This window comes from Streptomyces sp. NPDC053673 (genome assembly GCF_055585225.1).
On the sequence record NZ_JBVJKN010000004.1, the window covers coordinates 170289 to 227422 of the forward strand.

49 protein-coding genes and 1 pseudogene (2 of these 50 cut by a window edge) are annotated in these 57134 nt (G+C 70.1%); 32 read left to right on the plus strand and 18 right to left on the minus strand.

Annotated features, from left to right (window positions below; genetic code table 11):
* The 5 genes from ACZ6ZQ_RS08335 to ACZ6ZQ_RS08355 all read left to right on the plus strand — a co-directional run.
* A protein-coding gene (locus ACZ6ZQ_RS08335) for a DUF3090 domain-containing protein (protein WP_453662440.1) crosses the window boundary here: on the plus strand, positions 1-303 show its 3' portion. The gene continues 288 nt to the left of window position 1, outside the view; only the last 303 of its 591 coding nucleotides appear in the window; its start codon lies beyond the left edge, outside the window; it ends in the stop codon at positions 301-303.
* Positions 267-1100, plus strand: coding sequence for an SCO1664 family protein (locus ACZ6ZQ_RS08340; RefSeq protein ID WP_469767777.1), 834 nt, complete (start codon positions 267-269; stop codon positions 1098-1100). The genes ACZ6ZQ_RS08335 and ACZ6ZQ_RS08340 overlap by 37 nt, the downstream gene beginning before the upstream one ends.
* Before the next feature lie 125 nt (positions 1101-1225).
* Positions 1226-2455 (plus strand): cysteine--1-D-myo-inosityl 2-amino-2-deoxy-alpha-D-glucopyranoside ligase, encoded by a 1230-nt coding sequence (gene mshC / locus ACZ6ZQ_RS08345; RefSeq protein ID WP_469767778.1) that lies wholly within the window; start codon positions 1226-1228, stop codon positions 2453-2455.
* A 101-nt stretch (positions 2456-2556) separates the two neighbouring features.
* Positions 2557-5601 (plus strand): NPCBM/NEW2 domain-containing protein, encoded by a 3045-nt coding sequence (locus ACZ6ZQ_RS08350; RefSeq protein WP_469767779.1) that lies wholly within the window; start codon positions 2557-2559, stop codon positions 5599-5601.
* Between the two features lie 185 nt (positions 5602-5786).
* Positions 5787-6764, plus strand: a complete 978-nt coding sequence (locus tag ACZ6ZQ_RS08355; RefSeq protein WP_469767780.1) for an SMP-30/gluconolactonase/LRE family protein — start codon at positions 5787-5789, stop codon at positions 6762-6764.
* Positions 6765-6823: 59 nt separating this feature from the next.
* On the opposite strand, the gene ACZ6ZQ_RS08360 is transcribed toward ACZ6ZQ_RS08355, so the two are convergent.
* A complete protein-coding gene (locus ACZ6ZQ_RS08360; protein ID WP_469767781.1) occupies positions 6824-7819 on the minus strand; it encodes a PAC2 family protein in 996 nt (331 codons plus the stop codon).
* Positions 7820-8036: 217 nt separating this feature from the next.
* On the opposite strand from ACZ6ZQ_RS08360, the pseudogene ACZ6ZQ_RS08365 reads away from it, so the two are divergent.
* Positions 8037-8456 (plus strand): annotated as a pseudogene (locus ACZ6ZQ_RS08365) (ABC transporter permease); the annotation flags it as partial.
* A 29-nt stretch (positions 8457-8485) separates the two neighbouring features.
* On the opposite strand, the gene ACZ6ZQ_RS08370 reads toward ACZ6ZQ_RS08365, so the two are convergent.
* Entirely contained in the window at positions 8486-9157 is a 672-nt protein-coding gene (locus tag ACZ6ZQ_RS08370; RefSeq protein ID WP_469767782.1) for a FadR/GntR family transcriptional regulator, read from the minus strand.
* Between the two features lie 190 nt (positions 9158-9347).
* On the opposite strand from ACZ6ZQ_RS08370, the gene ACZ6ZQ_RS08375 reads away from it, so the two are divergent.
* Complete coding sequence (locus ACZ6ZQ_RS08375) at positions 9348-12149, plus strand: NACHT domain-containing protein (RefSeq protein ID WP_469767783.1); 2802 nt, start codon at positions 9348-9350, stop codon at positions 12147-12149.
* Between the two features lie 69 nt (positions 12150-12218).
* On the opposite strand, the gene ACZ6ZQ_RS08380 is transcribed toward ACZ6ZQ_RS08375, so the two are convergent.
* The 4 genes from ACZ6ZQ_RS08380 to ACZ6ZQ_RS08395 all read right to left on the minus strand — a co-directional run bounded on the left by ACZ6ZQ_RS08380 (position 12219) and on the right by ACZ6ZQ_RS08395 (position 17218).
* A complete protein-coding gene (locus ACZ6ZQ_RS08380) occupies positions 12219-13826 on the minus strand; it encodes a glycerol-3-phosphate dehydrogenase/oxidase (protein WP_469767784.1) in 1608 nt (535 codons plus the stop codon).
* 15 nt (positions 13827-13841) lie between these two features.
* Positions 13842-15371 carry a glycerol kinase GlpK gene (glpK, locus tag ACZ6ZQ_RS08385; protein WP_469767785.1) on the minus strand — a complete coding sequence of 510 codons (1530 nt, stop codon included), beginning with the start codon at positions 15369-15371 and terminating at the stop codon, positions 13842-13844.
* 37 nt (positions 15372-15408) lie between these two features.
* Positions 15409-16197 carry an MIP/aquaporin family protein gene (locus ACZ6ZQ_RS08390; RefSeq protein ID WP_469767786.1) on the minus strand — a complete coding sequence of 263 codons (789 nt, stop codon included), beginning with the start codon at positions 16195-16197 and terminating at the stop codon, positions 15409-15411.
* A gap of 256 nt (positions 16198-16453) precedes the next feature.
* Complete coding sequence (locus ACZ6ZQ_RS08395; protein ID WP_469767787.1) at positions 16454-17218, minus strand: IclR family transcriptional regulator; 765 nt, start codon at positions 17216-17218, stop codon at positions 16454-16456.
* Positions 17219-17459: 241 nt separating this feature from the next.
* On the opposite strand from ACZ6ZQ_RS08395, the gene metH reads away from it, so the two are divergent.
* The 4 genes from metH to ACZ6ZQ_RS08415 all read left to right on the plus strand — a co-directional run bounded on the left by metH (position 17460) and on the right by ACZ6ZQ_RS08415 (position 25701).
* Entirely contained in the window at positions 17460-21038 is a 3579-nt protein-coding gene (gene metH, locus ACZ6ZQ_RS08400) for a methionine synthase (protein ID WP_469767788.1), read from the plus strand.
* A gap of 228 nt (positions 21039-21266) precedes the next feature.
* Positions 21267-21968 (plus strand): HAD family hydrolase, encoded by a 702-nt coding sequence (locus ACZ6ZQ_RS08405; protein WP_469767789.1) that lies wholly within the window; start codon positions 21267-21269, stop codon positions 21966-21968.
* Positions 21969-22450: 482 nt separating this feature from the next.
* The gene (locus tag ACZ6ZQ_RS08410) at positions 22451-24052 is read left to right on the plus strand and encodes an ABC transporter substrate-binding protein (RefSeq protein WP_469767790.1); all 1602 of its coding nucleotides are present in this window, start codon (positions 22451-22453) and stop codon (positions 24050-24052) included.
* A 59-nt stretch (positions 24053-24111) separates the two neighbouring features.
* Positions 24112-25701, plus strand: coding sequence for an ABC transporter substrate-binding protein (locus tag ACZ6ZQ_RS08415; protein ID WP_469767791.1), 1590 nt, complete (start codon positions 24112-24114; stop codon positions 25699-25701).
* 119 nt (positions 25702-25820) lie between these two features.
* Here the strand turns inward: ACZ6ZQ_RS08415 and ACZ6ZQ_RS08420 are convergent, their stop codons facing one another.
* Together ACZ6ZQ_RS08420 and ACZ6ZQ_RS08425 are read right to left on the minus strand one after the other, a co-directional pair.
* Positions 25821-26492, minus strand: coding sequence for a response regulator (locus tag ACZ6ZQ_RS08420; RefSeq protein ID WP_453667334.1), 672 nt, complete (start codon positions 26490-26492; stop codon positions 25821-25823).
* 171 nt (positions 26493-26663) lie between these two features.
* Positions 26664-27623, minus strand: coding sequence for a RecB family exonuclease (locus ACZ6ZQ_RS08425; protein WP_469767792.1), 960 nt, complete (start codon positions 27621-27623; stop codon positions 26664-26666).
* A 133-nt stretch (positions 27624-27756) separates the two neighbouring features.
* On the opposite strand from ACZ6ZQ_RS08425, the gene ACZ6ZQ_RS08430 reads away from it, so the two are divergent.
* The 3 genes from ACZ6ZQ_RS08430 (at position 27757) to ACZ6ZQ_RS08440 (ending at position 30832) form a co-directional block, all read left to right on the plus strand.
* Positions 27757-29004 carry a site-2 protease family protein gene (locus tag ACZ6ZQ_RS08430; protein WP_469767793.1) on the plus strand — a complete coding sequence of 416 codons (1248 nt, stop codon included), beginning with the start codon at positions 27757-27759 and terminating at the stop codon, positions 29002-29004.
* 143 nt (positions 29005-29147) lie between these two features.
* A complete protein-coding gene (locus ACZ6ZQ_RS08435; RefSeq protein WP_469767794.1) occupies positions 29148-30059 on the plus strand; it encodes a tRNA (adenine-N1)-methyltransferase in 912 nt (303 codons plus the stop codon).
* Positions 30060-30259: 200 nt separating this feature from the next.
* A complete protein-coding gene (locus ACZ6ZQ_RS08440; protein ID WP_469767795.1) occupies positions 30260-30832 on the plus strand; it encodes a hypothetical protein in 573 nt (190 codons plus the stop codon).
* A gap of 15 nt (positions 30833-30847) precedes the next feature.
* Here ACZ6ZQ_RS08440 and ACZ6ZQ_RS08445 read toward each other — a convergent pair whose 3' ends face one another.
* On the minus strand, positions 30848-31126 hold the full coding sequence (locus ACZ6ZQ_RS08445) for a ferredoxin (protein ID WP_469767796.1): 279 nt from the start codon (positions 31124-31126) through the stop codon (positions 30848-30850).
* Between the two features lie 257 nt (positions 31127-31383).
* Here ACZ6ZQ_RS08445 and arc point away from each other — a divergent pair, with 257 nt between their 5' ends.
* The 5 genes from arc to prcA all read left to right on the plus strand — a co-directional run bounded on the left by arc (position 31384) and on the right by prcA (position 37146).
* Positions 31384-33150, plus strand: coding sequence for a proteasome ATPase (gene arc / locus ACZ6ZQ_RS08450; protein WP_469767797.1), 1767 nt, complete (start codon positions 31384-31386; stop codon positions 33148-33150).
* Between the two features lie 272 nt (positions 33151-33422).
* Complete coding sequence (gene dop / locus ACZ6ZQ_RS08455) at positions 33423-34934, plus strand: depupylase/deamidase Dop (RefSeq protein ID WP_453668532.1); 1512 nt, start codon at positions 33423-33425, stop codon at positions 34932-34934.
* Positions 34935-35068: 134 nt separating this feature from the next.
* On the plus strand, positions 35069-35287 hold the full coding sequence (locus tag ACZ6ZQ_RS08460; protein ID WP_266375567.1) for a ubiquitin-like protein Pup: 219 nt from the start codon (positions 35069-35071) through the stop codon (positions 35285-35287).
* A 174-nt stretch (positions 35288-35461) separates the two neighbouring features.
* The gene (gene prcB / locus ACZ6ZQ_RS08465; RefSeq protein WP_453668533.1) at positions 35462-36307 is read left to right on the plus strand and encodes a proteasome subunit beta; all 846 of its coding nucleotides are present in this window, start codon (positions 35462-35464) and stop codon (positions 36305-36307) included.
* A 62-nt stretch (positions 36308-36369) separates the two neighbouring features.
* Positions 36370-37146 carry a proteasome subunit alpha gene (gene prcA, locus ACZ6ZQ_RS08470; RefSeq protein WP_469767798.1) on the plus strand — a complete coding sequence of 259 codons (777 nt, stop codon included), beginning with the start codon at positions 36370-36372 and terminating at the stop codon, positions 37144-37146.
* Positions 37147-37225: 79 nt separating this feature from the next.
* On the opposite strand, the gene ACZ6ZQ_RS08475 is transcribed toward prcA, so the two are convergent.
* Positions 37226-38311, minus strand: a complete 1086-nt coding sequence (locus tag ACZ6ZQ_RS08475; RefSeq protein WP_469767799.1) for a LacI family DNA-binding transcriptional regulator — start codon at positions 38309-38311, stop codon at positions 37226-37228.
* A gap of 65 nt (positions 38312-38376) precedes the next feature.
* Between ACZ6ZQ_RS08475 and ACZ6ZQ_RS08480 the strand changes: the two genes are divergently transcribed.
* From ACZ6ZQ_RS08480 to ACZ6ZQ_RS08535, 12 genes are all read left to right on the plus strand, one after another.
* Positions 38377-39648: an MFS transporter gene (locus ACZ6ZQ_RS08480; RefSeq protein WP_469767800.1), complete on the plus strand. Its 1272-nt coding sequence runs from the start codon at positions 38377-38379 to the stop codon at positions 39646-39648.
* 9 nt (positions 39649-39657) lie between these two features.
* Positions 39658-41019 carry a Pup--protein ligase gene (gene pafA / locus ACZ6ZQ_RS08485; protein WP_469767801.1) on the plus strand — a complete coding sequence of 454 codons (1362 nt, stop codon included), beginning with the start codon at positions 39658-39660 and terminating at the stop codon, positions 41017-41019.
* 121 nt (positions 41020-41140) lie between these two features.
* On the plus strand, positions 41141-42073 hold the full coding sequence (locus ACZ6ZQ_RS08490; protein WP_469767802.1) for an FKBP-type peptidyl-prolyl cis-trans isomerase: 933 nt from the start codon (positions 41141-41143) through the stop codon (positions 42071-42073).
* Between the two features lie 43 nt (positions 42074-42116).
* On the plus strand, positions 42117-42491 hold the full coding sequence (locus ACZ6ZQ_RS08495) for an FKBP-type peptidyl-prolyl cis-trans isomerase (protein WP_469767803.1): 375 nt from the start codon (positions 42117-42119) through the stop codon (positions 42489-42491).
* Positions 42492-42626: 135 nt separating this feature from the next.
* Positions 42627-43607, plus strand: a complete 981-nt coding sequence (locus ACZ6ZQ_RS08500) for a helix-turn-helix transcriptional regulator (protein ID WP_469767804.1) — start codon at positions 42627-42629, stop codon at positions 43605-43607.
* A gap of 17 nt (positions 43608-43624) precedes the next feature.
* The gene (locus tag ACZ6ZQ_RS08505) at positions 43625-44581 is read left to right on the plus strand and encodes a helix-turn-helix transcriptional regulator (RefSeq protein WP_469767805.1); all 957 of its coding nucleotides are present in this window, start codon (positions 43625-43627) and stop codon (positions 44579-44581) included.
* A gap of 97 nt (positions 44582-44678) precedes the next feature.
* On the plus strand, positions 44679-44933 hold the full coding sequence (locus ACZ6ZQ_RS08510; RefSeq protein WP_469767963.1) for a hypothetical protein: 255 nt from the start codon (positions 44679-44681) through the stop codon (positions 44931-44933).
* Positions 44934-45035: 102 nt separating this feature from the next.
* The gene (locus ACZ6ZQ_RS08515; protein WP_469767806.1) at positions 45036-45233 is read left to right on the plus strand and encodes a hypothetical protein; all 198 of its coding nucleotides are present in this window, start codon (positions 45036-45038) and stop codon (positions 45231-45233) included.
* 213 nt (positions 45234-45446) lie between these two features.
* Positions 45447-45734, plus strand: coding sequence for a Sec-independent protein translocase subunit TatA (gene tatA, locus ACZ6ZQ_RS08520; protein WP_469767807.1), 288 nt, complete (start codon positions 45447-45449; stop codon positions 45732-45734).
* Between the two features lie 104 nt (positions 45735-45838).
* Positions 45839-46708 carry a twin-arginine translocase subunit TatC gene (tatC, locus tag ACZ6ZQ_RS08525; RefSeq protein ID WP_469767964.1) on the plus strand — a complete coding sequence of 290 codons (870 nt, stop codon included), beginning with the start codon at positions 45839-45841 and terminating at the stop codon, positions 46706-46708.
* Positions 46709-46812: 104 nt separating this feature from the next.
* The gene (locus ACZ6ZQ_RS08530; RefSeq protein WP_469767808.1) at positions 46813-49644 is read left to right on the plus strand and encodes a DEAD/DEAH box helicase; all 2832 of its coding nucleotides are present in this window, start codon (positions 46813-46815) and stop codon (positions 49642-49644) included.
* A gap of 281 nt (positions 49645-49925) precedes the next feature.
* Complete coding sequence (locus tag ACZ6ZQ_RS08535) at positions 49926-50552, plus strand: TetR/AcrR family transcriptional regulator (protein ID WP_469767809.1); 627 nt, start codon at positions 49926-49928, stop codon at positions 50550-50552.
* Between the two features lie 27 nt (positions 50553-50579).
* Here ACZ6ZQ_RS08535 and ACZ6ZQ_RS08540 read toward each other — a convergent pair whose 3' ends face one another.
* From ACZ6ZQ_RS08540 to ACZ6ZQ_RS08565, 6 genes are all read right to left on the minus strand, one after another.
* Positions 50580-51503 carry an ADP-ribosylglycohydrolase family protein gene (locus ACZ6ZQ_RS08540; protein WP_469767810.1) on the minus strand — a complete coding sequence of 308 codons (924 nt, stop codon included), beginning with the start codon at positions 51501-51503 and terminating at the stop codon, positions 50580-50582.
* Positions 51504-51507: 4 nt separating this feature from the next.
* Positions 51508-51642 (minus strand): hypothetical protein, encoded by a 135-nt coding sequence (locus tag ACZ6ZQ_RS08545; protein WP_469767811.1) that lies wholly within the window; start codon positions 51640-51642, stop codon positions 51508-51510.
* Positions 51643-51753: 111 nt separating this feature from the next.
* The gene (locus tag ACZ6ZQ_RS08550; protein ID WP_469767812.1) at positions 51754-52569 is read right to left on the minus strand and encodes an anti-sigma factor; all 816 of its coding nucleotides are present in this window, start codon (positions 52567-52569) and stop codon (positions 51754-51756) included.
* On the minus strand, positions 52566-53150 hold the full coding sequence (locus ACZ6ZQ_RS08555) for a sigma-70 family RNA polymerase sigma factor (RefSeq protein WP_469767813.1): 585 nt from the start codon (positions 53148-53150) through the stop codon (positions 52566-52568). The genes ACZ6ZQ_RS08550 and ACZ6ZQ_RS08555 overlap by 4 nt, the downstream gene beginning before the upstream one ends.
* Before the next feature lie 32 nt (positions 53151-53182).
* Entirely contained in the window at positions 53183-53662 is a 480-nt protein-coding gene (locus ACZ6ZQ_RS08560) for an ABA4-like family protein (RefSeq protein ID WP_469767814.1), read from the minus strand.
* A complete protein-coding gene (locus tag ACZ6ZQ_RS08565) occupies positions 53659-54597 on the minus strand; it encodes a hypothetical protein (protein ID WP_469767815.1) in 939 nt (312 codons plus the stop codon). The genes ACZ6ZQ_RS08560 and ACZ6ZQ_RS08565 overlap by 4 nt, the downstream gene beginning before the upstream one ends.
* A gap of 159 nt (positions 54598-54756) precedes the next feature.
* On the opposite strand from ACZ6ZQ_RS08565, the gene ACZ6ZQ_RS08570 reads away from it, so the two are divergent.
* A complete protein-coding gene (locus tag ACZ6ZQ_RS08570; protein ID WP_469767816.1) occupies positions 54757-55386 on the plus strand; it encodes a MerR family transcriptional regulator in 630 nt (209 codons plus the stop codon).
* A 157-nt stretch (positions 55387-55543) separates the two neighbouring features.
* Here the strand turns inward: ACZ6ZQ_RS08570 and ACZ6ZQ_RS08575 are convergent, their stop codons facing one another.
* Both ACZ6ZQ_RS08575 and ACZ6ZQ_RS08580 read right to left on the minus strand, forming a co-directional pair.
* Entirely contained in the window at positions 55544-56380 is an 837-nt protein-coding gene (locus ACZ6ZQ_RS08575; protein WP_469767817.1) for a siderophore-interacting protein, read from the minus strand.
* 49 nt (positions 56381-56429) lie between these two features.
* On the minus strand, positions 56430-57134 hold the 3' portion of the coding sequence (locus tag ACZ6ZQ_RS08580) for a 5'-3' exonuclease (protein WP_469767965.1). 216 nt of this gene lie beyond the right edge of the window; 705 of the gene's 921 nt are visible here — the last part of the coding sequence; its start codon lies beyond the right edge, outside the window; the stop codon is at positions 56430-56432.

Consider the following 57134-nt stretch of genomic DNA (forward strand, 5'->3'; position numbering starts at 1 on the left):
ACGATGGCGCTGGCCTGGGACGGCGAGGAACAGCGCATGATCGTCGAGGCGCAGGCGCTCGTCGAGCTGGACGCGGACTCCGAGGAGGACCTCGCGGAGGCCGAGGAACGGCTGCTGCAGGACGAGGAGAACGGTCCGCCGATGCTGCGCGTCCGGCTGACCGGCGCGCAGGCGAGGGCCTTCGCCAAGCGTGCCCTGGACGTCGTGAACGCGGGGCGGCCGCCGTGCCCCCTGTGCAGCCTGCCGCTCGACCCGGAGGGACATGTATGTCCGCGCCAGAACGGATACCGCCGCGGAGCGTGACCGCGCTCGACCCGGCGCTCGACCTGCTCACCAATGGTGAGCTGACCGTTCGCGGCCGGGTCCGCGAGGCGTCCAACGCGGTGCTGTACTGCTCCGTCGCGTACGACGGAGAGGAAGCGCACTGCGTGTACAAGCCGGTCGCGGGGGAGCGGCCGCTGTGGGACTTCCCCGACGGAACGCTGGCGCAGCGCGAGGTGGCGGCGTACGAGCTGTCCGAGGCGACCGGCTGGGGGCTGGTGCCTCCGACCGTCCTGCGGGACGGGCCCTACGGAGAGGGCATGGTCCAGCTCTGGATCGAAGCGGACCCTTCGGCACCCTCCCTGCTGGCACTGGTGGAGGACGACGAGCCGGGGGACGGCTGGAAGGCGGTCGCCCTGGCGGAGGTCGGGGAGGGGCGGACGGCGCTCCTCGTGCACGCCGACGACCCGCGGCTGCGGAGACTGGCCGTACTGGACGCGGTGATCAACAACGGTGACCGCAAGGGCGGGCACCTGCTGCCGACGGCGGACGGACGTCTCTACGCGATCGACCACGGCGTGACGTTCAACGTGGACGACAAGCTCCGGACGCTGCTGTGGGGATGGGCGGGTGAGCCGCTGCTCCCCGAGGCCGTCGAGGTCCTCGGGATGCTCGCCGCCTCCCTCGCCGAGGACGGCCCTCTGGCCGCACGCCTCGCGGCACTCCTCACTCCGGCAGAGGTGGACGCCGTCCGCTCCCGGGTCGCGGCGCTGCGTGAGACGTCCCACCATCCGGAGCCCTCGGGCAGCTGGCCCGCGATCCCGTGGCCCCCGGTCTAGGCACCCCAGGAGCGTCGCCACAGGGCGCCTTACGACCACGCCGGTCATACGCGCAAGAGGGCCGAACCAGCCAAGAGGAGCCATCCGGTTCGTATCCGGAACGCGCATCCGGTTACGCTCATGACATGCATGCCTGGCCCGCTTCTGAGGTCCCCGCCCTGCCCGGCACGGGCCGCGACCTCCGGATCCACGACACCGCGACCGGCGGCCTCGTCACCATCGACCCCGGTCCCGTCGCCCGTATCTACGTCTGCGGCATCACCCCGTACGACGCGACCCACCTGGGTCACGCGGCGACCTACAACGCGTTCGACCTCGTGCAGCGCGTGTGGCTCGACACCAAGCGGCAGGTTCACTACGTCCAGAACGTGACCGACGTGGATGATCCGCTCCTGGAGCGTGCCCTCCGCGACGGACAGGACTGGACCGAGCTCGCGGAGCGCGAGACCACACTGTTCCGCGAGGACATGACCGCCCTGCGGATGCTTCCCCCGCAGCACTACATCGGCGCCGTCGAGGCCATACCGGGAATCGTTCCGCTCGTCGAGCGGCTGCGTGACGCCGGCGCCGCGTACGAGCTCGACGGGGACGTGTACTTCTCCGTGGAGGTCGACCCGCACTTCGGCCAGGTGTCGCACTACGACGCCGACCTGATGCGCGCCCTCTCCGCCGAGCGGGGCGGCGACCCCGACCGCCCCGGAAAGAAGAACCCGCTCGACCCCATGCTCTGGATGGCCGCCCGCCCGGGCGAGCCGAGCTGGGACGGTGGCACCCTCGGCCCCGGCCGGCCCGGCTGGCACATCGAGTGCGTGGCCATCGCCCTCGACCACCTCGGCATGGGCTTCGACGTCCAGGGCGGCGGCTCCGATCTCGCCTTCCCGCACCACGAGATGGGCGCCTCGCACGCCCAGGCCCTCACCGGCGAGTACCCGTTCGCCAAGGCCTATGTGCACGCCGGGATGGTCGCCCTGCACGGCGAGAAGATGTCCAAGTCGAAGGGCAACCTGGTCTTCGTCTCCACGCTGCGCCGCGAGGGCGTCGACCCGGCCGCCATCCGGCTGGCGCTGCTCTCGCACCACTACCGCGCCGACTGGGAGTGGACCGACCAGGTCCTGCAGGACGCCGTGGCCCGCCTCGACCGCTGGCGCGCCGCGGTGTCCCGTCCTGACGGGCCGTCCGCCGACGCCCTCGTCGAGGAGATCCGCGACGCCCTGGCGAACGACCTGGACGCCCCCGCCGCGCTGGCCGCCGTCGACCGCTGGGCCGAGCGCCAGCAGGCCGAAGGCGGCACGGACGAGAGCGCACCCGGTCTGGTGTCGCGTGCCGTGGACGCCCTGTTGGGCGTCGCCCTGTAGTCCTCTCCCTTTCCGAAACCCGCCCCCGGACTCGACCCGAGTCCGGGGGCGGGTCTGTTTTGTCCATGGTCACATGCTCGTTTCTGCGCTAAGTACGCCCTATGCAATCACCAATACGCATCAGAGCGGCGGTGGCCGGAGCCCTGCTCGGTCTCCTCGCGGTGTTCGCGGGACCGGGAAGCGCCCAGGCCGACCCCGCCCCGACCACCGTCGGGGACGTCACCGGCTTCACCGCCGAAGGACCCGTCTACCGACTGACCGCCGGGCAGGCCGAGGCCCGGGTCAGCTTCGTCTCCGCGGCGACCTTCCGCCTCGAACTCGCCCCGGACGGCAGGTTCACCGACCCCACCGGTACCGACATCGTCCTGCCGCAGGGCAAACCGCCAGCGACCCGCTGGACGGACCGCGGCGACCGCTACGAACTCAGCACGTCACAGGTGACATTGCGCGCCTACAAGTCGCCGCTGCGCTTCGCGCTCCACCGCGCCGACGGCACCCAGCTCTGGGCCGAGACCAAGGGCCTGACCTGGACCGGCACGACCACCACCCAGAGCCTCGCCCGCGGCGCCGACGAGCAGTACTACGGCGCCGGCATGCAGAACGGCCGCGGCAACACCTCCCACCGCGGCAAGACCGTAGAGGTCGGCGTCGACTACAACTGGAACGACGGCGGCCACCCCAACTCCGTCCCGTTCTACCTCTCCTCGGCCGGCTACGGCGTCTACCGCAACACCTACGCGCCCAACACGTATGTCTTCGGCGAGCCGGTGACCACCACCGCCAAGGAACAGCGCTTCGACGCCTACTACTTCGCCGGGCCGAGCGCCAAGGACGTCATCGGGCAGTACACCCGGCTCACCGGAAAGCCCTTCATGCCGCCCGTCTACGGCCTGGAGATCGGCGACGCCGACTGCTATCTCCACAACGCCAACCGCGGTGAACGGCACACCCTGGACGCGCTCAAGGTCGCCGACGGCTACGTCGAGCACGACATGCCCAACGGCTGGATGCTCGTCAACGACGGCTACGGCTGCGGCTACGAGAACCTCGCCGAGACCGCCCAGGGCCTCCAGCAGCGCAAGATGCAGCTCGGCCTGTGGACCGAGGACGGCCTCGACAAGCTCGCCGACCAGGTGAAGGCCGGCCAGCGCGTCGCCAAGCTCGATGTCGCCTGGGTCGGCGCGGGCTACAAGTTCGCCCTCGACGGCTGCAAGGACGCCCACGCCGGCATCGAGGCGAACAGCGACGCCCGCGGCTTCACCTGGGCGCCCGAGAGCTGGTCCGGAGCCCAGCGCTGCGGCGTCCAGTGGTCCGGCGACCAGTCCGGCACCTGGGAGTACATCCGCTGGCAGATCCCGACCTACGCGGGCGCGTCCATGTCCGGCCTCGCGTACACGACGGGCGACGTGGACGGCATCTTCGGCGGCAGCCCCAAGACGTACACCCGCGATCTGCAGTGGAAGATGTTCCTCCCGGTCACGATGACCATGGACGGCTGGGCCGCCAGCGACAAGCAGCCCTTCCGTTACGGCGAGCCGTACACGTCCGTCAACCGCGACTACCTCAAGCTCCACGAGTCCCTGCTGCCGTACATCTACTCGCACGCCCATGAGGCGACGAAGACCGGCGTCGGCCTCGCCCGCCCGCTCGTGCTGGAGTACCCGGACGATCCCAAGGCGGCGACGGACGCCGCGAAGTACGAGTTCCTCAGCGGCAAGGACTTCCTCGTCGCACCCGTCTACCAGGACGCCGTGCAGCGCGACGGCATCTATCTGCCCAAGGGAACCTGGACCGACTACTGGAGCGGACGGACCTACGAAGGCCCGGTCACCGTCGACAACTACAGCGCCCCGCTCGACACGCTCCCGCTGTTCGTCCGTGCCGGCGCCACCGTCCCCATGTGGCCCGGCGGCATCCGCTCGTACGCCGACCGCACCGCGGACTCCCCGCTGGCCTGGGACATCTACCCGCAGGGCACGTCGTCCTTCACTCTCTACGAGGACGACGGAGTGACGCGCGAACACCGGGCCGGCAAGTACGCCACCCAGCGCGCCGACGTCGAGGCCCCGAGCCGCGGCGCGGGCGATGTGAGCGTGCGGATCGGCCCGAGCAAGGGCTCTTTCACGGGCAAACAGACGGCGCGGCCGTACCATTTCACCTTGCACACCGGTGACGCACCGAGCGCCGTCGAACTCGACGGCCGCACGCTGCCCCGGCTCTCCTCCAGGGCGGCGTACGAGGCGGCGAGCCACGGCTGGTGGTACGACCAGGACGACCGTGGCGGTGTGGTCGAGGTCAAGACCGCTGCCCTGCGCACCGACCGCGGCTTCGAGCTGGAACTCAAGAACACCGCGGCGGTAGGCGGCGCCGTCCCGGGAGCCGCGGCCGTCGTCGCCGCGCCCGGGGGACAGGAACTGGGCGCCGGTACGCCGGGCACGGTCGCCGTCGACGTCACCGCGGGCAGCCGCGACGCGACGGGGGTGTCCGTCTCGCTGGACGCCCCGGCGGGCTGGCAGATGACACCGGCCGCGACCGTGGACCGCATCCCCGCGGGGACCACGAAGCGCGTCGAGGTCGCGGTCACCCCCGCCAAGGACGCCAAGCCCGGCGAGGCGACGCTCACGGCGACCGCCCGCTACCGGTCCGCCGGTGAATCCCGTACCGCCGTCCAGCGGTTCGCGGCCGGAGTGATGCCGGAGCCACCGGCCGGCGACGTCTGGGCGAGCGATCTGGTCTGGCTGAAGTCCACCAACGGATGGGGTCCGCCCGAACGGGACCGCAGCAATGGCGAATCAGGTGCGAGCGACGGACATCCGCTCACCCTCGCCGGACAGACGTACGAGAAGGGGATCGGGGCACACGCCGACTCCGACATCGAGGTCTACCTCGGCGGCCGCTGCACCGCGTTCACCGCTGACGTGGGCATCGACGACGAGATCAACGGCTACGGCGAAGTGGCCTTCTCGGTCGAGGCGGACGGCAAGGTGCTGTGGACCTCGCCCAAGCTGAGCGGCGCGTCCGCGACCGTACCGGCCGAGGTCGACGTGACGGGGGCACGGCACGTCCATCTCAAGGTCACCGACACCAACGGATCCAAGAGCGGTGATCATGCGGACTGGGCGGCCGCCCGCTTCCGCTGCGGCTGACTGTTCGTACGGCGGCTGACGGCCGGTACGGGGCGTACGTCGGCTGACAGCTCGTCAACACCCGGTGCCGGGCGGGCCCGTGCCCGTCCGGCACCCTCTCCTCCGCTTCATGATTCGCGGTACGAGGGTGCCCGGTGTGTGGTGAGGTATCAGCATCTGTCGATCATTTGTTGGAAGGACGCGCAGTGGAACGTTCCTTCGCACGCAGAAAGGTTCTCGGCGCGGCCGCCGCCCTCGGCACGGCCGCGCTCCTGGGACCGTTGACCGGGCCGGCTCACGCGGCGGACGGATCCGCCGCCGGCGGTGAACTCTGGCCCACCCGCTTACTCCTGCCCAACGGATTCGCCCCCGAGGGCATCGCCATCGGACGCAGCCCTTACGCCTACTTCGGTTCCCTCGTCAACGGCGATGTGTACCGGGCGAGCCTGGCCACCGGCCGTGGCCGGGTCATCAGCAAGGGGCTCGGCGCCGGACACATGACCGTCGGGCTGAAGATCGACCGGCACGAGCGGCGGCTGTTCCTCTCCGGCGGCTACAGCCGCGAGATCAGGGTCGCCGACGCCCACACCGGGGAGCTGGTCAGGAACTTCACCGTCGGCGCGCCCAGCACCATGGTGAACGACGTCATCCTCACCCCGGGCGCGGCCTGGTTCACGGACTCCTTCCAACCCCAGCTCTACCGGCTGTCGTTGGACCGGCACGGCGAACCGGGCCGCGAGGTGGCGACCGTACCGCTGAGCGGAGACTGGGCGCAGGGCCCGGACTTCACGGCCAACGGCATCGAGCGGACGCCCGACGGGTGCGCCCTGCTGGTGGTGAACACCGTGGTGGACGGCGGCTCGCTGATGCGCGTCGACCCGCACACGGCCGTCGCCCGCAAGGTCGACCTCGGAGACCTCAGGATCCCGTTCGGGGACGGCATTCTGCTGCTCGGCAGGGTCCTGTACATCGTGCAGCAGCAGCTGAACCAGATCGATGTGGTCCGGCTGAACGAGTCGGGCACCAGGGGCAGGGCGATCGCCCGGATCACCGACCCGGAGCGCTTCCGGATCCCGACGACGGCCGCGGCCTGGGGCGACCGGATCTATCTGCCGAACGCCCGCTTCGACGTGGAGCCGGCGCCCGGCGTCGAGTACGACGTGGTGGCGGTCGACCAGGTGTGATCGCGTGAACGGCAGAGCGGGGTGGTGCCGGTGCGGCACCACCCCGCTCGTCGCCCCGCTCACTCCTCGGACGTGTCCGTGGAGTCCGAGTCGTCCTCGGGCCCCGGCTCCGTCCTCGGTGGCTTCGGCGGCCGCGTCCGTCCGCTGGAGGTGTCCCGCAGGTACGAGCCGTCCCCGCTCTCTGTGGCATGACCGCCCGGCGCCTGGCCGGGGCCTCCGTCCCGCCGCCGCAGATACCGCTCGAACTCGCGGGCGATGGCCTCGCCGGACGCCTCGGGAAGTTCCGCGGTGTCCCGCGCCTCCTCCAGCGTCTGCACGTACTCGGCCACCTCGCTGTCCTCGGAGGCCAGTTGGTCCACCCCGAGCTGCCAGGCCCGCGCGTCCTCGGGCAGCTCGCCCAGCGGGATACGGAGGTCGATGAGGTCCTCCAGCCGGTTCAGCAGCGCCAGCGTCGCCTTCGGATTGGGCGGTTGTGACACATAGTGCGGCACCGCGGCCCACAGCGACACGGCCGGCACCCCGGCGTGCGTGCACGCCTCCTGGAGAATGCCGACGATGCCCGTGGGGCCCTCGTAACGGGTCTCCTCCAGGTCCATGGTCCGCGCCAGGTCCGGATCCGAGGTGACACCGCTGACGGGCACCGGGCGGGTGTGCGGGGTGTCGCCGAGCAGCGCGCCCAGGATCACCACCATCTCGACGCCCAGCTCATGGGCGAAGCCGAGCAGCTCGTTGCAGAACGAGCGCCAGCGCATGGACGGCTCGATCCCGCGGACCAGCACCAGGTCGCGGGGCTTCTCGCCACCGACCCGGACCACGGAGAGCCGGGTCGTGGGCCAGGTGATCTTCCGTACCCCGCCGTCCAGCCAAACCGTGGGCCGGTTGACCTGGAAGTCGTAGTAGTCCTCGGCGTCGAGCGCCGCGAACACCTCGCCCTTCCATTCCCGGTCCAGATGCGCGACAGCGGTGGAGGCGGCGTCACCCGCGTCGTTCCAGCCCTCGAACGCGGCCACCATGACCGGGTCGATCAGCTCGGGAACCCCCTCGAGCTCGATCACCCAGGCCTCCTTCCGACGTTCCCTTTCGTACGCCCCAACCTTACGGCTTCGCAGGTGCCCGCCCGCAGCCCCTGTGCACGGCCGGGTGAACTTCCATACGGCAGGGGCATAGGTCAGAGGAATCCGCCGCCGCCGTCGTCCACCTCGCCGGTCCCGCCGCGGCCGCCGTCACGGGCACGGCACTCGCGGTCGACGGCGGAATGCAGGGCCTGCGCCTGCGCCCCTGGCGTATCTGCGCCATGGCCGCGCGCTGTACGCGATCGGCGGGAACCCGGAGGCGGCGCGGGCCGCGGGCATCCGGGTCGACCGGATCACCTGGATCGTTCTCGCCGTGGGCGGGCTGCTGGCCGCCTTCGCGGGCATCCTCTACACCGGCCACTACGGGTCCGTCGCGGCCACCCAGGGAAACGGCTGGATCTTCCAGGTCTTCGCCGCGGCCGTCATCGGCGGGATCAGTCTGAAGGGCGGCCGCGGCACGCTGTTCGGCGCGCTGACCGGTGTCCTGACGCTCCAGCTCGTCGTGAACGTCATGACGCTCGGCGGGGTGCCGGCGCTGTGGAACCAGTTCCTGAACGGGGCGATCATCATCGTCGCGCTGGTGATCTCCCGGTTCGCGAGCGGGGAGAAGCAGGACTGACGGGTCCGGGGGCGCTGCCCCCGGACCCGTCACGGCGTCGACCGGAGCCACTGTTCCACGCTCGCGATGTGCACCGTCGCCCACGACCGGGCCGCTTCGGCGTCACGGTCGCGGAGCGCGGCCAGGATCGCCCGGTGCTCGTGGAGCGTACGGCTGACCGCGTCCTCCTGGGTCAGCCCACGCCACACCCGGGCCCGGGTGGTCGGCCCGGAGAGGCCGTCCAGGAGCGAGCAGAGCACGGAGTTGCCGGAGGACTGGACGATCCCGCGGTGGAACTCCAGGTCCGTGGCGACCAGTTTCTCCACCGACGGCTGCGGCCCCAGGGCGTCCAGTTGCGAGCCGAGCACATCCAGCTCCGCCTCACTGATCCTGGACGCCGCCATCGCCGTCGCGGCCGGCTCCAGAATGCGGCGTACGGCCAGGAACTCCAGGACCGTGTCGTCCCGGTGGAAGTCCACCACGAAGCTCAGCGCCTCCAGCAGCAACTGGGGGTCCAGGCTGGTCACATACGTACCGTCGCCCTGGCGTACGTCGAGAATGCGGATCAGCGACAGCGCACGCACCGCCTCGCGCAACGAGTTCCGGGACAGGCCCAGCTCGGCGGCGAGTTCGCTCTCCTTGGGGAGCCGGTCGCCCGGCCGCAGCGCGCCGGAGACGATCATTCCCTTGATCTTCTCGATTGCCTCGTCCGTGACAGCCATGGCCCGCCTCCCGCTCAGACATCCGATGTCTGCGTTCATTATGCGGCTCCCGGGGGCTGAGGTGTGCCGCAGTGCGGGAAGGGGTCCCGGGGGGCACGCCCCCCTTCCCGCTCGGCAGCGCTCCCAACTCTGCGGGAAATCGCGTGAATTCGCCTGACGGGCTCTGGTGCGGGCGATGAGAATCCTCACCATGGGGACTCGACAGGGCGAGCAGGACGGGCGGGACGAGGGGGACCGGCAGGGAGAGTGGGGCGCTCGGGACGCCCGGGACTCGCGGGACAACTGGCGCCCGCCCACCGAGGTGCGCAACATCGTCCGGGACAGCACGGTCGAGTACCTCATCCAGGCAGGCCACGTAGGGGGCGACATCGTCGTCAACCTGCCGGCTCCCGCCGCACCCGTGGACACGGCCGCCGAGGAGCTCGCCCGTGCCGTGCACGCCCAGTGGTCGGCCGAGGTCGCCGCCTGGGAGCTGGGCGACATGGAGTCCCCGCTGTCCGTGCGCTTCCTCGCCCGCTGGGTCGCCGGGCCCGGCGACCCAGCGGACACCGCCGGTGGTGACGGGCGCGCCGCCGGCACCGACGCACGCGCGGTACGCAGCGACCGCGCCGACGCCGTCGTGGACAGGCTTCAGGCCCTTCCCGTCCGCCGCCTGGTCGTGCTCGGCGGCCCGGGCTCCGGAAAGTCGACCTTGCTCGCCATGACGGCCCTGCTGCTGGCCGGACGCCATCTCGGTGACGTCACCCGCGCAGCGGCGGGCGACCGCACGGTGCCCGTACCGGTCCTCCTCTCGCTGGAGTCGTGGGACGCGGAGAACGTGGCGTTCGCGGACTGGCTCATCACACGCATCACCGCGGACCACCCGGGGCTGCCCCGGCTGGACGGCGTGCACCCGGCCAGGCGCCTGGTCCGGGACGGCCGGATTCTCGCCGTCCTCGACGCACTCGACGAACTGCCGGAGCACCGCCGCGTCGCCGTTGTCCGCGAACTGAACGCGGCGCCCCGCCGGCTGGGCTGTGTGCTGGCCTCCCGAACCGAGCAGTACCGGGCCCTGGAGCAGCGGCTCGAAGGAGCTTCCGACATCGAGGCGCTGCCGGTCCGGCAGCGCGACGCCGCCGTCCATCTGCTGCGGACGGCTTCCCCGGAACGGCACGCCCAGTGGGGCCCGGTCGTCGACGAGTTGGCCGACCACCCCGAAGGCCCCCTCGGCCAGGCCCTGTCCACACCCCTGATGATCTGGCTGGCCCGCCGCGCCTACCGCCGCCGGCACACCGACCCGGCGCATCTCACGGACCGCGCCGCGCTCCCCACTCGGGAGGCCGTCGAGAAGCACCTGATGGACGCGGTGATCCCGGCCGCCTTCGAGCCCCGTGCCTCCGACAGCGAGCGTCTGCACGCCCCGGGCGGCTGGAACCCGGCCCGGGCCCGCGGATGGCTGGCGTTCCTGGCGCGCGAGCTGCAGCGCCGCCGCACGTCCGAGTTCGCCTGGTGGCAGCTGAACAGGGCGACCGCGGCCCGGCTGCTTGCCGTGCCGACGCTCCTGGCCCTCGGGATCGCGGCGACCGAGTCCGTGCTCGCGGCCTCGGCCTGGGTCCAGGACCACCACGGTGACCCGGTGTACTTCCGCATCGATCTGTTCGAGCGGAACTACGTGTTCGGCGGGTTCGTGTTCGGCTCCGGGATCCGGGTGGCCCAGCTGTACTGGTTCGGCGACCGGTTCGGTGAGCCACGCCGCCGGGCCAACCCGTTCCGTTCGGGGGCGGCCCTGCGCTCCGCATCGCGCCCGGTCTCCGTGCGCCGTGGCCTGACCGCTGCCGCCGTCCTGCTCGTGCCCAGCCTGCTGCTTCTGTGGTCCGCACTGAGTACGCACGATCCGGACGCGTTCACGGCCCAGGCCGTCCTCGGCTTCGTCCTGCCGACCCTGCTGATGGTGGTGATCGCGGCGCCGTCGGACACCACCGACGCGGCAACCCCCGACACCTTGCTGACCAGTGAGCGCCGCACGGCCCTGCTCACCCTCGCCCTCGTCGCCCCGCTGATCGGCCTGGGTACCGGAGCGCATCGCCTGCTGACCGGCCACGGTGCCGTGGACGCGGGGGTCGCCTTCGCCAAGGGCTTCACCGGCGCGGCACTGGTGCTCGCCCTGCTGAGTCCGTGGAGCCTGTGGGTCGTCTCCAAGGCGTGGCTCGCCGTCCTCGGACGGGTGCCGTGGTCACTGATGGAGTTCCTGCGCGACGCGCACGGAGCGGGACTGCTCCAGCGGTACGGCGGAACCTACCGCTTCCGCCACCTCAGACTGCAGGAGCACCTCGCGCCGCGACCGGAGCCGAGGGCGGCCGTCACGGCACCCGGGCAGCAGCCGCTCACGGTCACCGGACCACAGCCGCGGCCCGTCCCCGGGCCTGCGGCGTCCGAGCCGCTGCCCAGGTTCTCGGAGATCCTCGACGCTGTGCCGCCGATGCACGGCCTGCCCGGCTGGACCGTCGTCTCCAACGACCGGGAGTACGTGCTCTCCGGACGTGAACGACGGGTGCCCCTGGGCCACTGGGTGCTGTGCGGGGTCTTCGCGGTCGTCGCACTGATGCGTACCGCCGTGACCGGCAACTGGGACACCTGGATCGGCTGGACCAGCGTGCTCCTGTGGCCCTGTCTGGCCCTCTTGATCAATATCGTGGCGTTCCTGCTGCCGAAGGTGCGTACGACCCTGCGGATCGACCCCTGCGGAATCACTGCCGGCCTCGGCCGGCGCAGTGCCTCGTACGCCTGGCGCGATGTCGTCGCCGTGAGCGTCCGCCAGGTCGTCGTCCGGGGCAGGAACCAGCGGACGTACGGTCCGCACGTGCGACTGCGGCCGGGCGCGCCCGAGCCGCCCGCGGTCTTCCGCGGCACGGGCGGCTGGTACCTGGTGATGCCGTTGCACATCCGTCCCGCCATGCCACCCGACATCGTCGACGCCCTCCGCCATTTCTCCGGCGGCAGATGGCAGGAGTGAGGGGCGATGACAGGAGTGAGGGGCGGCTCCCTCGCGGCAGCCGCCCCTCGAATGCGCCCCACCCTGCGGCTACTTGCCGTTCAGCAGGTCCGTGACCCTGGCCCGGACGTCTTCCGTGTCCAGCCCCCGGATCGTCAGCGTCGTACGGCGGCGCAGCACGTCGTCCGCCGTCTCGGCCCACTCGTGGTCGCGCGCGTAGACGACCTGCGCCCAGATCTCGGGGGCGTCCGGGTGGATGCGCTCGGCCAGTTCGGGGTTGTCGTTCGCCAGCCGCGCGATGTCGAAGGACAGCGAGCCGTAGTGCGTGGCCAGGTGGCGCGCGGTGTCCGCGGCCATGCGGGGGCCGGGTGCGGGACCGTCCACCAGCAGACGGTGGGCCACCGCCCGCGGGTTGGCGATGCCCGGCAGCGGGAGCTTCTTCGGCAGCTGCGAGATCGGCTCCATGTCTTCGGCGAGCGGCCGGCCCGGCAGCTCGGCCAGCTTGTTCATCACCGTACGGCCGATGTGGCGGAAGGTCGTCCACTTGCCGCCGGCCACGGACAGCATGCCGCCGCGGCCCTCGGTGACGACCGTCTCGCGCTTGGCCTTCGAGGTGTCGCCGGGACCGCCCGGCAGCACCCGCAGACCCGCGAAGGAATACGTGATCAGATCGCGGGACAGCTGCTGGTCGCGGATGGAGAAGGCGGCCTCGTCCAGGATCTGGGTGACGTCCTTCTCGTTGACCGCGACATCCGCCGGGTCGCCCTCGTACTCCTCGTCGGTCGTACCGAGCAGCAGCATGTCCTCCCAGGGGAGGGCGAAGGTGATGCGGTACTTGTCGATGGGGGTCGCGAGGGCGGCCTTCCACGGGGAGGTGCGCTTCAGCACCAGGTGCGCGCCCTTGGACAGCCGGATGGAGGGTGCCGCGTTCGGGTCCTCCATCTTCCGCAGGTGATCCACCCACGGGCCGGTCGCGTTGAGCACGAGCCGGGCGCCCACACCGAACTCGGTGCCGTCCGTACGGTCCTTGAGCTCCGCGCCCGTCACCCGGCCCTTGGTGAAGCGCAGCCCGGTGACCTCGGCGTGGTTGAGGACGACCGCGCCCGCCTCGACGGCCGCGCGGACCGTCATCAGCGCCATCCGGGAGTCGTTCATCTGGTCGTCGCCGTACACGGCGACGGCCTTCAGATTCTCCGTACGCAGCTCGGGCACATCACGCTGCGCCTTCGCCGCGGATATGACGTGACCGACGCCGTCGCCGAACGCGGAGAGCGCCGAGTACGCGAAGACGCCCGCGCCGAGCTTGGCCGCACCGTGCGGTCCGCCCTTGTAGACCGGCAGATAGAAGGTGAGCGGATTGGCCAGGTGCGGGGCCACCTGGCGGGAGACCGCACGCCGCTCGAAGTGGTTCTCCGCGACCAGCTTCACCGCGCCGGTCTGCAGATAGCGCAGACCGCCGTGGAGCAGCTTGGAGGAGGCGGAGGAGGTGGCGCCGGCGAAGTCACCGGCGTCCACCAGCGCCACCCGCAGCCCGGCCTGCGCGGCATGCCAGGCAGTGGAGATGCCCAGAATGCCGCCGCCGATCACCAGGAGGTCGTATGTCGCCTTGGCAAGCTGCTCCCGGGTCTCGGCGCGGCTCGGCAGGGAACCGGAGGCCGGGTGCGTCCCCAGGGTGGGAACGCTCTGCAGGGTGGTCATTGTCGATAGCTCCAATCAGCTCTCGTCGTGCTCGATCCAGCCCATGGTCCGTTCGACGGCCTTGAGCCAGTCCTTGTACTCGCGCTCACGCTTGTCGGCATCCATGTGGGGGGTCCACTCGGCGGCCCGGCGCCAGTTGGCGCGAAGAGCGTCGGTGTCCGGCCAGAAGCCGACGGCCAGGCCGGCGGCGTAGGCGGCGCCGAGGCAGGTCGTCTCGGCGACCATCGGGCGCACCACGGGGGCGTCCAGGAAGTCCGAGAGCGTCTGCATCAGCAGGTTGTTGGATGTCATTCCGCCGTCGACCTTGAGCGCGGTCAGCTCGACACCGGAGTCCTTGGTCATGGCGTCCGTGATCTCACGGGTCTGCCAGGCGGTTGCCTCGAGAACGGCGCGCGCGATGTGCGCCTTGGTGACGTACCGGGTGAGTCCGGCGATCACACCGCGGGCGTCGGAGCGCCAGTACGGGGCGAAGAGACCGGAGAAGGCCGGGACGAAGTACGCGCCGCCGTTGTCCTCGACGGACGCGGCGAGCGTCTCGATCTCGGGGGCGGAGTTGATCAGGCCCATCTGGTCGCGCATCCACTGGACGAGCGCGCCGGTGACGGCGATGGAGCCTTCCAGCGAGTACACGGGCGGCTGGTCGCCGATCTTGTACCCGACGGTGGTGATGAGCCCCGAGTAGGAGTTGATGATCTTGTCGCCGGTGTTCATCAGCAGGAAGGTGCCGGTGCCGTACGTGGACTTCGCCTCGCCCTCGGCGAAACACGTCTGGCCGAACAGTGCGGCCTGCTGGTCACCCAGCGCGGAGGCGACCGGGATGCCGTCCAGGACGCCGCCCTTGACGTGGCCGTACACCTCGGCGGACGAGCGGATCTCCGGCAGCACCTCCATGGGGACCTCCATGGACTGGGCGATCTTCTCGTCCCACTCCATGGTGTGGAGGTTCATCAGCATGGTGCGCGAGGCGTTGGTGACGTCGGTGACGTGGTGGCCGCCCTCGACACCGCCCGTGAGGTTCCAGATGACCCAGGAGTCCATGGTGCCGAAGAGGATCTCGCCGCGCTCGGCGCGCTCACGCAGGCCCTCGACGTTGTCCAGCAGCCAGCGGACCTTCGGGCCGGAGAAGTAGCTCGCCAGCGGCAGGCCGGTCTCGCGGCGGAAGCGGTCCTGGCCGACGTTGCGGCCGAGTTCCTTGCAGAGCGCGTCGGTGCGGGTGTCCTGCCAGACAATGGCGTTGTGGACGGGCTCACCGGTGTTCTTGTCCCAGAGGAGAGTGGTCTCGCGCTGGTTGGTGATGCCGACGGCCTTGACGTCGGCGGCGGTGATGCCCGCCTTGTTGATGGCGCCGGCGACGACCTCCTGGACATTGGTCCAGATCTCTGCGGCGTTGTGCTCGACCCAGCCCGGCTTCGGGAAGATCTGCTCGTGCTCCTTCTGGTCGACGGCGACGATCCGGCCGTCCTTGTCGAAGACGATGCAGCGGGAAGAGGTGGTGCCCTGGTCAATGGCTGCGATGAAGGGGCCGGCGGTGTGTGCGTCGGTCACGGTGTGCTCCTGAAAGTCTGAGGGAAGGACGTACGGCTCAGGCGAACGCGATCTGGTAGATACCCGCGGCGAGAGCGGAACCGATCAGCGGTCCCACGACGGGGACCCAGGCGTACCCCCAGTCGGAGCCGCCCTTGTTCGGCAGCGGGAGCAGGGCGTGCACGATGCGCGGGCCCAGGTCACGGGCCGGGTTGATGGCGTAGCCGGTCGGGCCGCCGAGCGAGAAGCCGATGCTGACGACGACGAAGGCGACGATCAGTCCGCCGAGCGTGCCGAGGCCCTTGCCGCTGTCGTTCAGGCCCATGGTGAGTACGGCCAGGACGAGCACGAGCGTGCCGATGATCTCGGTGGCGAGGTTCTGCCAGGCGACACGGATCTCGGGGCCGGTGGAGAAGATGCCGAGCACCGGACCGGCCTTCGGGGCGGCAGGCTCGGTGACCAGGCCCTCCTCGTGCGGCGGCGCGGCGAGGATCTCCGGGTCCGTCAGGTGGGCCCGGAACTGACCGTAGTAGGTGACCCAGGCCAGGAATGCGCCGAGCATGGCGCCGATCAGCTGGCCCGCGAAGTAGATGGGGACGTTGCTCCAGTCCCCGCTGGTGATCGCGATACCGAGCGTGACGGCCGGGTTGAGATGCGCGCCGGACAGCGGGCCCGAAATATAGACCGCTGTCATGACCGCGAAGCCCCACCCGAAGGCGATGGCGACCCAGCCGGCGTTCTGCGCCTTCGAGCGCTTGAGTACGACGGCGGCGACAACGCCGGCGCCGAGCAGGATGAGAACGGCGGTACCAATGATCTCGCCGATGAAGATGTCGGAGCTGGACACCCGCGACTCCTTTGTCCTTCGTCCAGGGGAAGGCGAACCAACGGGTCCCTCCGTGGTCCGCGCCCTCGGGGGTGAGAGCGATGCCGGCCCTTGGCGTTGCCACACTCTAGCGCTTATTGCCGGTAGGTGTTCGACAATGCCGACCGATGAACGGCAGTTTTGCCCTCTGGTTAATGCGACGTCAAGGGTTGTGTGGCTGAAACCCGTTTCGTTATCGATGGTGCGCCGGAACGGGCGGAATCGCCCGCCGTGAACGTCAGAACCGACCGGCGCCCAGGTCCCTGGAGACCGCACGGGCACAGTCCCGCACCGCCGCGACCAGGTCGGACCGCAGCTCCTCGCCCGCGCATACCCGCTCGACGGCGCCCGTGATGGCCACCGCGCCGACCGGCATCCGGCGCCGGTCGTGGATGGGTGCGGCCACCGCGGCGACGCCCTCCCAGGTCTCCTCCACGTCGGCGCCCCAGCCCCGCGCCCGGGTCAGGGCCAGCACGCTTTCGAAGTCCTTCAGGGTGGTCAGTGTGCGCGGCGTGAACGCCGTGCGGTCGACCTCCAGGGCCTCGGTGTGCGCCACCGGGTCGTATGCCGCCAGCACCTTCCCCAGTGCCGTCGAGTGCAGTGGCTGCATGGCGCCCACCTCCAGCACCTGCCGGCTGTCGTCCGGCCGGAAGACGTGGTGGACGATGAGCACGCCGTGCTGGTGCAGCACGCCCAGGTGGACGCTCTCACCGCTGGAGCGGGCCAGGTCGTCCGTCCAGACCAGTGCGCGGGCCCGCAGCTCGTGCACGTCCAGATAGCTGTTCCCGAGGCGCAGCAGCTCCGCCCCCAGCTGGTAGCGGCCCGAGGCCGGGTCCTGCTCGACGAAGCCCTCGGCCTGGAGGGTGCGCAGGATGCCGTGGGCCGTGCCCTTGGCCAGGTCCAGCGAGGACGCGATGTCGGACAGCCCGAGACGGCGCTCGCCACCCGCGAGCAGTCGCAGCATCGCCGCCGCCCGTTCAAGTGACTGGATGTTCTTCGCCATCGTTGCGGCCCTTCTCCCCGACATCGTTCGACAATGCTGAACACTATCGGCCGATACCGAATCAGTGTTACTGCCGGAACAGTGTGTCAAGACGCTGCGCACCCGGTCATCTCCGGGATCACCCGGAGTCCACCCCCTGGACCGGGCCGCCGTGTGCGACCGTGCCCGGCTACGCTGACCGAGTGCGCCTTCCGCAGGAAGCCGCAAAGCCGACAGCCGTCGCATCCCAGGGAGCACATCCATGGCCTCGTTGCCGACCCCTTCCGCCGACAGCCCGACTTCCGCAGGCAGTGGTACGTCCGCAGGTAGTGGTACGTCCACTGACAGCAGGACCCGCGCCGACGCCCTCCGCGCGGCGCTGGCCACCCGTGTGGTCGTCGCCGACGGGGCGATGGGCACGATGCTCCAGGCGCAGGACCCCACCCTCGACGACTTCCAGAACCTCGAGGGCTGCAACGAGATCCTCAATGTGACCCGCCCGGACATCGTCCGCTCGGTCCACTCCGCCTACTTCGAGGTCGGCGTCGACTGCGTCGAGACGAACACCTTCGGAGCGAACCTCGCCGCGCTGGGGGAGTACGACATCCCCGAGCGGGTGTACGAGCTGTCCGAGGCCGGCGCCCGTATCGCCCGCGAGGTCGCCGACGAGTACACCGCCTCTTCGGGACAGCAGCGCTGGGTGCTCGGCTCCATGGGCCCCGGCACCAAGCTGCCCACCCTCGGCCACGCCCCGTACACCGCGCTGCGTGACGCCTACCAGCGGAACGCCGAAGGCATGATCGCGGGTGGTGCCGACGCGCTGCTCGTCGAGACCACCCAGGACCTGCTGCAGACCAAGGCCTCGATCATCGGTGCCCGCCGCGCCCTGGACGCCACCGGCACGAACCTGCCGCTGATCTGCTCGGTCACCGTCGAGACCACCGGCACCATGCTCCTCGGCTCCGAGATCGGCGCGGCCCTCACCGCCCTGGAGCCGCTCGGCATCGACATGATCGGGCTGAACTGCGCCACCGGCCCGGCCGAGATGAGCGAGCACCTGCGCTACCTCGCCCGCCATTCCCGCATCCCGCTCTCCTGCATGCCGAACGCCGGTCTGCCGGTGCTGGGGAAGGACGGGGCGCACTACCCGCTCTCCGCCGCCGAGCTGGCCGACGCCCAGGAGACCTTCGTCCGCGAATACGGACTCTCCCTGGTCGGCGGCTGCTGCGGTACGACCCCGGAGCATCTGCGCCAGGTCGTCGAGCGCGTCCGTGACCTCGCCCCGACCCGGCGCGAGCCGCGCCCCGAGCCGGGCGCCGCCTCGCTCTACCAGACCGTGCCGTTCCGCCAGGACACGTCGTACATGGCGATCGGCGAGCGGACGAACGCCAACGGCTCGAAGAAGTTCCGCGAGGCCATGCTGGAGGGCCGCTGGGACGACTGTGTGGAGATGGCCCGCGACCAGATCCGCGAAGGCGCCCACATGCTCGACCTCTGCGTCGACTACGTCGGCCGCGACGGCGTCGCCGACATGGAGGAGCTGGCCGGCCGTTTCGCGACCGCGTCCACGCTGCCCATCGTGCTGGACTCGACCGAGGTCGATGTCATCCGCGCCGGCCTGGAGAAGCTCGGCGGGCGTGCCGTGATCAACTCGGTCAACTACGAGGACGGCGACGGGCCGGAGTCCCGGTTCGCGAAGGTCACCCGGCTGGCGCAGGAGCACGGCGCCGCTCTCATCGCGCTCACCATCGACGAGGAGGGCCAGGCCCGCACCGTCGAGAACAAGGTCGCCATCGCCGAGCGGATCATCACGGACCTCACCGTCAACTGGGGCATCCACGAGTCCGACATCCTCATCGACACGCTTACCTTCACCATCTGCACCGGTCAGGAGGAGTCCCGCAAGGATGGCATCGCCACGATCGAAGCCATCCGCGAACTCAAGCGCCGCCACCCCGAGGTGCAGACCACCCTGGGCCTGTCCAACATCTCCTTCGGCCTCAACCCGGCCGCCCGCATCCTGCTCAACTCCGTCTTCCTCGACGAATGCGTGAAGGCGGGCCTCGACTCGGCGATCGTGCACGCGAGCAAGATCCTCCCGATCGCCCGCTTCGACGACGAGCAGGTCACCACCGCCCTGGACCTGATCTACGACCGGCGCTCCGAGGGCTACGACCCGCTGCAGAAGCTCATGGAGCTGTTCGAAGGGGTCAACACCAAGTCGCTGAAGGCCGGCAAAGCCCAGGAACTCCTCGCCCTGCCGCTGGAGGAGCGCCTGAAGCGCCGCATCATCGACGGTGAGAAGAACGGCCTGGAGGCCGACCTCGACGAGGCACTCCAGGAGCGGCCCGCGCTCGACATCGTCAACGACACCCTCCTGGAGGGCATGAAGGTCGTCGGTGAGCTGTTCGGTTCCGGCCAGATGCAGCTGCCGTTCGTCCTGCAGTCCGCCGAGGTCATGAAGTCCGCGGTGGCCTACCTGGAACCGCACATGGAGAAGGTGGCCGACGGCCAGGGAGGGGCGGGCAAGGGCACCATCGTGCTCGCCACCGTCCGCGGCGACGTCCACGACATCGGCAAGAACCTCGTGGACATCATCCTCTCCAACAACGGCTACAACGTCGTCAACCTGGGCATCAAGCAGCCCGTCTCCGCGATCCTGGAAGCCGCCGAGGAGCACAGGGCAGATGTCATCGGCATGTCCGGCCTCCTGGTGAAGTCCACCGTGATCATGAAGGAGAACCTGGAGGAGCTGAACCAGCGCAAGCTGGCGGCCGAATACCCGGTGATCCTCGGCGGCGCCGCCCTCACCCGCGCCTACGTCGAGCAGGACCTGCACGAGATCTACGAGGGCGAGGTGCGCTACGCCCGTGACGCGTTCGAGGGCCTGCGCCTGATGGACGCCCTGATCGCGGTCAAGCGCGGCGTCCCGGGCGCCGCCCTCCCCGAGCTCAAGCAGCGCCGGGTCCGGGCCACGACGGCCGCGGTCGTCGACGAGGGCGTCGACGAAGGAGCCGTACGCTCCGACGTCGCCACCGACAACCGCGTCCCCGAGCCGCCCTTCTGGGGCACCCGGGTCGTCAAGGGCATCCAGCTCAAGGAGTACGCCTCCTGGCTCGACGAGGGCGCGCTGTTCAAGGGCCAGTGGGGCCTCAAGCAGGCTCGTACCGGCGACGGCCCCAGCTACGAGGAGCTGGTGGAGACCGAGGGCCGTCCGCGGCTGCGCGGCTGGCTGGACCAGCTGCACACCCAGAACATGCTGGAGGCGGCCGTCGTCTACGGCTACTTCCCCTGCGTGTCCAAGGGTGACGACCTGATCCTGCTCAACGACGACGGCTCCGAGCGCACCCGCTTCACCTTCCCGCGCCAGCGACGCGGCCGCCGGCTGTGCCTCGCCGACTTCTTCCGCCCGGAGGAGTCAGGTGAGCGCGACGTCGTCGGGCTGCAGGTCGTCACCGTCGGCTCGAAGATCGGCGACGCCACGGCCAAGCTCTTCGCGTCCGACTCGTACCGCGACTACCTCGAACTGCACGGACTCTCCGTCCAGCTGGCCGAGGCGCTCGCCGAGTACTGGCACGCCCGGGTCCGCGCCGAACTCGGCTTCGCCGCCGAGGACCCGGCGGACGTCGAGGACATGTTCGCGCTGAAGTACCGGGGCGCCCGCTTCTCCCTCGGTTACGGAGCGTGCCCGGATCTGGAGGACCGAGCGAAGATCGCGGAGCTGCTCGAACCCGAGCGGATCGGCGTCAAGCTCTCCGAGGAGTTCCAGCTCCACCCCGAGCAGTCGACCGACGCGATCGTCATCCACCACCCCGAGGCGAAGTACTTCAACGCCCGATAGGGCGCTGCCGCAGGGGTCCGGGGCCCGGGGGCCAGGGTCCGGGCGGGTTGCCCCGGTGGCACAGCATCGCCCGACAGGGCCCTTAAGGGACCCCGCAGGTCGCACCCGGGTGGCGTGCCGCGCGCTTCGACGGCGAGCGTCGTACACTGGTCGGTCCAGTGCAGGCCGGTCGTCCTCCCTCCACCGGGAGGGCGGCCGGCCTTCTCTTCCCTCATGGAGGTGTGCCGGATGACCAGTACGGTCCCCGCGTCCTTGACCCGCACGGCCGGGGGCTCCGCCCTGCAGGCGGTGTTCCTCGACATGGACGGCACCCTCGTGGACACCGAGGGCTTCTGGTGGGACGCCGAGGTGGAGGTCTTCGCGGACCTCGGCCACGACCTGGACGAGGCCTGGCGCGACGTGGTGGTCGGCGGTCCGATGACCCGCAGCGCGGGCTACCTCATCGAGGCGACCGGGGCGGACATCACCCTCGCCGAACTGACCGTGCTGCTCAACGAACGCTTCGAGAACCGCATCGGCCGCGGAGTGCCGCTGATGCCGGGCGCCGAACGGCTGCTCGCCGAGCTGGCCGCGCACAACGTACCCACCGCCCTCGTCTCCGCCTCCCACCGGCGCATCATCGACCGGGTCCTGGCCTCCCTCGGACGTGACCGCTTCGCACTCACCGTCGCGGGCGACGAGGTGGTCCGTACGAAGCCGCACCCCGACCCGTACCTCCTCGCGGCCCGGGGGCTCGGAGCCGAACCCGCCAGATGCGCCGTCATCGAGGACACCGCCACAGGTGTGGCCGCCGCCGAGGCGGCCGGCTGCCGGGTCGTCGCGGTCCCTTCCGTCGCGCCGATCGCGCCCGCCGACGGCCGGGTCGTCGTCGGTTCACTCGAGGAAGTCGACCTGTCGTTTCTGCGTACATTGATCACTCGAATGAACTGACGTATTCACCGAGCGTGTATGCGAATAACGCCGGAAACTCTCGGCAGCAGCCCGTGTATTTTCCGTAACCACGCATCGGCGTGACGTTCGTCACTCATCACCACTCGGTGCACTGCATAAATAGCCCGGTCCAGGCCGTCAGGGCCCGGTCTGGGGTGCTTCGGGCGTGCCCTTGTGTCCGGATTGATGGAGAGATGTACGAATCATTCCGACGCGTGAATATCGACATCCCGCTATGCCTGATCACCAGGCGTTTACGCCTCAACTTCGGCCCGGTCCAGCGTTCATGGTGCGGCCCACTAATCTCGTCGCGAGAACTTCGCCGCAGCAACGATGCGCCTCGGAGACCATCCAAGTCACCGCGGCAGCCACACCGATCGCTCTGTATCCCGGCCCCATCGCACCGCCCCGACCGGGCGGTGCGGCGGAGTGTCCCGTAACACCGCTGTATCCCAGTGAGGGATTGAGGGAGAACGTCCAGGATGAACCGCAGGACTCTGGTGCTGCCGGCCGTGATCGGCCTGCTCGCCCCCGCACTGGCCGCCTGTGGCAGCACGCCCGGTGGCTCCGGCGGAGGCGACGCCATAGTCGTGGGCACCACGGACCAGTTCGTCGCGACCGGCGATGCTCCCGCACCCTTCGACCCGGCCTACGCCTACGACACCGGCGCCTGGAACGTCCTGCGTCAGACCGTACAGACACTGATGCACATCCCGCGCGGCGGCGGCCGGCCGGTGCCCGAAGCCGCGTCCCGCTGCGGATTCACGGACACCGAGAGCGAGAGCTTCCGCTGCACCCTCCGTGACGGTCTGACGTTCGCGAACGGCAAGCCCGTCACCGTCGAGGACGTGAAGTTCTCCATCGAACGCGTACTCGACATCAAGTCCGACAACGGTACGGCCGCGCTTCTCTCCAACATCGACACCATCGAGGTCAAGGGTGAGGAGGAGATCGTCTTCCACCTCAGCACGCCCGACGCCACGTTCCCGTACAAGCTCTCCACGCCCGTCGCCGGCATCGTCAGCCGCGACGCGTACGACGGGAAGAAGCTCCGCGACGGCTTCCAGATCGACGGCTCCGGCCCGTACACCATGAGGGCCCAGACCGACGGCGAGAAGCTCGTCAGGGCGGTCTTCACCAAGAACCCCGCTTACAAGGGCGATCTGAAGGTCCGCAACGACAAGGTCGAGCTGCGCTCGTACCCCGACGCCGACTCCATGGGCACGGCGCTCGAGTCCGGTGACATCGACATGATGGCTCGTGTGATGTCCCCGGAGCAGATCAAGGACCTCGCCGAGCACCCCAAGGACGACATCGAGCTCAGCGAGATGCCCGGCCTGGAGATCCGCTACCTCGGCTTCAACACCAAGGGCCCGTCCGTGAAGGACAAGGCGGTCCGTCAGGCCATGGCCTCCGTCATCGACCGTGGCCGGATCGCGAGCAATGTCTACGGTGCCACCGCCCAGCCGCTCTACTCGCTGGTCCCGTCGAGCATCACCGGCCACACCAACGCGTTCTTCAACAAGTACGGCGAGCCGGACCGCAAGAAGGCCGCCGGCATCCTCGGCGACGCCGGGATCACCACCCCGGTGAAGCTCACCCTGCACTACACCAGCGACCGCTACGGATCCGGCACGGCCAAGGAGTTCGCGGCGCTGCGTGACCAGCTCAACGCCACCGCGCTCTTCGACGTCACCGTCAAGGGCACCGAGTGGGCGGAGTTCCGGCCCGCCCAGAAGCGCGGCGAGTACGCCGTCTACGGCCTCGGCTGGTTCCCCGACTTCCCGGACCCGGACAACTTCATTGCCCCGTTCCTGGACAAGGACAACTTCCTCAACACCCCCTATGTGAGCACCGCCGCGCGCGATCAGCTCATCCCGCAGTCCCGCCGCGAGGCCGACCGCAGCGCCGCGTCCGCCCCCTTCGCCAAGCTGCAGGACATCGTCGCCAATGATGTGCCGGTGCTGCCGCTGTGGCAGGGCAAGCAGTACGTCGCCGCCCGGACGGACATCAACGGCGTCGAGTGGACGCTGAACTCCTCCTCCGACCTCCAGTTGTGGGAGCTCGAGCGCGGCACCGCCTGACCTTCATCACCCCGGCCGCGAAGGGCGCGGCCGGCCACGAGAGCAAGAGGCAAGGATCTGTGAAGGCACGACTCAAGAGAACGACGGCTCCGCTCGCCGCGGGTCTGTCCGCTGTCCTGCTGGCGGGCTGCGGCTCGGAGCAGGGTGACGGCTCCGACGGCGACGGCGTCCGGGTGGCCGTCGGCATTTCCGACGAGGTTCTCGCCACGGACCCCGCGGACGGCTACGACCCGGGTTCGTGGCTGCTGTTCAACAACGTCTTCCAGTCCCTGCTGAGCTTCCCCAAGGGCGGCTCGACCCCGCAGCCCGAGGCCGCGGAGAAGTGCAACTTCGACAGCAGCGGCAGCACCGTGTACCGCTGCACGCTGCGCGAGGGCCTCAAGTTCAGCAACGGCAACAGCCTGACCTCGAAGGACGTCAAGTTCTCCTTCGAGCGGGCGCTGAAGATCGGCAGTGACTCCGGCCCGGGGCCGCTGCTCTCCACGATCGACAGCATCGAGACCCCCGACGAGCGGACGGTCGTCTTCCGGCTGAAGGTGCCCGACGCCACCTTCCCCAGCAAGATCGCCTCCGGTGCGGGATCCATCGTGGACCACCGCGAGTACCAGGCCGGATCCCTGCGCACCGACGGCAAGGCGGTCGGCTCCGGTCCGTACAAGCTCGACTCCTTCAGCGAGAAGGAGGCTGTCTTCTCGGTCAACCCCGAGTACAAGGGCACCGCTCAGGTGAAGAACACCGGCGTCACCCTCACGTTCTTCCGGGGCGACCAGCAGGGCCTCGGCTCCGCGCTCAAGCAGGGCGATGTCGATGTCGCCTACCGAGGACTGACCTCGCACGACATCGACGGGCTCAAGGGATCCGTGGCGGCCGGCGAGCAGGGCATCGAGGTCGTCGAGGGCGGCAGCGCCGAGGTCCAGCACCTGGTCTTCAACATGAAGGACCCGATCGCCGGCAAGCTCGCCGTCCGTAAGGCCTTCGCCTATCTCGTGGACCGCGACGCCCTGGTGCGGGACGTCTACAAGGGCACGGCCGAGCCGCTCCACTCGATCGTCCCGGCCGGAATCGCCGGCCACAACACCGCCTTCTTCGACCGCTACGGCGGCAGCCCGCAGCCCGACAAGGCCCGCAAGGCCCTGCGCTCGGCCGGCATCGACGAGAAGGTGAAGATCACTCTCTGGTCGACGCCGAGCCGCTACGGTCCCGCCACGGACCTGGAGATGCGGGCGATCGCGCAGCAGCTCAACAAGAGCGGGCTGTTCGATGCGGACGTCAAGTCCGTCGAGTTCGAGCAGTACGAGAAGGACATCCAGGCCGGTAAGTACGGCGTCTATGTGAAGGGCTGGGTCCCCGACTACCCGGACGCCGACAACTTCACCCAGCCGTTCTTCGGCGAGGGCAACGTCCTCGGCAACGGCTACGAGAACGAGCAGATCACCGGGAAGATCATCCCGGAGACCGCGGCCGTGGCGGACCGCTCGGCCACGGGCGACAAGTTCGGAAAGCTCCAGGACCTCGTCGCCGAGGATCTGCCGATCCTCCCGCTGTGGCAGGGCAAGCAGTACGCCGTCTTCAACGGCAACATCACCGGTCTGGAGTGGACGCTCGACGCGTCGACGGTCTTCCGCTTCTGGGAGATCAAGAAGGGCTGACGAAGACCGACAGCGAAGGGCTCGGTCCGCCTGGCGGACCGAGCCCCTTTGCTTACCGAGCCTTTGCTTACCGGGCCGTTCTGCTCATCTGGGCCCCTTGCCCACCCGAGCCGCTCCGGTCACTGGGCGCCGGGGCGCACCAGGCCGCTCTCGTACGCGTACACCGCGGCCTGCACCCGGTCGCGCAGGCCCAGCTTCGTCAGCACATGGCCGACATGGGTCTTGACCGTCGTCTCACTGACGAACAGATCCGCCGCGATCTCCGCGTTCGACAGCCCGCGGGCAACCAGTTTGAGGACCTCGACCTCGCGCTCGGTGAGCGTGTGGAGCGTGTCCGGGACGGGCTCCTCGCCGGACGGCAGATGGCCCGCGTACTTGTCGAGAAGCCGGCGCGTGATGCTCGGCGCGAGCATCGCCTCGCCCCCCGCGACCACCCGGATCGCCTGCACCAGTTCAGTCGCCGGGGCGTCCTTCAGCAGAAAGCCGCTCGCCCCCGCCCGCAGCGCCTCCACGACGTACTCGTCGAGGTCGAAGGTGGTCAGCACCAGCACCTTCGCCGGACCGTCCCGCTCCGGGCCGGTGATCTGGCGGGTCGCCTCCACCCCGTCCATCCGCGGCATCCGGATGTCCATCAGCACCACATCGGGCTGCAGCGCGCGCACCTGGTCCAGAGCCTGAAGACCGTCCCCGGCCTCACCCACCACCGCGATGTCCTGCTCGGCCTCCAGAATCATCCGGAATCCGGTGCGCAGCAGTGGTTGGTCGTCGACCAGTAGGACGCGGATAGCCACGAGATCTCCTCAAGAGTGCTGGACGGGGCCCATTCTGCCCTGACCCGGCACATGGCTCGCGGGCGGCCGTTCCGCCGGGACGGCAGGGACGTCCCCAGCCTCCGGGCGAAGCTCTGGGGGAGCTCGGGTACGGACCACCCGGCGCACCCGCAGGAGGCCTTGCTTATGCGCTTACGCCGGGGCCCCCGTCGGCCCCACCGGCAGCGGGTACGCCGGCGGCGTGCCGCCGAACTCCGGACACACCGCCTGGTGGTCGCACCAGCCGCAGAGCTTCGTCGGCCGTGGCCGCCAGTCGCCCGTCTCCGTGGCCTGCATGATCGCCTCCCACAGCGCCAGCAGCTTGCGCTCCACCCGCTCCAGATCCGCCATGACCGGGTCGTACGTCAGCACCTCGCCGCTGCCCAGGTACACCAGCTGAAGCCGGCGCGGCACCACGCCCTTGAGCCGCCAGATCACCAGGGCGTAGAACTTCATCTGGAACAGCGCGCCCTCGCTGTACTCGGGCCGGGGGGCCTTGCCCGTCTTGTAGTCGACGATCCGCACCTCGCCGGTCGGCGCCACATCGACCCGGTCGATCACCCCGCGCAGCCGCAGCCCCGACTCCAGCTCCGTCTCCACGAACAGCTCACGCTCAGCCGGCTCCAGACGCGTCGGATCCTCCAGCGAGAACCACCGCTCGACGAGCTGCTCGGCCTCCGACAGCCAGCGCGCCAGCCGCTCGCCCCCCGCGTCCTCGGCGAACAGTTCACCCAGCTCCGGCTTCGACTCCAGCAGCCGGTCCCACTGGCCGGGGATCAACGCCTTCGCCCGCGGCGCCGTACGCTCCACCGCCGGCACGTCGAAGAGCCGCTCCAGCACGGCGTGGACGAGCGTGCCCCGGGTGGCCGCCTCGCTCGGCTTCTCCGGGAGCTTGTCGATCACCCGGAAGCGGTACAGCAGAGGGCACTGCATGAAATCGCTCGCGCGCGAAGGCGACAGCGACATGGGCGGCCGGCTCCCCGGCACGGACGGCTGTCCTTCCGGCGGGGCCGGATGGCCGTCCGCCACCGAGGGCGGGTCGTCCAGGACGGGCGGCGGCACCGCCGAAGCGGGCACGCGGCCTTCCGCGGCGGGAGGCTGACTCGTACTCATGACTCAGACCCTACGGCCCGCCACTGACAGCGAGCGGCATACCATCGACGGCAGACCCTCTCGCACTGCATGATCGAGACAAGACCGAGCGAGCGACGCCTCGCGGCGCGACGTCTCGCAACGAAGGGAACCCGTGAAAGAGGACGAGGAGAGCGGTAGCAGCACGCGGCCGCGGTCCGGGACGGAGGCCTCGGACCCGGGAGGCGGAAAGCCGCAGCGCTCCACGGATCCGGGCGGCGGCATCCTCATGGGCCGTCCCTTCGGCGTGCCCGTGTACGTCGCTCCCAGCTGGTTCCTGGTCGCGGCCCTCATCACCTGGGTCTTCGGCGGGCAGCTCGACAGAGCCCTGCCCGAACTCGGTGGCGCCCGCTATCTCGTCGCGCTCTTCTTCGCGGTCGCCTTCTACGCGTCCGTGCTCGTCCACGAGCTGGCCCACACGGTCGTCGCGCTCCGCTACAAGCTGCCCGTACGCCGGATCCAGCTCCAGTTCTTCGGCGGAGTGTCGGAGATCGAGAAGGAGTCCGAGACACCCGGCCGCGAATTCGTCCTCGCCTTCGTCGGACCGCTGCTGTCCCTCGTCCTCGCCGGGGTCTTCTACCTCGGGATGTACGTCGTCGAGCCGGACACCGTCCCCCGTGTCCTGCTGGCCGGCCTGATGATCTCCAACCTCATCGTCGCCGCGTTCAACCTGCTGCCGGGACTGCCGCTGGACGGCGGCCGGATGCTGCGCGCCGTCGTCTGGAAGATCACCGGAAAGCCGATGAGCGGCACCGTGGCCGCCGCCTGGGTCGGCCGGGCGCTCGCCGTCGCCGTCCTCGTCGGCCTGCCGTTGCTCACCCACACCGGCGTGCTGGGCAACCCGAGCACGGAGCTCGGCGGCATGGACACCGTCACCGACGCCCTGCTCGCGGCCATCCTCGCCGCGATCATCTGGACCGGCGCGGGCAACAGTCTGCGCATGGCGCGGCTGCGTGAGCACCTCCCCGAACTGCGCGCCCGCACCCTCACCCGGCGAGCCGTCCCCGTCGAGTCCGACACCCCGCTCTCCGAGGCCCTCCGCCGCGCCAACGAGGCAGGAGCCCGTGCCCTGGTCGTGGTCGACGGGCACGGCGACCCCACGGCCCTGGTCCGCGAGAGCGCGATCGTCGGCGTCCCCGAGCACCGCCGCCCCTGGGTTGCCGTCAGCGGCCTCGCCCAGGAGCTCACCGACGGCATGAGGGTTCCCGCCGAACTGGCCGGTGAGGCCCTCCTCGACCGGCTGCGCGCCACCCCCGCCTCCGAGTACCTGGTGGTCGAGGAGACCGGCGAGATCTACGGCGTGCTCTCCACGGCGGACGTCGAGCGGGCCTTCGTCCAGGCCATGGCACGACCGAGGACCTGAGGGGCCGTTCTCCCCCTGCCCCTCGGCAGGGGGACTCCACCGGGACGTTCCGGCCGCCGGGGAACGGCAGCGTGCCCCTTCGGCCCGCTCGCCCGCATGCGGGCGCGGTCGGGAGCGTGACCAAGGCCCGGTACTCTGGTCACATGTCCGAACCGACCGGTGCCGCCCGCCGTCGCGGGCCCTTCAAGGTCGGGGACCAGGTCCAGCTCACCGATCCCAAGGGACGCCACTACACGTTCACGCTCGAGGCCGGGAAGAACTTCCACACCCACAAGGGTTCCTTCCCGCACGACGAGCTGATCGGTGCTCCCGAGGGCAGTGTTGTCCGTACCACGGGAAACGTCGCCTACCTCGCGCTGCGCCCCCTGCTCCCCGACTATGTCCTGTCCATGCCCCGCGGCGCCGCCGTGGTCTACCCCAAGGACGCGGGGCAGATCCTGGCCTTCGCCGACATCTTCCCCGGCGCGCGTGTCGTCGAGGCCGGTGTCGGATCGGGCTCGCTGAGCAGCTTCCTGCTCCGCGCCATCGGCGACGAGGGCATGCTGCACTCGTACGAGCGGCGTGCGGACTTCGCGGAGATCGCCAAGGGCAACGTCGAGCGCTACTTCGGCGGACCTCACCCCGCATGGACGCTCACCGTCGGTGACCTCCAGGACAATCTGTCCGACACCGACGTCGACCGCGTCATCCTGGACATGCTCGCCCCCTGGGAGTGCCTGGAGGCCGTCTCCAAGGCGCTCGTTCCCGGCGGCATCCTGTGCTGCTACGTGGCGACCACCACGCAGCTCGCCCGGACCGTGGAGTCCATCCGCGAGTTCGGCTGCTACGCGGAGCCGCAGCCCTGGGAGTCCATGATCCGCAACTGGCACGTCGAGGGTCTGGCCGTCCGCCCGGACCATCGGATGATCGGCCACACCGGCTTCCTCGTCACCGCCCGCCGTCTCGCGGACGGCGTGGAGCCCCCGATGCGCCGCCGCCGTCCGGCCAAGGGTGCCTACGGCGACGACTACGTCGGGTGGGGCGGAGGGAAAGAAGAAGCCCCGAACAAGGGCTGACCGCCCATCAGGGCTGACGCCCTTCACAACGCGACGGCGCCGCCGCCGAGTTCCCGGAGGACACATCGGAACTGGGCGGCGGCTCCTTTACGTTGGGCACGGCCCGTAGAGGTTTCGTACCCCCCTGTTCCCGCCTCCTGTGACGTGTGGCACTATGCGGGGCACCCCCACCGGCACCGTTGTTCACAGGAGACGCCTCAGTGCAGACCTCCGCCGTTCCGGATCTCGCGCACACCCACGCCCGCCCGGCACACTGGCTCGCCACCGCGACGGCGATGGCCGCGGTCGTCGCCGGGGCGGGACTGTTCCAGCCCGACCCCGCGAACGCCGGCCAGTCGGACTCCGGGATCGCGACAGCCGCGGCCCCGGCCCCGGACGTGATCGCCGTCGAGCTGCCGCTGGAGTGCGGCGGAGGGGGCACCCAGGTGGTCAAGAAGGCCTCGGGGGACCTCGACGGGGACGGCGGCGCCGAGACGGTCGTGGTGGCCCGCTGCGCGGCGGGCTCCGGCACCCCGCCGAGCGGCATCTATGTGCTGGCCCGGTCCACCGCCGGTGCACCGCGGGTGGTCGCGACCCTGCTGGAGCCCGCGAAGCGGCGCAGCGTCGCGGACTTCGCCGTCCGTGACGGAGCTGTCACGGCCACTCTCCTCGGCTACTCGTCGCCCGACGTGCCGAGCTGCTGTCCCGATCAGCAGGAGAAGGTCAAGTGGCAGTGGCGCGGGGGGAAGTTCGTCGAGTCCGGCGAGGGCGATTCCGCCACGGACGGTGTGTGACCGCTCACCCTGCGCCTATTCGGCGCCGGGTCCGTACACCTCCACCTTGTCCGAAACGCGGCGCACATGGATGCAGTCGCCCGGGCACTCCTTGGCGGAGTCGATGACGTCGGTCAGCAGCGGCAGTGGCACGGGCGTTGTGGCACCGGGCTCCTGCAACAGCTCGTCCTCCGCGCTCTTCACGTAGGCGAGACCGTCGATGTCCAGCTCGAAGACCTCCGGGGCGTACTGGGCGCAGATGCCGTCGCCGGTGCACAGGTCCTGGTCGATCCAGACTTCGAGACCGTCGTTCATGTCGCCTGCCGTTCCTGCGCGGTGTGTATCAAGCCGTGTTGTATCAATATGGGCCAGCCCTGACGGGTGTTGACCGTTCTGACGATACAACCGCCCGCTTTCCGATGTTGATGGGTGGGTATTCCCCTGGCGTGAGGGAGAGCGCAAGGGTGAAGATCGGACACACCCCTTCCGTCTTTGTGATCTAGGGGTTTCAATCACCACCCACCCAGGTAGGGTCAGGAAGCGTCCAGCTCCCCTTGGAGGAGGTGAGGACCGTGGCAGCCCACGACGACGACAACAACCGCGGCTTCCGGCCGGGACGGGGGTCTGAAGACCCTGCCGGCCAGGTTGCCTATCTTGAGCAGGAGATCGCCGTCCTGCGCCGCAAGCTCGCCGACTCTCCGCGTCATACGAGGATTCTCGAAGAGCGGATCGTCGAGCTGCAGACAAACCTGGCCGGCGTGTCCGCTCAGAACGAACGACTGGCGAACACGCTCCGTGAGGCCCGCGACCAGATCGTGGCCCTCAAGGAGGAGGTCGACCGGCTCGCGCAGCCGCCGGCCGGCTTCGGTGTCTTCCTGCAGCAGAACGAGGACGGCACCGCGGACATCTTCACCGGGGGCCGCAAGCTCCGGGTGAACGTCAGCCCCAGCGTCGAGCTCGAGGAGCTCCGGCGCGGCCAGGAAGTCATGCTCAACGAGGCGCTCAACGTGGTCGAGGCCATGGAGTTCGAGCGCGCCGGGGACATCGTCACCCTCAAGGAGATCCTCGAGGACGGCGAGCGTGCCCTGGTGATCGGGCACACCGACGAGGAACGGGTGGTCAGGCTCGCCGAGCCGCTGCTGGACATGACCATCCGGCCCGGCGACGCCCTCCTGCTCGAGCCGCGCTCCGGCTACGTGTACGAGGTGATCCCGAAGAGCGAGGTCGAAGAGCTCGTCCTCGAAGAGGTCCCGGATGTCGACTACGACAAGATCGGCGGTCTGGGCAACCAGATCGAGATGATCCGGGACGCGGTCGAGCTGCCGTACCTCTACCCGGACCTCTTCAAGGAGCACGAACTGCGGCCGCCGAAGGGCATCCTGCTCTACGGCCCGCCCGGCTGCGGAAAGACGCTGATCGCGAAGGCCGTCGCCAACTCCCTTGCCAAGAAGGTCGCCGAGGTGACCGGGCAGCCCGCGGGGAAGAGCTACTTCCTCAACATCAAGGGTCCGGAGCTCCTCAACAAGTATGTCGGTGAGACCGAGCGGCACATCCGCCTCGTCTTCCAGCGTGCTCGTGAGAAGGCGGGCGAGGGCACTCCCGTCATCGTCTTCTTCGACGAGATGGAGTCCCTCTTCCGCACCCGCGGCTCGGGTGTCAGCTCGGACGTCGAGAACACGATCGTTCCGCAGCTGCTCGCCGAGATCGACGGTGTGGAAGGCCTCGAGAACGTGATCGTGATCGGTGCCTCCAACCGGGAGGACATGATCGACCCCGCGATCCTGAGGCCCGGCCGGCTCGACGTCAAGATCAAGATCGAGCGTCCGGACGCGGAGGCCGCGAAGGACATCTTCGCGAAGTACCTCACGCCTTCGCTGCCGGTCCACGCGGACGATCTCTCGGAGCACACCGGTTCCAAGGAGGCGGCGGTCCACGGCATGATCCAGTCGGTCGTGGAGCAGATGTACGCCGAATCCGAGGAGAACCGCTTCCTCGAGGTCACCTATGCGAATGGTGACAAGGAAGTCCTCTACTTCAAGGACTTCAATTCCGGCGCAATGATCCAGAACATTGTGGACCGGGCCAAGAAGATGGCCATCAAGGCCTTCCTCGACCACAACCAGAAGGGTCTGCGGGTCTCCCACCTCCTCCAGGCGTGCGTGGACGAGTTCAAGGAGAACGAGGACCTGCCGAACACGACGAACCCGGACGACTGGGCCCGGATCTCCGGAAAGAAGGGCGAGCGGATCGTATTCATCCGCACCCTTGTCACCGGAAAGCAGGGCGCGGACACCGGACGCTCCATCGACACGGTGGCAAACACCGGTCAGTACCTGTAGATCGCAGACCGGCTGCGGATGCCTGGGGGTCCCCCCGCCGGAGGCAGGGGGGAAGGCATCCGCAGCCGCCTGCTTTCCATGGGCCCCGGACGGGTAATCGGACCACACAGGGCAATGACTGAATTGATCTCCCCACCAGCGCAGAGGCGTTCTAGGCTCTTCCGTACCGCCGAGTTGCGCAGTGCGGGGACGGGCGCCGCACACGCACCGGGGAACGAGCGGTACTTGAGCGCCGCTCCCGGACGGGAGCGCCGCCGGGCAAGGAGGGCCGCATGACCGTACGGCGAGTAATGGGCATCGAGACGGAGTACGGGATCTCCGTCCCCGGCCACCCGAACGCCAATGCCATGCTCACCTCGTCCCAGATCGTCAACGCCTACGCGGCGGCGATGCACCGGGCGCGACGCGCCCGCTGGGACTTCGAGGAGGAGAATCCGCTGCGGGACGCCCGCGGCTTCGACCTCGCCCGCGAGGCCGCCGATTCCAGCCAGCTCACGGACGAGGACATCGGCCTGGCCAATGTGATCCTCACCAACGGGGCCCGGCTCTACGTCGACCACGCCCACCCCGAGTACAGCGCCCCCGAGGTCACCAACCCGCGCGACGCCGTGCTCTGGGACAAGGCCGGCGAGCGGATCATGGCGGAGGCGGCCGAGCGGGCCGCCCAGCTCCCCGGCGCCCAGCCCATCCACCTGTACAAGAACAACACCGACAACAAGGGCGCGTCCTACGGCACGCACGAGAACTACCTGATGAAGCGGGAGACGCCCTTCTCGGACATCGTGCGGCACCTCACGCCGTTCTTCGTGTCCCGGCAGGTCGTCACCGGCGCCGGCCGCGTCGGCATCGGCCAGGACGGCCACGAGCACGGCTTCCAGATCAGCCAGCGGGCCGACTATTTCGAGGTCGAGGTCGGTCTGGAAACCACGCTGAAGCGGCCCATCATCAACACCCGGGACGAGCCGCACGCGGACGCCGAGAAGTACCGGCGGCTCCATGTGATCATCGGCGACGCGAATCTGTCGGAGATCTCGACGTACCTCAAGCTCGGCACGACCGCGCTGGTCCTGTCCATGATCGAGGACGGCTTCATCAACGTGGACCTGGCGGTGGACCAGCCGGTGAGGACGCTGCACCAGGTCTCCCACGACCCGACCCTGCAGCGCCTGATCACGCTGCGCAGCGGCCGGACACTCACCGCTGTCCAGTTGCAGATGGAGTACTTCGAGCTGGCCAGGAAGTACGTCGAGGAGCGCTTCGGCGTGGACGCGGACGACCAGACCAAGGACGTCCTGGTCCGCTGGGAGGACACTCTCAACCGGCTCGAGAACGATCCGATGAGCCTGTCCGGCGAGCTCGACTGGATCGCCAAGCGCGAGATTCTCGAGGGCTACCGGCGCCGCGACAGTCTGGACTGGGACGCGGCCCGGCTGCACCTCGTCGACCTGCAGTACGCCGACGTGCGCCCCGAGAAGGGCCTGTACAACCGTCTGGTGGCCCGGGGCAAGATGAAGCGGCTGCTGGACGAGCCCGACGTGGAGCGGGCCGAGAGCAAGCCTCCTGAGGACACCAGGGCGTACTTCCGCGGCCGCTGCCTGGAGCAGTACGCGGACGACGTCGCCGCGGCCTCGTGGGACTCGGTCATCTTCGATCTGCCGGGCCGTGACTCTCTGCAACGAGTGCCCACGCTGGAACCGCTGCGTGGTACACGCAATCATGTCAAGGAGCTGCTGGACCGGTGCCGTACCGCGGAGGACCTGGTACGCGTGCTGTCCGGAGGCTGAAATGGCCCGCGTCCGGGAATCATGAAGGTGGCTGCCGGACGTTGAGGAAAGTGCGGGGCCGATGTCAGACCCTGCTTGTAGGGTCTGATCTTGAGTGAGCCGAACCAACGGGCAAACCGAGCGGGGTGAGGGATATGGCGACCAAGGACACCGGCGGCGGGCAGCAGCGGGCCACGCGTTCCACCGAGGAAGTCGAGGAGCAGGCGCAGGAAGCGCAGGCCTCCGAGGACCTCAAGGAGCGCCAGGAGAAGCTGTCGGACGACGTCGACTCCGTACTGGACGAGATCGACGACGTCTTGGAGGAGAACGCAGAGGACTTTGTGCGCTCCTTCGTGCAAAAGGGCGGAGAGTAGCTCCCCCCTGACTTCGTCGGGGTATCCCGGTCGTCCGTCCCGGCCCGCCCGGCCTCAGGCAGGCCGCACCGGGGCGGATGACCGGCGACGGCACGGGTAAGGTCCGTGCAACGCATGCAAGATCGGCCCGCGGCTCGTCAGCAGGTGGGCCGCCGCCAATCCGGAAGGAAACGCGTGGAAGCCAACCCTCGTAGCACCGGGCGTCTGCCGGCAGCCTTCCTGACGCCCGGCTCGTCGTCGTTCATGGACTTCCTGGGCGAGCACTCCCCGGAGCTGCTCCCGGGCAAGCGCGTCCTGCCACCGGTACAGGGCGCCATCGAAGCACCCCACGGCACGACGATCGTCGCCGCGTCGTTCCCCGGCGGCGTGGTGCTCGCCGGTGACCGTCGGGCGACCATGGGCAACATGATCGCCCAGCGCGACATCGAGAAGGTCTTCCCGGCCGACGAGTACTCGGCCGTGGGCATCGCCGGCACCGCGGGACTCGCGGTCGAGATGGTGAAGCTCTTCCAGCTGGAGCTGGAGCACTTCGAGAAGGTCGAGGGAGCCCAGCTCTCCCTGGAGGGCAAGGCGAACCGTCTCTCCACGATGATCCGGAGCAACCTCGGCATGGCCATGCAGGGCCTGGCCGTGGTCCCGCTCTTCGCCGGCTGGGACGTCGACCGCGAGAAGGGCCGCATCTTCTCCTACGACGTCACGGGCGGCCGGTCCGAGGAGCACGGCTTCGCGGCCACCGGCTCCGGCTCGATCTTCGCCCGTGGGTCGATGAAGAAGCTGTACCACGACGACCTGACGGAGCAGCAGGCCATCACCCTCGTCATTCAGGCGCTGTACGACGCGGCCGACGACGACTCGGCGACGGGTGGCCCGGACGTGGCCCGTCGCATCTATCCGATCGTCACCGTCATCACCGACGAGGGTTTCCGGAAGCTGACCGAGGCCGAGTCCTCCGAGACCGCCCGCTCGGTCCTGGAGCGCCGGCTCGAACAGCCCGACGGGCCGCGCGCCGCGCTGCTCTGATGCGCCCCCAGCTCCCGCGGGGCGGTGTCCCCTCGCCACTGACAGAAAGGGACGGATAGCCGGTGTCGACGCCGTTCTATGTCTCACCCCAGCAGGCCATGGCCGACCGGGCGGAGTACGCCCGCAAGGGCATCGCCCGTGGCCGCAGCCTGGTTGTGCTGCAGTACGCCGACGGCATCGTCTTCGTCGGTGAGAACCCGTCCCGTGCGCTGCACAAGTTCAGCGAGATCTACGACCGGATCGGCTTCGCCGCGGCCGGCAAGTACAACGAGTACGAGAACCTTCGGATCGGCGGCGTCCGCTATGCCGATCTGCGCGGATACACCTACGACCGCGACGATGTGACGGCCCGTGGCCTCGCGAACGTCTACGCGCAGACGCTGGGCACGATCTTCTCCAGCGCCGGCGAGAAGCCGTACGAGGTGGAGCTGGTCGTCGCCGAGGTCGGTACCTCGCCCGAGGGGGACCAGATCTACCGGCTGCCGCACGACGGCTCGATCGTGGACGAGCACGGCTCGGTCGCGGTCGGCGGCAACGCGGAGCAGATCAGCACCTTCCTCGACCAGCGGCACCGCGACGGGATGTCGCTCGCCGAGGCGCTCAAGCTCGCGGTCCAGGCGCTGTCCCGCGACACCAACGGCAGCGAGCGGGAGATCCCCGCGGAGCGGCTGGAGGTCGCGATCCTGGACCGTACGCGCCCGCAGCAGCGCAAGTTCAAGCGCATCGTGGGACGGCAGCTGTCCCGTCTGCTGCAGGCGGACGACGCGGCGTCCGCGCCCACGGAGGTGCCGTCCGACACGGAGGAGACCGGCACGGAGGAGACCGGCACGGAGGAGTAGCCTCCGGAGCTCTCGCACACGCGCCCCGGCCGTTCAGGCGGCCGGGGCGCGTATGTGTGCGGTGCCGGCGCGGGCCGGGTCAGCGCGGCGGCGGCGCCGTGGAGCCCCGGGGGACAAGGGCGACCGGCAGGGCCCCGCGAGCCGGGGCACCGCCGTCGAGCATCGTGAGCAGCGCGGACATCCCCGCCTCGCCGATGCGTTCCGCGGGGAGCCGGACCGTCGTGAGTTCCGGTTCCAGAGCCGTCGCGAGGGCCAGATCGTCGAATCCTGTCACCGAGACGTCCTCCGGGACCCGCAGGCCGAGGCGGCGGACGGCCTTGCACGCGCCCGCGGCGATGATGTCGTCGTCGCAGACCAGCGCGGTCGGACGGGGTCCGGCCGCGGTCAGGGCCCGCTGGGCGGCCTCGCGAGCACCGTCCACCTCCAGCGGCGCCGGGAACGTGCGCAGCTCCGTGTCCGGGGCCGCGCGCAGGGACGCCGCCAGGGCCCGGGCCCGTACCTCGAAGGTCCAGGACGGCACGGCCGATGCGAGATGGACGAAGCGGCGGTGGCCGAGACCGAGCAGATGGTCCGTCACCTGACGCATGCCGTCGGCGATATCGAGGTTCACCTGGGCCCCGGAGGCCGGATCCGACGGATCGCTGTCGAGCATCACCAGCGGCAGATCCGTGCCGCGGATCGCGTCCAGCGCCCGGGCCGCCATCGAGGAGGCGATCACCCCGTCCAGTGCGGCGCGTGCGGATGCGAAGGGGTCCTTCGCGGGGCCGACGCCCTCGGGGGAGGGATACAGGACCACGCCGAAGCCGTGCTCGGCAGCGACCGCGGCCGCGCCCGCGTACACCCGCGCGAAGAACTCGTTGGTCAGCGCGGGCACCACCAGGAGGGCCGTCCGCGTCCGGCCGAGCCGCAGACTGCGGGCCGCGAGATTCGGCCGGTAGCCGAGCTCCCTGGCCGTCTCGCGCACCAGACCGGCGGTGCGCTCCGACACCCGGCCACGCCACTTGTCGCCCAGCACCAGCGAGACGGTGGCCTGTGACACCCCGGCCGCCTTCGCCACATCCCTGCTGGTCGGCCGCGCGCCGCCGGAGGAATCCCGGGTCCGCACACTCGCCTCCGCGCTCTGTTGTCTCGCTCGCCGCGGGGTGGACTCGCGGTCTGCGGACATGGTACGTATGAGGCATCTAGTTATACGTAAAACCCTCCTGACCGAAGCACGTGAAGAGGCGGAACATGGGCGCGGGAGCCTCCGGATACGCAGACATCCTCAGGGCGCCGCACGCCGCCCGGCTGCTCGCGGGCACGCTGGTGGGCCGTCTGCCGAACGGCACCGCCCATATCGCGATCGTCCTGTTCACCCGGGCCGAGGGCGGCAGCTACACGCTCGCCGGAGCCCTCGCGGCCGTCTACGGCCTCGCCACCGCGATAGGCCAGCCGCTCCTCGGGCGACTCGTCGACCTGCACGGACAGCCCCGCGTCCAGCTCCCCGCCGCGGTCGTCTCCGCCCTCGGCATGGTCCTCTTCGCCGCGGCCGGCATCGCCTCGCTCCCGGTGGCCTACGGGGCCGTCGTCATCGCCGGACTCTTCACACCGCCCCTGGAAGGCGGGCTGCGCGCCCTCTGGCCGAGCGTTCTCGGCCACCGCGAGGACCGGGTGCATCGCGCCTACGCCATGGACGCGATCGCCCAGGAAGTCATGTTCACCCTCGGTCCTTTGCTGGTGACGCTGCTCGTCTGGCTCTTCTCACCCGCCGCCGCGCTCCTCGTCATCAACGTCGTGGGCGTTCTCGGCGCGCTCTCCGTGGTGGTCTGCGAACCCTCCCGAACCTGGCGATCCGCACCCCGCGAGGCCCACTGGCTCGGCGCCCTCCGCTCGCCCGGCCTGCTCGCCCTGCTCGGCTCGTTCTTCTTCGTCGGCCTCGCGCTCGGCTCCATCACTGTCGCGGGGATCGCCTACGCCGACGACCACGGCCGCGAATCCGTCTACGGCTGGCTGATGGCCGCCCTCGGCCTCGGCGCCCTCATCGGCGGCGCCGTCTACGGCGCACGCCACTGGGCGGGCGCCCCGGAACGGCGGCTGCGCGTCATCACCGGCCTCCTCGCACTGGGCTATCTGCCGCTCGTGCTCACTCCCGGCGTCCCCGCGATGACCGCCCTCGCCGCCGTCGCCGGAGTCTTCCTCGCACCCGCGATCGCCTGCGCGTTCATCGTCGTCGACCGGCACGCCCCCCGGGGCACCGTCACCGAGGCGTTCTCCTGGCTCGTCACCACGTTCGGCATCGGCGCGGCGGTCGGAACGGCGGCCGCGGGCCCGGCCGTGGAACTCGGCGGGACCTCATCGGGCTTCGCCGTCGCAGGTGCCGGCGGAATCGCCGCGCTGCTCGTTCTGCTGGCCACCGGACGGGTCCTCGCAGTTCCCGGCCGCACCGAACACATCGCGTCGATGGATGAAAATGATCGAAGCGGTGCTGTCGAACCCGGTTTCAGCTCAGGGCATCAGGCGTAATGTTCAGTCATGGACCGCCGCATTTTCGGGCTGGAGAACGAGTACGGCGTCACGTGCACGTTCAGGGGACAGCGCCGACTGTCTCCTGACGAAGTGGCGCGCTACCTCTTCCGCCGAGTTGTGTCATGGGGCCGCAGCAGCAACGTCTTCCTGCGCAATGGGGCCCGCCTCTACCTCGACGTGGGTTCGCATCCGGAATACGCAACTCCCGAATGCGACAACGTGACCGAACTGGTCACCCACGACAAGGCGGGCGAGCGCATCCTCGAAGGCCTGCTCGTCGACGCCGAACGCCGCCTGCACGAGGAGGGAATCGCGGGCGACGTCTATCTCTTCAAGAACAACACCGATTCGGCGGGAAACTCCTACGGCTGTCACGAGAACTACCTCGTCGCCCGCCACGGAGAGTTCTCCCGGCTCGCGGACATCCTGATCCCGTTCCTCGTCACCCGGCAGCTGCTCTGCGGCGCTGGGAAGGTCCTCCAGACCCCGCGCGGCGCGGTCTACTGCGTCAGCCAGCGCGCCGAGCACATCTGGGAGGGCGTCAGTTCCGCCACCACTCGCTCCCGGCCCATCATCAACACCCGGGACGAACCCCACGCGGACGCCGAGCGCTACCGCCGCCTCCATGTCATCGTCGGCGACTCGAACATGTCGGAGACGACCATGCTGCTCAAGGTCGGCGCGACCGACCTCGTCCTGCGCATGATCGAGGCCGGCACCGTGATGCGCGACCTGACCCTGGAGAATCCCATCCGGGCGATCCGCGAAGTCAGCCACGACATCACGGGACAGCGCAAGGTGCGCCTGGCCAGCGGCCGCGAGGCCTCCGCCCTCGAGGTGCAGCGCGAGTACTACGAAAAGGCCGTGGACTTCGTCGAGCGCCGAGGCATCCGCACCGGCACGGTCGAACAGGTCCTCGAACTCTGGGGGCGGACGCTCGACGCCATCGAGGAGGAGGACCTCGACCGGATCGGTACCGAGATCGACTGGGTGATCAAGTACAAGCTCATCGAGCGGTACCGGACCAAGCACAACATGACGATGTCGCACCCCCGGGTCGCCCAGATAGACCTCGCGTACCACGACATCCACCGGCGCCGCGGGCTGTACTACCTCCTGGAGAAGAAGGGCCAGGCGGCCCGGATCTGCAACGATCTGAAGATCTTCGAGGGCAAGTCCGTGCCCCCGCAGACCACCAGGGCGCGGCTGCGCGGCGACTTCATCCGTCGCGCCCAGGAGCAGCGGCGCGACTTCACCGTCGACTGGGTGCACCTCAAGCTCAACGACCAGGCGCAGCGCACCGTGTTGTGCAAGGACCCGTTCCGGTCGGTGGACGACCGGGTCGAGAAGCTGATCGCCGGAATGTAGGACCCGCCGGGAACAGCGCAGCCGTGAACGCTGACCGGGCCCCGTACGTAGCTCGTACGGGGCCCTTGGCACGCCCTAGAGTGTCGAGCGACCGATGTGCCGTCTGAGATCTGAGGAACACGTGCGCCGACTTGCCGGCCTTCTCGTCGTCCCCCTGCTGCTGCTCTCCACAGCGGCGTGCGGAAGCGACAAGGCCTCCGATTCCGCATCGCCGACGAACGGGCTGCCCGCGATCACCGCGGGGCAGAAGTTCGGTGAGAAGCCCACCCTCGCCAAGGGCGAGGGGGATCCGCCCAAGGACCTCAAGGTCGAGGTCATCAGCGAGGGCAAGGGCCAGACGCTCAAGAAGGGCGACCAGGCCCAGGTGAATTACCTCGGGCAGCTGTGGAACGGCAACAAGCCGTTCGACAACAGCTTCGACCGGGGTGAGCCGTTCGCGGTGACGATCGGCGCCGGCGGTGTCATCGAGGGCTGGCAGAAGGCCCTCGACGGCCAGAAGGTCGGCAGCCGTCTCGAGGTGTCGATCCCGCCGGAGCTCGGCTACGGCGCCCAGGGCCAGGGCGAGATCCCGCCCAACGCCACGCTGGTGTTCGTCATGGACATCGTGAAGGGCACGACCGTCCCGGTGTCGGCGAAGGGCACCGAGGTCGCCCAGGACAACATCGACCTGCCCAAGGTCGGCACCAACACCGACGGCAAGGCTCCGTCCATCACCGTGCCCAAGAAGCCCGCCCCGGCGAAGCTCGTGTCGAACTACATCATCGAGGGCAGCGGTCCGGTGGTGAAGGCCGGCGACACGCTGTCCGTGCAGTACAAGGGCGTCCTGTGGAAGGACGGCAAGGAGTTCGACAGCAGCTACTCCAAGGGCGCGCCGGTCAGCTTCCCGCTCGCCAACGTCATCCCGGGCTGGCAGAAGGGCCTGGAGGGCAAGAAGGTCGGCAGCCGCGTCCTCCTCGTCGTACCCCCGGACATGGCCTACGGCGACCAGGGCCAGGGCCCGATCCCGGCCAAGGCCACGCTGGTCTTCTCCGTCGACATCCTGGCAGTTCTGTAAGACTGTCCGGGTTGACTCGCTCAGAGAACGCAAGGAGCAACACGTGAGCATCGAAAAGCCCGAGATCGACTTCCCGGGCGGCGAGCCGCCGGCCGACCTGGAGATCAAGGACATCTGGGAGGGCGACGGCCCCGAGGCCAAGGCGGGCGACACCGTCTCCGTCCACTACGTGGGCGTGGCCTTCTCCACCGGCGAGGAGTTCGACGCGTCCTGGAACCGCGGCACCCCGCTGCAGTTCCAGCTCGGTGCCGGCCAGGTCATCCAGGGCTGGGACCAGGGCGTGCAGGGCATGAAGGTCGGCGGCCGCCGCCAGCTGACCATCCCCGCGCACCTCGCGTACGGCGACCGCGGCGCCGGTGGCGGCCGCATCCAGCCGGGCGAGACGCTGATCTTCGTCTGCGACCTGGTCGCTGCCTGATCGCAACCGGTCACCGTGGGGCCCATGCCTGACCAGGCATGGGCCCCACGCTTTTGTCATCACAGCCCGTGGCGGTAGGTTCGACGATCAGAAGGGACGATCAGAAGGACTGCAAGGAAGGGCGGAAGGGCGTCGATGGCCATTGCCAAGGCCGAGCGGCTGATGAACCTGGCGCTGTGTCTGCTCGGGACGCGGCGGCCGCTCAGCAAGCGGGAGCTGCGCGGCTCCATCGAGGCATACGTCGAGGCCTTCGGGCCGGGTGGCAGCGCAGCCGGGTCCGACGACTCGTTCAACCGGATGTTCGAGCGCGACAAGGACGATCTGCGCGAACTCGGCCTGGTCATCGCGACCGTGGAGAACCTCGACGGCGAGATAGGCTACCTCGCCCGCCGGGACTCCAACCGGCTGCCGCCCATCACGCTCGACGCCGAGGAGGCCGCGGCGCTGGGCCTCGCCGCAAAGGTCTGGCAGCAGGCCCGTCTCGCCGGAGCCGCCAGCGGCGCGCTGCAGAAACTGCGCGCGGCCGGCATGCCCGAGGCGGAGGACTCGTACGACGACCGGCACAGCGCCCTCGAACCGCGCATCCCGGTCCATGAGTCCGCCTTCGAGCCGCTGATGCTCGCCTGCCGCGACCGCCGGCCCGTGGTCTTCGACTACCGCAAGTCCAATGCCGTACGCCCCGAGACGCGCCATGTCGAACCCTGGACACTGGAGTGCTGGCGCGGCCACTGGTATCTCGCCGGCTGGGACCGCGACCGCGGCGCCGAGCGGGTCTTCCGGCTCTCCCGGATCACCGGGAAGGTCCGTTCCCGCGCCGGTTCGTTCACCGCGCCTGTGCCCGACGTGGTCACCGTCCGGGAGACCGTCGAGAGCTGGGCGGGCGAAACCGCGACCCGCTCCGCATTGATCAGGCTGCGCGCCGGGGCCGGCTACCCGCTGCGGGCCCGCGCCACCGCCGTACGGGAACTGGGCGACGGCTGGGACGAGTTGGAGATTCCGTACGGGCACGGGCTGGATGCCTGGCTGGTCGAGTTCGGCCCGGACGTCGTCGTACTGGAGCCCGCCGATCTGCGGGCCGATGTCCTGGACCGGCTGCGCGCCGTGGCCAAGGGCTGAGGGGGACTGCGACAACCATGGCCGCGAACGCCATCGACCAGACCCGGCGAATGCTCTCGCTGGTGACGTATTTGCGCGAGCGTCCCGGCGCCCGCGTCGGGGACGTCGCCCGGGCCTTCGGGATCACCGAGGACGAGCTGATCTCGGACCTCGACGTGCTGCCCATGTGCGGAACCAGCTTCCGCGGTGGTGATCTGCTCGACATCGACACGGACGGCGACCGGATCTGGTGGCACAACCCGGATGACGTCGCGGAACCGCTGCGGCTCGCCGCCGACGAGGCCACCGCGCTGCTGGTCGCCGCGCGCGCCGTGGCCACGCTCCCCGGGCTCCGCGAGGGCGACCGCGAGGCACTGCTGCGCGCCACCGCCAAGCTGGAGGCGGCGGCCGGTGAGGCGGCGGGCGCCAGCTCCCGGCTCTCGGTCACCTTCGAATCCGAGGGCGGCGTCTTCGCCGACGTCGACCGGGCGATCTCCGAGCGCCGCCGGCTGTGGCTGCGCTACTACTCCCCGGCGCGTGACGAGCTCACCGAGCGCGAGGTCGACCCGATCCGGCTGTTCGCCGTCGGCCATACGTACATGGAGGCCTGGTGCTACCTCTCCGAGGCGCGCCGGACCTTCCGCCTCGACCGGGTCGCGGAGATCCGGCTGCTGGACGAGCCGTCCGCTCCGCCGGAGATCGAGCTGCGCGATCTGTCGGAGGGACTGGTCCAGCCCTCGGCCGAGGACCCGGAGGTCGTGGTCGACGTCGGACCGGGCGGACGCTGGGTTGCCGAGTACTACCCGCACGACAGTGCGGAGGAGCTGCCCGAGGGCGGCCTGCGGATCACCCTGCGCACCCCTGACCCCACCTCGCTGCGGCGGCTCGCGCTGCGGCTCGGCCGTGACGGGCGGATCGTCGCTCCGCAGGACCTGGCGGACAGCGCGCGCCGGGCGGCGCGCGACGCGCTCGCCGCGTACGAGGGCCAGGACTGACGACGGCCGGCCCGACGGTGGCCAGGCCCCGCGACGGCCAGGACCAACGACCGCGACCACGACGGACAACGACCGAGATCAAGGAGATATGAGCGATATGTCCATGCCGCCCGGTATCTCGGTACCGAAGGTTCCGGTCCTCTTCAAGGCTGCCTGCCCGGACTGCCGGGCCCGCTTCGAGCTCTCCGCGGGCGCGTTGCGACTGGCGATCGGCAGGAGCCGGCGGACCACGTTCTACTCCTTCACCTGCCCGGAATGCGGGGCCGCGGTCCGCAAGCCGGCGGGGGAGCGGATCGTCGAGCTCCTCACGGGCGGCGGCGTACGCACGCTACGTCTCCACTCCACCCCCTGACCCTTCTGCCACTGGCCCCTGTCCGGGCTGCGATGCGTTGAGTGCGTGCCGGGCGGCGCGGAGCAGGCGGGAGACAGGACTTACTCGTCTAGGCTCTGCACCATGTTCTGGCCCATGCTCGCCATCGCCCTTGGTTTCCTCGGGATAGCCGTTCTCGGCACCCTCGGCATCCGGGTCTTCCTGGAGGCCCAGCGCCTCGGCCGTCAGGTGGCCGCGACCACCGAGCGGATCAATCGCGCCGCGGAGGAGCTGGAGGGTGCGGCGACGAGCCTGGCGCGCACCGGCGAGGCCTTGCGATAGCAGGGCGTGGTCTCCGGCGCCGCCAAAGCGGGCGGTACGCTGCAGAAAGCGGCCGGGCAGCCGGGCCGCGGGCCGCAATGGCGTGTATGCACAGGCATTGCCCTGCGTTCACCGCTGCGGGTTACGATCGCTTACAGCACGGTGGTCGGACGTATGTCCGGCCCGCCGGGCAGATGCACTTACTTGTCGCCTCGGTGAAGAAGGTAAACAGCTATGGGTAGGCTCGGCCCCACCGAGATCATTCTCATTCTCGTCGTCATCATCCTGCTGTTCGGCGCCAAGAAGCTCCCGGACATGGCCCGTTCGCTGGGCAAGTCGGCGCGGATCCTCAAGAGCGAGGCCAAGGCGATGAAGTCGGACGACCAGAAGAGCGCCCCGGCCGACCCGCCGGCCCCGGGCTCCGCCCAGGACCACTCCGCGCCGCGCACGATCCAGGCCGCTCCCGGCGATGTGACCAGCTCGCGGCCCGTGACCGAGCCGACGGACACCACCAAGCGCTGACCCTGGGCCGCCACGGCCGCCGCAGGATGGCGGTCTGCCGCACGAGATGAGGACGTGGGTTGCTCAAGTCTGCCCGCAAGCAGGAGAAGGATCCCGAGGGGCGGATGCCGCTCGCGGAGCATCTGCGTGAGCTGAGGAACCGGCTCGCGAAGGGGCTGCTCGCCATCATGGCGGTCACGATCGTGGCCCTCGTGTACAGCGAAGATCTCATGCAGTTCCTGACGCAGTCCGTGCCCAAGTGTGCGCCGGGCGTCACCAGCGACGGCGGCAACTGCGCCATCGTCTCCTTCAACACGCTGATGGCGCCGTTCAGCACGACGATCCAGCTGAGCCTCACCACCGGTCTCGTCATCGCGAGCCCGGTCTGGCTGTACCAGCTCTGGGCCTTCGTGGCGCCGGGCCTGCACAAGAACGAGAAGAAGTACACCTACGCCTTCGTCGGCGCGGCGGTACCGCTCTTCTCCGCGGGTGCGTACCTTGCGTACCTCATCCTCCCCATCAGCGTGAAGGTGCTCATCAGCCTCACGCCGGGAGGTTCGGCGAACATCCTCTCGCTCGGCGATGTCCTCGACTTCACTCTGCGCATGGTGATCGTCTTCGGCCTCGCCTTCGAGCTGCCCCTGGTGCTGGTGATGCTCAATCTCACCGGCCTGCTGACCGGTCGGCGCATGCTCGGGTGGTGGCGCGGCGTCATCATGGGCGTCTTCGTGTTCGGCGCTGTGATCACGCCGACGACGGACCCCGTCGGCATGATCGCGCTCGCCGGGCCGATCACCGTCCTCTACTTCATGGCCGTGGCCTTCTCGCTCGTCAACGACATGCGGCGACGGCGCCGCAATCCGGACAGGGACCTCGCCGACGACGAGGCGTCCCAGGTCGACCTGACGCCCGAGCCGGTCTCGGCGGCTCTCGCGCTGCCCGAGCAGGCCAGCCCGGAGCGTGACCGTGTGAACGGCTACGACGACGTCACGTGACATCCGTGGTGACAACAGCAAGGGTGCCGAGCGGGAGCTCGGCACCCTTGCTTCGTTAATGATCGCGCCCGCTGTCAGAGGCGCCGGGTAGGCTCGACAACAAGATGACAGAGGACCTCTCCCCAGCTGAGCGCTACGCGGCCGCCCGGACCCGCGCCGCCGAGCAGGCCACTGCGCTCGCTCCTTTCCGCGACATGTACGAGTTCGATCTGGACCCCTTCCAGATCGAGGCCTGCCAGGCCCTGGAGGCCGGCAAGGGCGTGCTCGTCGCGGCGCCCACCGGGTCCGGCAAGACCATCGTGGGCGAATTCGCCGTGCATCTCGCACTGGCACAGGGGCGCAAGTGCTTCTACACGACCCCCATCAAGGCGCTGTCCAACCAGAAGTACTCGGACCTGGTGAAGCGGTACGGCCCGGAGAAGGTCGGGCTGCTCACCGGCGACAACAGCGTCAACTCCGAAGCCCCGGTGGTCGTCATGACCACCGAGGTCCTTCGCAACATGCTGTACGCGGGTTCCCAGTCACTGCGCGGCCTCGGCCATGTCGTCATGGACGAGGTGCACTACCTCTCGGACCGCTTCCGCGGCGCCGTCTGGGAGGAAGTGATCATCCACCTCCCCGACTCCGTGACGCTCGTGTCCCTCTCGGCCACCGTGTCCAACGCGGAGGAGTTCGGTGACTGGCTGGACACCGTCCGTGGCGACACCGAAGTGATCGTCTCCGAGTCCCGCCCCGTGCCGCTGTGGCAGCACGTGCTCGCCGGGCGCCGGATGTACGACCTCTTCGAGGAGGAGACCGACCACGGCGGCCGCGGTGCGTCCCGGCGCGAGGTCAACCCCGACCTCGTCCGCATGGCGCGCATGGAGAACTCGAAGACGTACAACCCGCGCGACCGCCGCCGCGGCAAGATGGTCCGCGAGGCCGACCGGGAGCGGGAGCGCAGACAGCGCAGCCGAATCTGGACCCCCGGCAGGCCCGAGGTCATCGAGCGGCTGGACGCGGAAGGTCTGCTGCCCGCCATCACGTTCATCTTCAGCCGCGCCGCATGCGAGGCCGCCGTCCAGCAGTGCATGTACGCGGGACTGCGGCTCAACGACGACGAGGCGCGCCAGGAGGTGCGCCGGATAGTCGAGGAGCGCACGGCTTCCATCCCCGGCGAGGACCTCCATGTCCTCGGCTACTACGAGTGGCTGGAGGGCCTGGAGCGGGGCATAGCCGCGCACCACGCCGGAATGCTCCCGACCTTCAAGGAGGTCGTCGAGGAACTCTTCGTCCGTGGACTCGTCAAGGCCGTCTTCGCCACCGAGACCCTCGCCCTGGGCATCAACATGCCGGCCAGGTCGGTGGTGTTGGAGAAGCTCGTCAAGTGGAACGGCGAGCAGCACGCCGACATCACCCCCGGCGAGTACACCCAGTTGACCGGCCGGGCGGGCCGGCGCGGCATCGACGTCGAGGGCCACGCCGTGGTGCTCTGGCAGCGCGGCATGGACCCGGGTGCCCTCGCCGGCCTCGCCGGTACGCGCACGTACCCGCTCCGCTCCAGCTTCAAGCCGTCGTACAACATGGCGGTGAATCTTGTGCACCAGTTCGGCCGCCACCGCTCGCGCGAGCTGCTGGAGACGTCCTTCGCACAGTTCCAGGCGGACCGGTCGGTCGTCGGCATCTCGCGCCAGGTGCAGCGGAACGAGGAAGGCCTGGAAGGTTACCGGGAGGGCATGACCTGCCACCTCGGCGACTTCGAGGAGTACGCGCGGCTACGTCGCGAACTCAAGGACCGCGAGACCGAACTGGCCAAGCAGGGCGCCGCGCAGCGCAGGGCGGCCGCGGCGGGCTCGCTGGAGAAGCTCAAGCCCGGCGATGTCATCCATGTCCCGACAGGCAAGTTCGCGGGTCTTGCGCTCGTGCTGGACCCGGGGCTGCCGGCCGGGCGTTCCGGCGGGCATCGGGGCGGATACGAGTACCACGACGGCCCACGGCCGCTGGTGCTGACCGCCGAGCGGCAGGTCAAGCGGCTCGCGTCGATCGACTTCCCCGTGCCGGTCGAGCCCCTGGAGCGGATGCGGATCCCCAAGTCCTTCAACCCGCGCTCGCCGCAGTCCCGCCGCGACCTGGCATCGGCGCTGCGGACGAAGGCCGGGCACATCGTGCCCGACCGGCATCGCAAGCCGCGCGCCGCCGCCGCGGACGACCGTGAGATCGCCCGCCTCCGCAAGGACCTCAGGGCCCATCCCTGCCACGGCTGCGACGAGCGCGAGGACCACGCCCGCTGGGCCGAGCGGTACCACCGGCTCCAGCGCGACACCCAGCAGCTCGAACGCCGCATCGAGGGCCGGACGAACACCATCGCCCGCACCTTCGACCGCATCGTCGCGCTGCTGACCGAGATGGACTACCTCCGCGGCAACGAGGTGACCGAACACGGCAGGCGGCTGGCAAGGCTCTACGGCGAGCTGGACCTGCTGGCGAGCGAATGCCTGCGCGAAGGCGTGTGGGAGGGGCTCAACCCCGCCGAGCTGGCCGCGTGCGTCTCGGCGCTGGTGTACGAGGCGCGCCAGGCCGACGACGCGGTGGCGCCGAAGCTGCCGGCCGGCAAGGCGAAGGCCGCGCTCGGCGAGATGGTGCGGATCTGGGGCCGGCTGGATGCCCTCGAGGAGGAGTTCCGCATCAACCAGGCCGAGGGCGTGGGGCAGCGCGAGCCCGACCTCGGCTTCGCGTGGGCCGCGTACGAATGGGCGTCGGGCAAGGGCCTGGACGAGGTCCTCCGCGAGGCGGAGATGCCCGCCGGTGACTTCGTGCGCTGGTGCAAGCAGGTCATCGATGTGCTCGGCCAGATCGCGGCGGCGGCCCCCGGCGAGGGCACGACGGTCACCCGTAACGCGCGCAGAGCGGTGGACGCGTTGCTGCGGGGCGTGGTCGCGTACAGCTCGGTCGGCTGAGCCGGCGATTCACGACTGCGGTGCGTCGCCCCTGGTGTGGGGCGGCGCACCGCGCGTGCTTCCGGCACGCACTCCGTGCGTCAGCGGTCGGTCCCGGTACGCCCGCCGGCTCCCGTGGGCGGTGATGTCCCGGGCCTCTTGCCCCCGAGCGGGCGATCTCCTTTCTGTCGCCCGGCAGAAACGAGGGAGTCGTGGCTTCGGGGCGGGCCCGAACCTTGCGGGTGCGATACCGAAGCCGCACCAAGATCCGGCCGTGACCTGCGTGTGCCAGCATCGGCCGCATGGGTACGACGATACGGAGAGTCGGGCGGCCACGCGCCGACCAGCGGCCGGACAGTGGGCTGTCCGCGCGTGACGAACTGCTCGCAGCGGCGGCGGAGCTGTTCACGACGCGCGGGTACGCGGCGACGACGACCCGGGCCGTGGCGGAGCGCGCGGGGATGCGTCAGGCCACGATGTACCACTACTTCGGCGGTAAGGAGGACCTCCTCGCCGAGCTCCTCGAATCCACGGTCACGCCGTCGCTCGCGCTCGCCCGCCGGCTCCTCGCGGACGACGAGCGCGCGCCGGAGGAGCGGCTGTGGGAGCTGTGCCGCTCGGACGTGGAACTGCTGTGCGGGGGGCCGCACAATCTGGGCGGGCTGTATCTGCTGCCGGAGGTTCGGGCGGAACGTTTCGCCGGGTTCCATCGGGTGCGGGCGGACCTGAAGGACGCGTACGGGCAGCTGCTGGCCGCGACGGGGCCGGGGCGCGCGCTCGACAAGGGCGAGCTGGCGCTCCGCACGGACCTGGTGTTCGGGCTGATCGAGGGTGTGATCCTGGTGCACAGGTCGGATCCGGAGCGGGCGGTGTCGGCGTTCGCGGCGGCGACGGCGGATGCGGCGTTGCGGATCGCGGGGATCTGCTGACGGGTCTCCCGTGCCCCCTGGGCCGAGCTACGTGGCCAGCGCCGTGGCGAGGTTCGTCAGGTCCGGCGTGTGGAGCACGCGGGAACCGTACCCCGGGAGCGGCACGTGCAGCGGCTCCGTCCAGCGCACGGGGAGGGCACTCGCGCCGTACACCGCGCCCGCCAGCGCGCCCGTGACCGCCGCGACCGTATCCGTGTCGCCGCCCAGATCGATCGCGGCGCCCAGCGACTCCTCGAACGACTCCGTCGTCCGCAGCGCCCACAGTGCCGAGCCCAGGCACGGCCACACCGCCCCGTTGAACTCGGTCGCGTCGTCCGGGTGCCAGCCGGGCGCCAGCACCGTGGCCCAGCGCTCCCGGTGGTCCTCGTGCACCGCGGCCAGGGTGCCGGGCACGGCACCGGCCGGGTCGCCGCCTTCGAGAGCGACCCGGATCAGCTCGTGCAGGACCGCCGTGCCCTCCCATGCCGCGCGGTCGCCGTGCGTGAGCGCCGCGATCCGCCGCGCTGCCGCCATCGTGGCCGTACGTCCCTCGCTCGCGAAGTACACCGCGGAGGTGGCGGCCCGCATCAGCGAACCGTTGCCCGCCGCACGGCTGTTGACCCGGAAGTGCAGTGCCGCCGCGCGATCCCAGGGGTCGCCGCTGCCGAGGACCTGCTCGGTCTGCAGGCCGATGTCCTTCGGCTCGCCCGCGGCCCAGCGGCGGAAGCGGTCGAACATGTCCGCCAGGTCGAGCCCGCCCCGCTCCAGCAGGGATTCGCCGACGAGCACCGCCATCTGCGTGTCGTCGGTGGCCTCGCCCGGGTCCCAGCCGCCGCCTCCGCACATCTCACCGACGCCGTCCGGAAAGCGGGCCGTGTACGCCCCCGCGAGCCCGAACTCGAAGGGCGCGCCCAGCGCGTCGCCCACCGCGGAGCCGACCACGGCCCCGATCGCCCTGTCCGTCATGCGCATCGGGTCAGGCTACGCGGCGCCGCGGCGCCCGGTACGCCGTGCCTGCGGCCACGGATCCGCCCACGAACAGCAGCGTGAACCAATGGAAGTGCCGGTGGCCGCCGGGCGGGTCGTACACCTCGGCCCGTCCGGCGGCCACGCCAGGTTGAGCGCCATGGCGAGGCCGTGCGCCGGCGCGAGGGACGACCATGCCGGGGCGGGGCCGAAGTGCTCACGGCCCCGCCCCTCACCGGGCGTACGGTGAAGTGCTCTATGTCACCGGGAAGTTCAGCAGCGCGAGGGGTTGGGAGGTCGGTGTGCGCGAGCCGCCGGCCGGTTCGACCGTGACACCCATCCCCGTCGCCCGGCCCACCGGCCCGGCCATGAGCAGCGCCTCGGGGGACCCCGCCGAGTTCAGCAGTCCGGCCGGGCGCATCGTCCCGCCGTCGGCGAACCACAGTTGGTACACCTTGCCGCCGCCCGGTGCGGGCAGTCCGGACGCCAGGAACACGGCCTGGTCCCGCTCGCGCGACACGGCCACCGTGCCGGTCGCCCCGTCGCCGAGCGCCGTGCTCATGGTCCGTACGTCGGGCGCCGTCAGCACCTCGGCGAACGCATCGGCCTGCTGCTGGGCACGGCGGGCCGCGTCCCGTGCCTCGGTGCGGGCGTCCTCGGCGGCGCGCTGCTGCCAGACCGCGATGCCGCCGAACGCCGCGGCCGCCGCGAGGCACGCGGCGAGGACGAAGCGGGACCTGGCGCGCCGCCCGGCCGGCCGGCCCCTGCGGACCGGGGGCCGGATGCGGCCGGTCTCCACGGCGCCGGCGACCTTCGGCGGTTCCTGGCGCACCGTCGCGATCCGCGCCAGCACCTGGGACTTCATCGCGGGCGGCGGCGTCTCGGTGACGGCGAGCCCCAGCCGTCCCGCCGTGGCGTCGAGTTCGCGCACTTCCTGCGCGCACGCCGGGCAGGCCTCCAGATGCCGTTCGAACCGCGCGCGCTCGCGTTCGCCGAGCGCGTTCAGGGCGTACGCGCCGGTCAGCGTGTGCAGTTCGGCATCCCGCCCCGCGCCCCTCGCTACGGCGCTCATACGTTCACCCCCAGGCAGTCGCGCAGGCGGATCAGCCCGTCGCGCATACGGGTCTTCACGGTGCCCAGCGGCACCGCGAGCAGCTCCGCGACCTCGCGGTAGGCGAGTCCACGGTAGTAGGCGAGAGTCACGGACTGGCGCTGAAGCTCGGTCAGGGTGCGCAGGCAGCGGCGTACCTGCTCCCGTTCGAGCCGTGCCTCGACCTCCTCGACGACGTCGTCGAACGCGGGTGTCCCGCCGAGCCGGGCGGCCTTCTGTTCGCGCTCGGTGGCGGCCTGGACGGAGCGCACCCGGTCCACGGCGCGGCGGTGGGCGAGGGTGAGTGTCCAGGTCAGCGCGGACCCGCGGGACGGCTGGTAGCGCGCGGCGGTCCGCCAGAGCTCGACCAGCACCTCCTGCGTCACCTCCTCCGACTGCGCCGGATCCCGCAGCACGCTGCGCACCACGCCGAGTACGGGCCCGCAGACCGCGTCGTACACGCGCGAGAAGGCCTCCTGGTCGCCGCGCGCGACCCGGACGAGCAACTCGTCGAGCCCCGGCCCCGCCGGTGGTGCCCCTGTGATGCGTATGGCTTCCTTCACGCGCTCTCCCCTCGCCCCGTACTCACCTCCCTCTATACGGAGCCGGAGCGTGTTGTGACTGCTGTCGGGCCGAAGTCTTTACGCGTTTGTTCCCTGAACCCGGTCCGCACCGCGCGCAGCGTCAGGAACACCAGCAGTCCGATCGGTGACAGCAGGACGGTCAGCACCAGCAAGGGCCCCATCAGCAGCGGATGGAGACCGAGCCGGCGCGCTTCGCCGTACATCCACTGGCCGATCAGCAGATCCCAGGCGATGACCTGCGCCCAGATCGCACCCGCGCCGTCCGCGTGCGCGACCAGGTCCCGGAAGGTTTCGAGGTCGGGCTCGCGTACAGCGGTCCACAGATCCGGGAAGACCGGGACGGCGAGGCCGAGATACACGAGCAGGATCGGTACGGCGGTCAGTGGCGACGCGGCGATCCGGGCGGTCCAGCGCCACCGCGGTGCGAAGATCATCAGCAGCCAGAACGGTGCCGCGAGCCAGAAGGACACCTCGAAGAGCACGGTGGTCATGCGGAGAACTCCCTTTCGGTCGTGGGCTCGGTCGTGGGCTCGGGCGTCGGCACGGGGGCTCCGCGGAGGGACGCGTACACCGCGGCCGCGCCGCAGCCGACGATCAGGGCCGCGGCACCGAGCGTCGCCCCGCCCGGGTGGATGAGCGGCTCGCCGCGCAGCGCCTGCCAGGTGACCAGGGCGAGCACGGCGGCGTACCCGGCGGAGACGGTGAGCACGAGGCGCAGCCGCACGCGTTCGTCGCGCAGCCGCGTGAACCGCGGGGCGAGAGCGACGAGGACGAGCAGGAACAGCGGGATCACCTGAAGGGCGTGCATCCCGACGAAGTGCGGGACGCGGAGGTCGCCGCCGCTCGTGGACCAGCCGGTGAGCGGCACTCCGGGGCCGCCGTCCGGCACGCCGACGCTGTGGGCGCCGACGACCGTGGCGACTCCGGGGCCGTCGGCTGCTGCCTCCTGCTCCGGCGTGGGCTGCGTCATCAGGGCGCCGAGTGCCGCTCCGGCGAGGGCGAGGACCGTGCCCAGCCTGATCGCCCAGGTGGTGGCGCGGTCGGCGACACGGGTCCGGAAGAGGAGCACGGCGATGGCGAGGGTGGCGACCCAGAGCACGACGACGGTCAGCGCCATTGTGTTGTAAAGCAGTTCGTCGAACGGGGTCTCGTGGTTGAAGTGGCTGCGCTTCCCCCGGACGACCTGCGCCGTGATGATCACCATCTCGACCACACTCGCCGCGACGACGACGGTGCCGGCCCACCAGCCGGGGCGTCGCAGGGACGGCCGGGCCCGGGCGAGCAGCGAGTGCATCCACGCGAACGTGAGCGCGTACGCCACGAACGACACGGCGAACTTGAAGGGCTTGGCCCAGATCGGGGCGCCCACGAGGACACGGTCGTCGACGACGAGACCGACCGCGGAGACGACGGTTAACAGGGCCATGGATGCCGAGAACGCGACCAGTGGCCGGTGCCAGGAACGCCAAGAGGGAACGGGCATGGGTACTCCTGGGGATAATGGATAGTGGCACTCTCCGCTATCCGATAGCGGCACTATCTATGATGGGGGCGGGAGTTGGCAAGGAAGACAGGTGAACGCGCTGTGCGCATCGGTGAGTTGAGTCGCAGGACCGGGGTGCCGGTGCCGACGATCAAGTACTACGTGCGGGAAGGGCTGCTTCCGGCAGGAGAGTTGAGCAGCCCGAACCAGGCGCGTTACGGCCCCGGGCACGAGCGCCGGCTACGGCTGATCCGTGCGCTGCTGGAAGTGGGCGGGCTGTCGCTGGCCGCGATCGGTGAGGTGCTGGCGGCGGTCGACGACGAACAGCGGTCCCTGCACAAGGTGCTGGGCGCGGCGGCGAACCGGATCGTGCCGCGGTACGGCGGCGAGGACGACGAGGAGACGCATCTCGCCCGCGAAGAGGTGGCGCGGCTGATCGAGGCGCGCGGCTGGAAGGTGTCCGCGAACGGCCCGGCGGGAGAAGCGCTCGCGGCCGCGCTGGCGGCGCTGACGAGGGTGGGGCACGGGGCGTTCGTGGAGGTGCTGGACGACTACGCGGAGGCGGCCGAGCTGGCCGCCCGGGTGGATCTGGCGTACGTGGGGCGTCGCGTGGCCCGCGAGGACCTGGTCGAAAGCGTGGTCATCGGCACGGTGCTGGGCGACGCGATGCTCTCGGCCCTGCGCCGCCTGGCCCACGTGGACGCGTCCTCCCGTGCCTATGGTCCGGGCTGACGCGGTGGGCCGGGCGGCCCGGTGGCGCGAACCCTTCGCCGGGGTGGCCCGGTGGCACGAACCCTTCGCCGGGGCGGCCCGGTGGCGCAAACCCGCGCCGGGGCCGCCTGGTGGGCACGAACCCGCGCCGGCCCGCCCGCGGAGGCCTGTGCACCCCCTACGCCTCCTGCTCGCGCTCCACCGCGTCGTTCCACTCGCGCTTGATCGCGCGCCATGCCTCGTCCGACTTGCCCAGCCGCCAGTATCCCGAGATCGAGAGGCGCTCCAGCGGAATGCCGCGCTCGATGCGCAGGTGGCGTCGCAGTTCCTTCACCGCGCCCGCCTCGCCGTGCACGAACGCGTGCACGTCGCCCGCCGGGAAGGACAGCTCGCGGACCGCCGCGATCAGGGCCGCGCCGACCGGGCGGTCGCCGCGGTGCAGCCAGGTGACCGTGATGCCGTCCGGCGTGGCGATCTTCTGCTCGTCCTCGGGGCCGGACACCTCCACGAACGCGTGGACCACCGCGCCCAACGGCATCTGCTCCAGCGACGCCGCGATCGCGGGCAGCGCGCTCTCGTCGCCCACGAGCAGATGCCAGTCGGCCGTCGGGTCCGGTGCGTATCCGCCGCCGGGACCGGTCATCCGCACCGTTTCGCCCGGCTGGACGCGGGCGGCCCACGGCCCTGCGAGGCCCTCGTCGCCGTGCACCACGAAGTCGATCACCAGTTCGCGGTGGACCGGATCCCAGGCCCGCACCGTGTAGGTGCGGTTGCTGGGCCACTGGTCGCGCGGCAACTCCTCGCGGATGCGCGCCATGTCGAACGGCTCGGGGTAGGTCACGCCCGGGGCGGGGAAGACGATCTTGACGTAGTGGTCGGTCAGTCCGTTCGTCGCGAAGTCCGCCAGTCCGTCACCGCCCAGAACGAGCCGCACCATGTGCGGAGTGAGCCGTTCCGTGCGCAGGACCCGCGCCTCACGGATCTGCGGTGCCTTGCGGGCCGGTGTCTCTGCCACGGCGGTCTCCCCTGGGCGTAGGTGCTTAGGCTTGCCTAAGTTAACATCATCAGGGGGTGGGCCCCCCGGCCGCCAGCTCCACCTGCAGCCGGTGCACGGCGCGGCCGAGCCCCCACCGCACCGCCAGTTCCTCCAGGCGGGCCGGGTCGCGCGGCTCCTTCGGCAGGGCGGGATCGAAATCCGGCAGCGGTACGTCCCCGGCGACCCGCACGACCTTCGGCGCGACAGCCACATACGCACGCGACTCGTCCAGCCGCTTGCGCTGCGCCGGTGTCAGCTTCGACGCCGGGTCGTCGACGGCCGCCATGATCCCGGCCAGGTCCCCGTAAACGTCGAGCAGCTTCGCCGCCGTTTTCTCGCCGATGCCCGGCACCCCGGGCAGCCCGTCGCTCGGGTCCCCGCGCAGCAGCGCCAGATCGGCATAGCCCGGCCCGTCCACCCCGTACTTCTCGCGGAGCACGGCCTCGTCCGTGGCCTGCAGCAAGCCGACGCCCTTCAGGGGGTACAGCACACGGACACCGCGCGCGTCGTCCACGAGCTGATAGAGGTCCCGGTCGCCGGTGACGATGTCCACCGGGCCCGCCGCGAGCCCGGTGAGCGTGCCGATCACGTCGTCCGCCTCGTACCCGGCGACGCCGACGCGGGCGATACCGAACGCGTCCAGCACGTCCTCGATGACGGGGACCTGCGGGGAGAGGGTGTCCGGGATCTCCTCCTCGTCCGGACCCGTCTCCGTCTCCACCGCCACCCGGTG

What these genes read in the sequence shown, in the direction of transcription:
- metH (WP_469767788.1), top strand. Translation starts at nt 17,460, where the DNA reads ATGGCCTCGTTGCCGACCCCTTCCGCCGACAGCCCGACTTCCGCAGGC.
- ACZ6ZQ_RS08565 (WP_469767815.1), bottom strand. Translation starts at nt 54,597, where the DNA reads ATGGCCCTGTTAACCGTCGTCTCCGCGGTCGGTCTCGTCGTCGACGAC.
- ACZ6ZQ_RS08405 (WP_469767789.1), top strand. Translation starts at nt 21,267, where the DNA reads ATGACCAGTACGGTCCCCGCGTCCTTGACCCGCACGGCCGGGGGCTCC.
- ACZ6ZQ_RS08480 (WP_469767800.1), top strand. Translation starts at nt 38,377, where the DNA reads ATGGGCGCGGGAGCCTCCGGATACGCAGACATCCTCAGGGCGCCGCAC.
- ACZ6ZQ_RS08540 (WP_469767810.1), bottom strand. Translation starts at nt 51,503, where the DNA reads ATGCGCATGACGGACAGGGCGATCGGGGCCGTGGTCGGCTCCGCGGTG.
- ACZ6ZQ_RS08350 (WP_469767779.1), top strand. Translation starts at nt 2,557, where the DNA reads ATGCAATCACCAATACGCATCAGAGCGGCGGTGGCCGGAGCCCTGCTC.
- ACZ6ZQ_RS08500 (WP_469767804.1), top strand. Translation starts at nt 42,627, where the DNA reads ATGGCCATTGCCAAGGCCGAGCGGCTGATGAACCTGGCGCTGTGTCTG.
- mshC (WP_469767778.1), top strand. Translation starts at nt 1,226, where the DNA reads ATGCATGCCTGGCCCGCTTCTGAGGTCCCCGCCCTGCCCGGCACGGGC.
- ACZ6ZQ_RS08370 (WP_469767782.1), bottom strand. Translation starts at nt 9,157, where the DNA reads ATGGCTGTCACGGACGAGGCAATCGAGAAGATCAAGGGAATGATCGTC.
- ACZ6ZQ_RS08505 (WP_469767805.1), top strand. Translation starts at nt 43,625, where the DNA reads ATGGCCGCGAACGCCATCGACCAGACCCGGCGAATGCTCTCGCTGGTG.
- ACZ6ZQ_RS08460 (WP_266375567.1), top strand. Translation starts at nt 35,069, where the DNA reads ATGGCGACCAAGGACACCGGCGGCGGGCAGCAGCGGGCCACGCGTTCC.
- ACZ6ZQ_RS08435 (WP_469767794.1), top strand. Translation starts at nt 29,148, where the DNA reads ATGTCCGAACCGACCGGTGCCGCCCGCCGTCGCGGGCCCTTCAAGGTC.
- ACZ6ZQ_RS08395 (WP_469767787.1), bottom strand. Translation starts at nt 17,218, where the DNA reads ATGGCGAAGAACATCCAGTCACTTGAACGGGCGGCGGCGATGCTGCGA.
- ACZ6ZQ_RS08340 (WP_469767777.1), top strand. Translation starts at nt 267, where the DNA reads ATGTCCGCGCCAGAACGGATACCGCCGCGGAGCGTGACCGCGCTCGAC.
- ACZ6ZQ_RS08530 (WP_469767808.1), top strand. Translation starts at nt 46,813, where the DNA reads ATGACAGAGGACCTCTCCCCAGCTGAGCGCTACGCGGCCGCCCGGACC.
- ACZ6ZQ_RS08510 (WP_469767963.1), top strand. Translation starts at nt 44,679, where the DNA reads ATGTCCATGCCGCCCGGTATCTCGGTACCGAAGGTTCCGGTCCTCTTC.
- ACZ6ZQ_RS08375 (WP_469767783.1), top strand. Translation starts at nt 9,348, where the DNA reads ATGGGGACTCGACAGGGCGAGCAGGACGGGCGGGACGAGGGGGACCGG.
- ACZ6ZQ_RS08535 (WP_469767809.1), top strand. Translation starts at nt 49,926, where the DNA reads ATGGGTACGACGATACGGAGAGTCGGGCGGCCACGCGCCGACCAGCGG.
- ACZ6ZQ_RS08550 (WP_469767812.1), bottom strand. Translation starts at nt 52,569, where the DNA reads ATGAGCGCCGTAGCGAGGGGCGCGGGGCGGGATGCCGAACTGCACACG.
- ACZ6ZQ_RS08410 (WP_469767790.1), top strand. Translation starts at nt 22,451, where the DNA reads ATGAACCGCAGGACTCTGGTGCTGCCGGCCGTGATCGGCCTGCTCGCC.
- tatC (WP_469767964.1), top strand. Translation starts at nt 45,839, where the DNA reads ATGCCGCTCGCGGAGCATCTGCGTGAGCTGAGGAACCGGCTCGCGAAG.
- tatA (WP_469767807.1), top strand. Translation starts at nt 45,447, where the DNA reads ATGGGTAGGCTCGGCCCCACCGAGATCATTCTCATTCTCGTCGTCATC.
- ACZ6ZQ_RS08475 (WP_469767799.1), bottom strand. Translation starts at nt 38,311, where the DNA reads ATGTCCGCAGACCGCGAGTCCACCCCGCGGCGAGCGAGACAACAGAGC.
- ACZ6ZQ_RS08425 (WP_469767792.1), bottom strand. Translation starts at nt 27,623, where the DNA reads ATGAGTACGAGTCAGCCTCCCGCCGCGGAAGGCCGCGTGCCCGCTTCG.
- ACZ6ZQ_RS08515 (WP_469767806.1), top strand. Translation starts at nt 45,036, where the DNA reads ATGTTCTGGCCCATGCTCGCCATCGCCCTTGGTTTCCTCGGGATAGCC.
- ACZ6ZQ_RS08445 (WP_469767796.1), bottom strand. Translation starts at nt 31,126, where the DNA reads ATGAACGACGGTCTCGAAGTCTGGATCGACCAGGACCTGTGCACCGGC.
- dop (WP_453668532.1), top strand. Translation starts at nt 33,423, where the DNA reads ATGACCGTACGGCGAGTAATGGGCATCGAGACGGAGTACGGGATCTCC.
- ACZ6ZQ_RS08380 (WP_469767784.1), bottom strand. Translation starts at nt 13,826, where the DNA reads ATGACCACCCTGCAGAGCGTTCCCACCCTGGGGACGCACCCGGCCTCC.
- pafA (WP_469767801.1), top strand. Translation starts at nt 39,658, where the DNA reads ATGGACCGCCGCATTTTCGGGCTGGAGAACGAGTACGGCGTCACGTGC.
- ACZ6ZQ_RS08560 (WP_469767814.1), bottom strand. Translation starts at nt 53,662, where the DNA reads ATGACCACCGTGCTCTTCGAGGTGTCCTTCTGGCTCGCGGCACCGTTC.